This window comes from Streptomyces sp. Wb2n-11 (assembly GCF_001049855.1).
GTDB lineage: Bacteria > Actinomycetota > Actinomycetes > Streptomycetales > Streptomycetaceae > Streptomyces > Streptomyces altiplanensis.
In genome coordinates, this window is sequence record NZ_CVPB01000002.1 from 1 (window position 1) to 54,067 (window position 54,067).

The 54,067-nt window shown below is 69.0% G+C and carries 71 protein-coding genes (1 of these 71 cut by a window edge); 63 read left to right on the forward strand and 8 right to left on the reverse strand.

All coding sequences use genetic code 11. The annotated features are described in order from the left end of the window. Both BN1555_RS34440 and BN1555_RS39355 read left to right on the forward strand, forming a co-directional pair. The coding region (locus BN1555_RS34440) for a GIY-YIG nuclease family protein (protein WP_218058260.1) at nt 1-597 on the forward strand (597 nt) is incomplete at its 5' end. Between the two features lie 207 nt (nt 598-804). Next, a complete protein-coding gene (locus BN1555_RS39355) occupies nt 805-1,047 on the forward strand; it encodes a hypothetical protein (protein ID WP_176710324.1) in 243 nt (80 codons plus the stop codon). Between the two features lie 482 nt (nt 1,048-1,529). Here the strand turns inward: BN1555_RS39355 and BN1555_RS39360 are convergent, their stop codons facing one another. Together BN1555_RS39360 and BN1555_RS34450 are read right to left on the reverse strand one after the other, a co-directional pair. Further along, the gene (locus BN1555_RS39360; protein WP_176710325.1) at nt 1,530-2,120 is read right to left on the reverse strand and encodes a hypothetical protein; all 591 of its coding nucleotides are present in this window, start codon (nt 2,118-2,120) and stop codon (nt 1,530-1,532) included. Between the two features lie 87 nt (nt 2,121-2,207). Next, nucleotides 2,208-2,588 carry a hypothetical protein gene (locus tag BN1555_RS34450; RefSeq protein WP_093803876.1) on the reverse strand — a complete coding sequence of 127 codons (381 nt, stop codon included), beginning with the start codon at nt 2,586-2,588 and terminating at the stop codon, nt 2,208-2,210. An 18-nt stretch (nt 2,589-2,606) separates the two neighbouring features. Between BN1555_RS34450 and BN1555_RS34455 the strand changes: the two genes are divergently transcribed. The 26 genes from BN1555_RS34455 (at nt 2,607) to BN1555_RS34580 (ending at nt 26,416) form a co-directional block, all read left to right on the forward strand. After that, nucleotides 2,607-2,879: a hypothetical protein gene (locus BN1555_RS34455; protein ID WP_093803877.1), complete on the forward strand. Its 273-nt coding sequence runs from the start codon at nt 2,607-2,609 to the stop codon at nt 2,877-2,879. Continuing rightward, a complete protein-coding gene (locus BN1555_RS34460) occupies nt 2,876-3,148 on the forward strand; it encodes a hypothetical protein (RefSeq protein ID WP_093803878.1) in 273 nt (90 codons plus the stop codon). Before BN1555_RS34455 ends, BN1555_RS34460 begins: the two co-directional genes overlap by 4 nt. A gap of 338 nt (nt 3,149-3,486) precedes the next feature. Continuing rightward, nucleotides 3,487-4,674 carry a phage terminase large subunit family protein gene (locus BN1555_RS34465; RefSeq protein WP_176710326.1) on the forward strand — a complete coding sequence of 396 codons (1,188 nt, stop codon included), beginning with the start codon at nt 3,487-3,489 and terminating at the stop codon, nt 4,672-4,674. 611 nt (nt 4,675-5,285) lie between these two features. Further along, entirely contained in the window at nt 5,286-7,259 is a 1,974-nt protein-coding gene (locus BN1555_RS34470) for a hypothetical protein (RefSeq protein WP_093803879.1), read from the forward strand. Next, complete coding sequence (locus tag BN1555_RS34475; protein WP_093803881.1) at nt 7,240-8,007, forward strand: DUF4355 domain-containing protein; 768 nt, start codon at nt 7,240-7,242, stop codon at nt 8,005-8,007. The genes BN1555_RS34470 and BN1555_RS34475 overlap by 20 nt, the downstream gene beginning before the upstream one ends. A gap of 109 nt (nt 8,008-8,116) precedes the next feature. After that, the gene (locus tag BN1555_RS34480) at nt 8,117-8,869 is read left to right on the forward strand and encodes a hypothetical protein (protein WP_093803883.1); all 753 of its coding nucleotides are present in this window, start codon (nt 8,117-8,119) and stop codon (nt 8,867-8,869) included. Between the two features lie 15 nt (nt 8,870-8,884). Next, nucleotides 8,885-9,937 (forward strand): major capsid protein, encoded by a 1,053-nt coding sequence (locus BN1555_RS34485; RefSeq protein ID WP_093803884.1) that lies wholly within the window; start codon nt 8,885-8,887, stop codon nt 9,935-9,937. Continuing rightward, a complete protein-coding gene (locus BN1555_RS34490; RefSeq protein ID WP_141662948.1) occupies nt 9,934-10,236 on the forward strand; it encodes a hypothetical protein in 303 nt (100 codons plus the stop codon). The genes BN1555_RS34485 and BN1555_RS34490 overlap by 4 nt, the downstream gene beginning before the upstream one ends. Before the next feature lie 87 nt (nt 10,237-10,323). Next, on the forward strand, nt 10,324-10,659 hold the full coding sequence (locus BN1555_RS34495; protein WP_093803887.1) for a hypothetical protein: 336 nt from the start codon (nt 10,324-10,326) through the stop codon (nt 10,657-10,659). Next, entirely contained in the window at nt 10,656-11,492 is an 837-nt protein-coding gene (locus BN1555_RS34500) for a hypothetical protein (protein WP_093803888.1), read from the forward strand. The genes BN1555_RS34495 and BN1555_RS34500 overlap by 4 nt, the downstream gene beginning before the upstream one ends. After that, nucleotides 11,489-11,881 (forward strand): hypothetical protein, encoded by a 393-nt coding sequence (locus BN1555_RS34505; RefSeq protein ID WP_093803889.1) that lies wholly within the window; start codon nt 11,489-11,491, stop codon nt 11,879-11,881. The genes BN1555_RS34500 and BN1555_RS34505 overlap by 4 nt, the downstream gene beginning before the upstream one ends. Next, nucleotides 11,881-12,327 (forward strand): DUF6093 family protein, encoded by a 447-nt coding sequence (locus tag BN1555_RS34510; protein WP_093803890.1) that lies wholly within the window; start codon nt 11,881-11,883, stop codon nt 12,325-12,327. The genes BN1555_RS34505 and BN1555_RS34510 overlap by 1 nt, the downstream gene beginning before the upstream one ends. Continuing rightward, nucleotides 12,324-12,713: an HK97 gp10 family phage protein gene (locus BN1555_RS34515; RefSeq protein ID WP_093803891.1), complete on the forward strand. Its 390-nt coding sequence runs from the start codon at nt 12,324-12,326 to the stop codon at nt 12,711-12,713. The genes BN1555_RS34510 and BN1555_RS34515 overlap by 4 nt, the downstream gene beginning before the upstream one ends. Further along, complete coding sequence (locus tag BN1555_RS34520) at nt 12,710-13,159, forward strand: hypothetical protein (protein ID WP_093803892.1); 450 nt, start codon at nt 12,710-12,712, stop codon at nt 13,157-13,159. The genes BN1555_RS34515 and BN1555_RS34520 overlap by 4 nt, the downstream gene beginning before the upstream one ends. A gap of 142 nt (nt 13,160-13,301) precedes the next feature. Further along, nucleotides 13,302-14,099, forward strand: coding sequence for a phage tail tube protein (locus BN1555_RS34525; RefSeq protein ID WP_093803893.1), 798 nt, complete (start codon nt 13,302-13,304; stop codon nt 14,097-14,099). A gap of 106 nt (nt 14,100-14,205) precedes the next feature. Continuing rightward, nucleotides 14,206-14,760, forward strand: coding sequence for a hypothetical protein (locus BN1555_RS34530; protein WP_093803895.1), 555 nt, complete (start codon nt 14,206-14,208; stop codon nt 14,758-14,760). Nucleotides 14,761-14,903: 143 nt separating this feature from the next. Beyond that, nucleotides 14,904-15,137, forward strand: a complete 234-nt coding sequence (locus tag BN1555_RS41025) for a hypothetical protein (RefSeq protein ID WP_255306492.1) — start codon at nt 14,904-14,906, stop codon at nt 15,135-15,137. 21 nt (nt 15,138-15,158) lie between these two features. Next, nucleotides 15,159-19,634, forward strand: coding sequence for a hypothetical protein (locus tag BN1555_RS34540; RefSeq protein ID WP_093803897.1), 4,476 nt, complete (start codon nt 15,159-15,161; stop codon nt 19,632-19,634). Beyond that, nucleotides 19,627-20,523 (forward strand): phage distal tail protein, encoded by an 897-nt coding sequence (locus BN1555_RS34545; protein ID WP_093803898.1) that lies wholly within the window; start codon nt 19,627-19,629, stop codon nt 20,521-20,523. Before BN1555_RS34540 ends, BN1555_RS34545 begins: the two co-directional genes overlap by 8 nt. A gap of 11 nt (nt 20,524-20,534) precedes the next feature. Then, complete coding sequence (locus BN1555_RS34550; protein WP_093803899.1) at nt 20,535-21,470, forward strand: hypothetical protein; 936 nt, start codon at nt 20,535-20,537, stop codon at nt 21,468-21,470. Beyond that, on the forward strand, nt 21,467-22,522 hold the full coding sequence (locus BN1555_RS34555; protein ID WP_093803900.1) for a hypothetical protein: 1,056 nt from the start codon (nt 21,467-21,469) through the stop codon (nt 22,520-22,522). Before BN1555_RS34550 ends, BN1555_RS34555 begins: the two co-directional genes overlap by 4 nt. A 40-nt stretch (nt 22,523-22,562) precedes the next feature. Then, entirely contained in the window at nt 22,563-24,095 is a 1,533-nt protein-coding gene (locus tag BN1555_RS34560; protein ID WP_093803901.1) for a hypothetical protein, read from the forward strand. Nucleotides 24,096-24,118: 23 nt separating this feature from the next. Further along, the gene (locus BN1555_RS34565) at nt 24,119-24,460 is read left to right on the forward strand and encodes a hypothetical protein (protein WP_093803903.1); all 342 of its coding nucleotides are present in this window, start codon (nt 24,119-24,121) and stop codon (nt 24,458-24,460) included. 151 nt (nt 24,461-24,611) lie between these two features. Continuing rightward, nucleotides 24,612-25,676: a peptidoglycan-binding protein gene (locus BN1555_RS34570; RefSeq protein ID WP_255306493.1), complete on the forward strand. Its 1,065-nt coding sequence runs from the start codon at nt 24,612-24,614 to the stop codon at nt 25,674-25,676. Between the two features lie 42 nt (nt 25,677-25,718). Continuing rightward, complete coding sequence (locus BN1555_RS34575; protein ID WP_093803904.1) at nt 25,719-26,081, forward strand: hypothetical protein; 363 nt, start codon at nt 25,719-25,721, stop codon at nt 26,079-26,081. Between the two features lie 23 nt (nt 26,082-26,104). Continuing rightward, nucleotides 26,105-26,416, forward strand: coding sequence for a hypothetical protein (locus tag BN1555_RS34580; protein WP_093803905.1), 312 nt, complete (start codon nt 26,105-26,107; stop codon nt 26,414-26,416). Nucleotides 26,417-27,624: 1,208 nt separating this feature from the next. Here the strand turns inward: BN1555_RS34580 and BN1555_RS34585 are convergent. From BN1555_RS34585 to BN1555_RS34595, 3 genes are read right to left on the reverse strand one after another with little or no spacing between them, the layout of a single operon-like run. After that, the gene (locus tag BN1555_RS34585; protein ID WP_093803906.1) at nt 27,625-27,957 is read right to left on the reverse strand and encodes a hypothetical protein; all 333 of its coding nucleotides are present in this window, start codon (nt 27,955-27,957) and stop codon (nt 27,625-27,627) included. An 11-nt stretch (nt 27,958-27,968) separates the two neighbouring features. Further along, complete coding sequence (locus BN1555_RS34590) at nt 27,969-28,430, reverse strand: hypothetical protein (RefSeq protein WP_093803908.1); 462 nt, start codon at nt 28,428-28,430, stop codon at nt 27,969-27,971. A gap of 11 nt (nt 28,431-28,441) precedes the next feature. After that, nucleotides 28,442-28,603: a type II toxin-antitoxin system Phd/YefM family antitoxin gene (locus tag BN1555_RS34595; RefSeq protein ID WP_093803909.1), complete on the reverse strand. Its 162-nt coding sequence runs from the start codon at nt 28,601-28,603 to the stop codon at nt 28,442-28,444. Between the two features lie 58 nt (nt 28,604-28,661). Here BN1555_RS34595 and BN1555_RS34600 point away from each other — a divergent pair, with 58 nt between their 5' ends. From BN1555_RS34600 to BN1555_RS34620, 5 genes are all read left to right on the forward strand, one after another. Then, nucleotides 28,662-29,228 carry an endonuclease VII domain-containing protein gene (locus BN1555_RS34600; protein ID WP_176710323.1) on the forward strand — a complete coding sequence of 189 codons (567 nt, stop codon included), beginning with the start codon at nt 28,662-28,664 and terminating at the stop codon, nt 29,226-29,228. Between the two features lie 167 nt (nt 29,229-29,395). Further along, nucleotides 29,396-29,728 carry a DUF6221 family protein gene (locus BN1555_RS34605; protein ID WP_093803910.1) on the forward strand — a complete coding sequence of 111 codons (333 nt, stop codon included), beginning with the start codon at nt 29,396-29,398 and terminating at the stop codon, nt 29,726-29,728. After that, nucleotides 29,725-29,973, forward strand: coding sequence for a hypothetical protein (locus tag BN1555_RS34610; protein WP_093803911.1), 249 nt, complete (start codon nt 29,725-29,727; stop codon nt 29,971-29,973). The genes BN1555_RS34605 and BN1555_RS34610 overlap by 4 nt, the downstream gene beginning before the upstream one ends. Next, nucleotides 29,970-31,127, forward strand: a complete 1,158-nt coding sequence (locus BN1555_RS34615; protein WP_093803912.1) for a site-specific integrase — start codon at nt 29,970-29,972, stop codon at nt 31,125-31,127. The genes BN1555_RS34610 and BN1555_RS34615 overlap by 4 nt, the downstream gene beginning before the upstream one ends. Next, a complete protein-coding gene (locus tag BN1555_RS34620; RefSeq protein ID WP_093803913.1) occupies nt 31,124-32,206 on the forward strand; it encodes a hypothetical protein in 1,083 nt (360 codons plus the stop codon). The genes BN1555_RS34615 and BN1555_RS34620 overlap by 4 nt, the downstream gene beginning before the upstream one ends. Here the strand turns inward: BN1555_RS34620 and BN1555_RS34625 are convergent. The 3 genes from BN1555_RS34625 to BN1555_RS34630 are packed head-to-tail and all read right to left on the reverse strand — an operon-like array spanning nt 32,191 to nt 33,639. Beyond that, complete coding sequence (locus tag BN1555_RS34625; RefSeq protein WP_093803914.1) at nt 32,191-32,721, reverse strand: hypothetical protein; 531 nt, start codon at nt 32,719-32,721, stop codon at nt 32,191-32,193. The genes BN1555_RS34620 and BN1555_RS34625 overlap by 16 nt on opposite strands. A 14-nt stretch (nt 32,722-32,735) precedes the next feature. After that, nucleotides 32,736-33,185, reverse strand: coding sequence for a DUF6011 domain-containing protein (locus BN1555_RS41815; RefSeq protein ID WP_369689044.1), 450 nt, complete (start codon nt 33,183-33,185; stop codon nt 32,736-32,738). A gap of 37 nt (nt 33,186-33,222) precedes the next feature. Continuing rightward, on the reverse strand, nt 33,223-33,639 hold the full coding sequence (locus BN1555_RS34630; protein WP_093803916.1) for a WYL domain-containing protein: 417 nt from the start codon (nt 33,637-33,639) through the stop codon (nt 33,223-33,225). A gap of 231 nt (nt 33,640-33,870) precedes the next feature. On the opposite strand from BN1555_RS34630, the gene BN1555_RS34635 reads away from it, so the two are divergent. From BN1555_RS34635 to BN1555_RS34770, 30 genes are all read left to right on the forward strand, one after another. After that, a complete protein-coding gene (locus BN1555_RS34635) occupies nt 33,871-34,272 on the forward strand; it encodes a hypothetical protein (protein ID WP_093803917.1) in 402 nt (133 codons plus the stop codon). Next, nucleotides 34,269-34,442 carry a hypothetical protein gene (locus BN1555_RS39365; protein ID WP_176710327.1) on the forward strand — a complete coding sequence of 58 codons (174 nt, stop codon included), beginning with the start codon at nt 34,269-34,271 and terminating at the stop codon, nt 34,440-34,442. Before BN1555_RS34635 ends, BN1555_RS39365 begins: the two co-directional genes overlap by 4 nt. Nucleotides 34,443-34,521: 79 nt before the next feature. After that, on the forward strand, nt 34,522-35,763 hold the full coding sequence (locus BN1555_RS39740) for a hypothetical protein (RefSeq protein ID WP_218058261.1): 1,242 nt from the start codon (nt 34,522-34,524) through the stop codon (nt 35,761-35,763). Beyond that, complete coding sequence (locus tag BN1555_RS34645) at nt 35,763-37,178, forward strand: DNA cytosine methyltransferase (RefSeq protein ID WP_176710328.1); 1,416 nt, start codon at nt 35,763-35,765, stop codon at nt 37,176-37,178. Before BN1555_RS39740 ends, BN1555_RS34645 begins: the two co-directional genes overlap by 1 nt. A gap of 55 nt (nt 37,179-37,233) precedes the next feature. After that, a complete protein-coding gene (locus tag BN1555_RS34650) occupies nt 37,234-38,064 on the forward strand; it encodes a hypothetical protein (RefSeq protein ID WP_093803919.1) in 831 nt (276 codons plus the stop codon). A 114-nt stretch (nt 38,065-38,178) separates the two neighbouring features. Then, nucleotides 38,179-38,439 carry a hypothetical protein gene (locus BN1555_RS34655; RefSeq protein WP_093803920.1) on the forward strand — a complete coding sequence of 87 codons (261 nt, stop codon included), beginning with the start codon at nt 38,179-38,181 and terminating at the stop codon, nt 38,437-38,439. Nucleotides 38,440-38,473: 34 nt separating this feature from the next. Further along, nucleotides 38,474-38,752 carry a hypothetical protein gene (locus BN1555_RS34660; RefSeq protein ID WP_093803922.1) on the forward strand — a complete coding sequence of 93 codons (279 nt, stop codon included), beginning with the start codon at nt 38,474-38,476 and terminating at the stop codon, nt 38,750-38,752. After that, nucleotides 38,749-39,681, forward strand: coding sequence for a WhiB family transcriptional regulator (locus BN1555_RS34665; RefSeq protein ID WP_093803924.1), 933 nt, complete (start codon nt 38,749-38,751; stop codon nt 39,679-39,681). The genes BN1555_RS34660 and BN1555_RS34665 overlap by 4 nt, the downstream gene beginning before the upstream one ends. Next, a complete protein-coding gene (locus BN1555_RS34670) occupies nt 39,678-40,109 on the forward strand; it encodes a hypothetical protein (RefSeq protein ID WP_093803925.1) in 432 nt (143 codons plus the stop codon). The genes BN1555_RS34665 and BN1555_RS34670 overlap by 4 nt, the downstream gene beginning before the upstream one ends. Beyond that, the gene (locus BN1555_RS34675) at nt 40,106-40,540 is read left to right on the forward strand and encodes a hypothetical protein (RefSeq protein ID WP_093803926.1); all 435 of its coding nucleotides are present in this window, start codon (nt 40,106-40,108) and stop codon (nt 40,538-40,540) included. Before BN1555_RS34670 ends, BN1555_RS34675 begins: the two co-directional genes overlap by 4 nt. A 421-nt stretch (nt 40,541-40,961) precedes the next feature. Further along, nucleotides 40,962-41,342 carry a hypothetical protein gene (locus tag BN1555_RS34680; protein WP_093803927.1) on the forward strand — a complete coding sequence of 127 codons (381 nt, stop codon included), beginning with the start codon at nt 40,962-40,964 and terminating at the stop codon, nt 41,340-41,342. Continuing rightward, nucleotides 41,339-41,608: a hypothetical protein gene (locus BN1555_RS38630; protein ID WP_141662949.1), complete on the forward strand. Its 270-nt coding sequence runs from the start codon at nt 41,339-41,341 to the stop codon at nt 41,606-41,608. Before BN1555_RS34680 ends, BN1555_RS38630 begins: the two co-directional genes overlap by 4 nt. Before the next feature lie 424 nt (nt 41,609-42,032). After that, entirely contained in the window at nt 42,033-43,160 is a 1,128-nt protein-coding gene (locus BN1555_RS39370; RefSeq protein ID WP_176710329.1) for a cell wall protein, read from the forward strand. Beyond that, nucleotides 43,157-43,954 carry a DciA family protein gene (locus BN1555_RS34695; protein ID WP_176710330.1) on the forward strand — a complete coding sequence of 266 codons (798 nt, stop codon included), beginning with the start codon at nt 43,157-43,159 and terminating at the stop codon, nt 43,952-43,954. Before BN1555_RS39370 ends, BN1555_RS34695 begins: the two co-directional genes overlap by 4 nt. Before the next feature lie 15 nt (nt 43,955-43,969). Beyond that, nucleotides 43,970-44,122, forward strand: coding sequence for a hypothetical protein (locus tag BN1555_RS39375; protein ID WP_176710331.1), 153 nt, complete (start codon nt 43,970-43,972; stop codon nt 44,120-44,122). A 288-nt stretch (nt 44,123-44,410) separates the two neighbouring features. Further along, nucleotides 44,411-45,571 (forward strand): ParA family protein, encoded by a 1,161-nt coding sequence (locus BN1555_RS34700; RefSeq protein WP_093803932.1) that lies wholly within the window; start codon nt 44,411-44,413, stop codon nt 45,569-45,571. Then, nucleotides 45,568-46,725, forward strand: a complete 1,158-nt coding sequence (locus BN1555_RS34705; RefSeq protein ID WP_255306494.1) for a ParB/RepB/Spo0J family partition protein — start codon at nt 45,568-45,570, stop codon at nt 46,723-46,725. The genes BN1555_RS34700 and BN1555_RS34705 overlap by 4 nt, the downstream gene beginning before the upstream one ends. A 532-nt stretch (nt 46,726-47,257) precedes the next feature. Continuing rightward, the gene (locus BN1555_RS34710; RefSeq protein ID WP_093803934.1) at nt 47,258-47,593 is read left to right on the forward strand and encodes a hypothetical protein; all 336 of its coding nucleotides are present in this window, start codon (nt 47,258-47,260) and stop codon (nt 47,591-47,593) included. 212 nt (nt 47,594-47,805) lie between these two features. After that, nucleotides 47,806-48,360, forward strand: coding sequence for a hypothetical protein (locus tag BN1555_RS34715; protein ID WP_093803935.1), 555 nt, complete (start codon nt 47,806-47,808; stop codon nt 48,358-48,360). A 148-nt stretch (nt 48,361-48,508) separates the two neighbouring features. Next, nucleotides 48,509-48,739: a hypothetical protein gene (locus BN1555_RS34720; RefSeq protein WP_093803936.1), complete on the forward strand. Its 231-nt coding sequence runs from the start codon at nt 48,509-48,511 to the stop codon at nt 48,737-48,739. A gap of 160 nt (nt 48,740-48,899) precedes the next feature. Further along, nucleotides 48,900-49,238: a hypothetical protein gene (locus BN1555_RS34725; RefSeq protein WP_093803937.1), complete on the forward strand. Its 339-nt coding sequence runs from the start codon at nt 48,900-48,902 to the stop codon at nt 49,236-49,238. Between the two features lie 106 nt (nt 49,239-49,344). Continuing rightward, nucleotides 49,345-49,779, forward strand: coding sequence for a hypothetical protein (locus BN1555_RS34730; RefSeq protein WP_093803939.1), 435 nt, complete (start codon nt 49,345-49,347; stop codon nt 49,777-49,779). 43 nt (nt 49,780-49,822) lie between these two features. Beyond that, nucleotides 49,823-50,128, forward strand: coding sequence for a hypothetical protein (locus BN1555_RS34735; protein WP_093803940.1), 306 nt, complete (start codon nt 49,823-49,825; stop codon nt 50,126-50,128). Continuing rightward, nucleotides 50,125-50,919 (forward strand): hypothetical protein, encoded by a 795-nt coding sequence (locus BN1555_RS34740; protein ID WP_176710333.1) that lies wholly within the window; start codon nt 50,125-50,127, stop codon nt 50,917-50,919. The genes BN1555_RS34735 and BN1555_RS34740 overlap by 4 nt, the downstream gene beginning before the upstream one ends. 103 nt (nt 50,920-51,022) lie before the next feature. Next, complete coding sequence (locus BN1555_RS34745; RefSeq protein ID WP_093803941.1) at nt 51,023-51,571, forward strand: hypothetical protein; 549 nt, start codon at nt 51,023-51,025, stop codon at nt 51,569-51,571. Beyond that, on the forward strand, nt 51,564-51,908 hold the full coding sequence (locus BN1555_RS34750) for a hypothetical protein (RefSeq protein ID WP_093803942.1): 345 nt from the start codon (nt 51,564-51,566) through the stop codon (nt 51,906-51,908). Before BN1555_RS34745 ends, BN1555_RS34750 begins: the two co-directional genes overlap by 8 nt. Further along, nucleotides 51,901-52,251, forward strand: coding sequence for a hypothetical protein (locus tag BN1555_RS34755; protein WP_093803943.1), 351 nt, complete (start codon nt 51,901-51,903; stop codon nt 52,249-52,251). Before BN1555_RS34750 ends, BN1555_RS34755 begins: the two co-directional genes overlap by 8 nt. Continuing rightward, complete coding sequence (locus tag BN1555_RS34760; RefSeq protein ID WP_093803944.1) at nt 52,244-53,083, forward strand: DUF5131 family protein; 840 nt, start codon at nt 52,244-52,246, stop codon at nt 53,081-53,083. The genes BN1555_RS34755 and BN1555_RS34760 overlap by 8 nt, the downstream gene beginning before the upstream one ends. 109 nt (nt 53,084-53,192) lie before the next feature. Further along, nucleotides 53,193-53,414, forward strand: coding sequence for a hypothetical protein (locus tag BN1555_RS34765; protein ID WP_093803945.1), 222 nt, complete (start codon nt 53,193-53,195; stop codon nt 53,412-53,414). Further along, nucleotides 53,411-54,067 carry the 5' portion of a DNA-methyltransferase gene (locus BN1555_RS34770; RefSeq protein ID WP_093803946.1) on the forward strand. It continues 363 nt past the right edge of the window, so the window shows 657 of its 1,020 coding nt (coding positions 1-657); it begins with the start codon at nt 53,411-53,413; its stop codon lies beyond the right edge, outside the window. The genes BN1555_RS34765 and BN1555_RS34770 overlap by 4 nt, the downstream gene beginning before the upstream one ends.

Consider the following 54,067-nt stretch of genomic DNA (forward strand, 5'->3'; position numbering starts at 1 on the left):
TTCAGACGACGTGTGGAACCGCTCGTCCCACCAGCCAGTGGTCTACTTCGTCGTCAACGGCGACCGGGTCAAATCGGGACCAGTACCAACATCACGGCTCGACTCTCCGCGCTCTGTCTGCGCAAGTCGAACGCCCCGCTCCTCCTGAACGGAGGAAACGACCTGGAAGGCGCTCTGCACCAGCACTTCGCGTCTGACCGCCTCGGACAGACCGAGTGGTTCATCCTGTCCAAGCGAATCCAAAACTACATAGCTGGCCGGAAGGCGGCAGCGGCTGCCCTGAAGCAGCCATCGCTCGTCGATGAAGAGTCCACCACGCGCCCGGCCGGCGACCGCATCAACGTCCCGTCGTATCCGAGAAATCCCACGGCCTGCGAGACGATCCTGAGTGTCCTCAACAAGTACGCGGACCCTGCTGGAATCGACATCGTCTACATCGACCGGCCCGCCCTCCTCACCGCCACCAGCCTGAATGAATCAACTTTCGCCAACGCGCTCAGCAAGCTGGCAGGCGCGAGCAAGATCCACCGCATCGCGGAAGGCAAGTCCGTCCGCGTCGGCCTCGGCCACCAACCCGCCAGCGGCTCCAACGACTGAAAGACCGGCATGAGCACCACCCGAACCCTGAGGCCGCGATCGCTGCCCGTCTCCCGACGGGCGGCTGATCATCGCCAGCCTCGACCCAACACCCCCGAATCCCGCAGCCCTCTCCAGCGAGCCCTGCGCGCAGCCGAGAACCCCGATACGCCGCCCACAGCCGTTCCGTTACGGCCAGCCGATAAAACCCACCCACGGGAGACCAGCATGGACAACATCAGCACGCGCAGCATCATCACCCTCCTTCGTGAAAACCACACCGACATCCCCCACGGCAACGCCCTCCTCGTCGACACCCGCGCCCTCCGCAACCCGCCGAAGACCCCGCCGTACGCGAACGCATGCTCAACTCCAACGGCCTCGACCCTGAAGTTCGCCGCTACGTCATGGCCACCCGCGGCGCCCGTGAAATGGTCGACCAGACCACCGAACGAGTCCGCACCTCCTTGAGGAGAACAACCTCCGCCGCTGGGCCGGCGAACAGCTCCTACGCGTCGATGTCCACGTCATGTGCGGCGGCGGCCGCCACAGGTCAGTCGCCGTAGCCGAAGAAATCGCCACCGCACTACGCGCCCACGGCATCGGCGTCGAAGTCGAACACCCCCACATCGACAAGCCCATCACCCCAAGCCGGCCACAGGGGATACCGCCTAAGACAAACCCCCGTTTGTGCGCCACGCTGGTACTGGCACAGCCCGGTCGGGGGCCCCGGTGTCCCCGCGCCCAACCCCGACCAGGCCGTGCCCAAACAACCCGCATGAACGTTTACCCACCGGCCGGACGACACCCCCCCCGTCGTCCAGGCCCGAGATGGCCCCGCGAACCCACCCCCCAGGGAACGCGGGCCACTCCCATTCCCGGCCCGAACTACTTGACGGGCTTCCACGTCCCGCACTGCTCAGACTTGAACATGCCGTCCGACGGCAGGATCGTCACCGTGATGTCCGTCGCCGCGTTGGCGAAGTTGTTGTCCAGGATCTCCCCGGCCTTCGTGGCCCGCTCCCAGTAGCAGTCATCCAGCCGGCCCTTGGTTCGGTACGTCCCCGGCGGATCGTCGCCCCCACATCACCCTTCGCCGGCGGAACAGCCCGCACCTCGTACTCCCCATCCCCGAACCACCGCTCGTACCGCCCCGACGACGCGGCCTTCACCGCCCACGACCACTTCGGACACAGCTTCGGCACCCCCGCCGACAACACCGCCCCCCGGTCACCCTCCATCTGGCCGCTCTCCACCAGCCACTGCGGCCGCGACGCCCCACCAACCGCACTCACCGGCAGCGACTCACAGATGTCCGTCACGAGGTCCGACGGCTTCTCGTACAGGCTGTCCTCCACGGCCCAGCCCTTCTTGGCCGCCAGCCGGTCTAGGTCACCCTCCGGCGTGCGAGGGAACGTCTCCTCCGTCTCCGTCACCACCGGCTCAGGCACCATCTCCGGGGCCTCCGGCGTCACCGACGGGGACGGCTTCGCGTCCACCTCACCGCCGCCAGAGCACCCGCCGGCCAGCATCACCACAGCCACCGCCACAACGGAAGACCCCACCCACGCACACGTTTCATGAGCGCAGGATGACAGCGCACACGAGCAGGGGGAACCAAAACGCCACGATCAGGGATCATCAAGGTAGGCGCGGGGCCTGACCGACCAACATGCGGGAGCCCCGACCGCCATGCCAATCTCCAAAGCACAGCAAGCCCTCATCTCCGAGCGCCGCACCATGCTCATCCGCCTCCGCCGCAAGGGCGTCCCCTTCGACGACCCCAGATCCTCGACCTCGGATACAGCAGTTCCGGCGCCGCACGCAAAGACCTCATCCGCGCCCTCGAGCAGAACCGCGACGAGGAAGCCGCCGAAGCGTCCGTCTACCGGCAGCAGGAGAACGAACGCCTCGACGCCGAACTCGAACGCCTCGAAGGCCTCGAAGCCGCCGCCCGCCAAGTCCTCAAGAACCGGCACATCCTCGTCAACAACGGCCGCGTCATCCTCCACCCCGACACCAACGAACCCATGGAAGACGACGCCCCCGTCCTCCAAGCCATCGACCGGCTCGTCAAGATCGACGATGCCCGGCGACGCAACGGGGAGCGCCGAGCCAAGCTCAACGGCCTCGACATGCCCGTCAAGACCGAGGTGTCCGGACCCGAAGGCGGACCGCTCTCCGTATCGACCGCAGACCCGGAGAAGCTGGCCGCGATCATCGCCGCAACTAGTCGGCTCGACACCGGCGACCCCGCCAACACGGCCACCTCCACCCCGGCCGACGACGAGGCCACGGAATGAGCGCCGAACACGCTGACGCCATCGCGAAGGAACTCCACCGCCGCACTACCCGTCTCTACGAACTGGTCGCGACCGAGGCATTCACTGCTGCCAGCCGAGAAGTCTCCGAATCATCCACCTCCGTGGCCGAGCACGTACGAGGCGAGGTCATCGGACTTCGTGGCGCCCTTGGCATCCTCCTCGGTGGAACTGTGCCAGGCGGTACAGCGGACCAGCTCGCCCTCGCCTACTACGAGCAGTGGCTGAACCGTCAGGAACCCGACGGGTGACCACAGCCCTTGAACGGCAAGTCGCGGTGTACCGCACCCTGCCCCCGACCAGCGCGCCGCCATTACCCGTCTCGCCGACAAGGAGACCCGCGCCGCCCTGGCGTGGGCCGAGCAGCAGATGGCCATCGAGCGTTCCCCCGGGCAATGGCGGCCGCGCTCACCGGAGGCCGCGAGTGGCAAGCCCGCCACCTTGACCTCATCGACATGGCCTTCGTTCGCATCGCCGCTGGCGAACGCATGCGGGTCCTTCTGAACATGCCTCCACGTCATGGGAAGAGCGCTCGCGCCGCCCGCTGGGGCCCTTGTGGTACCTGGCCCAGAACCCCGACCACCGCGTCATGATCGCCTCCTACGCTGCCAAGCTCGCCGAAGGCCACGGACGGTGGATCCGGGACAGCATCCGCGCGCACGGCGACACCATCGGCATCAATCTCCGCTACGGGTCGCAGGCGGCGAACCGCTTCGACCTGGAGAACACCGAGGGCGGTCTCGTCACCGCCGGTGTCGGAGGCTCGCTGACGGGCATGGGCGCAAACGTCGCCATCGTCGACGACCCTCTGAAAGACGCCAAGGACGCCGACAGCCCCGTCAAGCTCGCCACCCTCTGGGACTGGTGGCAGCAAGTCATCAACACGCGCATGGAACCCAACGGCTCCATCATCGTTATCCAGACCCGTTGGTCGGAGAACGACCTCGCCGGCCGCATCCTCCAGAGCGGAGCCGAGGACTGGACCGTCATCAACCTCCCTGCCCTCGCCATGACCGCCGACGACCCCCTCGGACGAGAAGTCGGCGCACCACTCTGGCCCGAGCGTTTCCAGCGCAAGCACCTCGACCAGTTCAAGAAGGCCGTCGGCGAACGAGGCTGGTGGGCCCTCTACCAGCAAGAGCCCCGCCCCCTCGAAGGAGGCGTCTGGAAATGGCCGTGGATCACCGACAACCGCATCACCCCCCAAGCCTTCCGCGGCGTCGACCTCACCCGCACCTTGGTCGCCATCGACACCGCAGGCGGCCGCGAAGACAGCGACGAAGTCGGCCTCATCGGTGGCGGCCGCAATGCCGAAGGCGAGATGTACCTGCTCGCCGACCGGTCGAAGAAGATGGGCGCCGCAGAATGGGGCCGCGAAGCCTGCCTGCTGGCCATTGAACTCGAGGCCGACGCCTGGGTGGTAGAAGCGAACTTCGGCGGCGACATGGCCGCGCAGATCCTCCGCCAAGCCTGGCAAGAGCTCCAGCGTGAGGGCCTCACCAACGGCATGCTGATGCCCCGCATCATCGAAGTCACCGCCAAGGTAGGAAAGAGACTGCGCGCCGAACCCATCGCCCAGCTCTACGAGAACGGCCACGTCCACCACGTCGGAGAGTTCCCCGGACTCGAGGTCCAGTACGTGTCCTGGATCCCCGGCATGGACTCCCCAGACCGCCTGGACGCCGCCGTCCACCTCATCACCGAACTGGCCGACCCGGCCTCCGCAGCCGTCGCCAGCACCCCGTACAAAGACCAGCGGCTGGCCGGTCGCCGGTGAACGCCCCGACCCGGGCCGAGAAGGGACCAGGGCACCGTCGTCCTGGCGGCCGACGGCCTCAGCCTGCCTGACCTGCACAAAGAGCAGTGACCACTTAGATGCCAAATAAGTGGTCACTTTGGGGGACCCAGTTTGGAGAAGCCCCGTGTGGAATCACCAGACGTGAATTAGATTGGGCGACGCCTCACTGAACGCACTGCACAGTGCGCTGGGGGTGAGGCAGAGAGAAGCCCGGGAACCGGCAACAGCCGGCCCCCGGGCCAAGTGGTAGCGGCCGCCCTGAGTCAGAACCAGGGGATGTCGCGAACAAGACCGATAGCGCGGTCTACGTTCGCAACAAAACGACAGCCCCAACAGGATCTTGCTCAGGGCCGCCCGCCACTTTGCACGCGGCTTCCGATGCCGTCCAGCCATGCTTGGTACTCCCTCCCTAGTGAGTTGCAGAGGGGGACCACAGGCTCGAGATGGCGTGAGCCACCGCGCGAACCGAGCCTACGCACGGCCGCGTTCCACTGCGCCGCGAATCCAGAAATCTCCCGCCCGGGGAACGACCTGCGGATACGCCCGTACTCTGATCACAAGGCGCGGGGCCTGGTACGGAGGAAAACTCTGTGGGCCTCAGAGAGATCGCCATCCACGCGTGGAGCTGGCTGAACTACAAGCCGGTGTACTCCGACGCGCAAGGCATGCCCAGCCGCCGGGCGTTCCCTGAAGCGCAGGCCATGTGGGTGCCAGCCGACGCCGAGCACCGGCTCGCCGCCTACAAGCTCCTGGCCGCCTACGACCACAACCAGGCCTCCGAGATCGCCGAGGTCGTTGACGGGCCGCTCGCCCGGGAGCGACGCGAGTTCGGCGACCCTTCGATGTTCATCGACACCCTCGTCGCGAACGTCCTGGGCCGGGACCAGAAGATCGTGGTCCCCGGCGCCGAGCAGACCGGCTCCAAAGAAGGCGAAGCCGCAGCGACAGCCGCAGCCGAACGCGTCCAGAACCTCCTGCGCGCCTGGGCCAAGGCCGAGCTGCTCCCCATGCGCCTCCAGCAGTGCGAACGCAAGGCCGTCGCTCTCGGAGACGGTGTGTACCGCATGGCGTGGGACCCGGCCAAGCGCCGCCCCACTTTGCGCGTTACCGACCCCGGCTTCTACTTCCCCGTCATCGGCGAGGACGACGACGACGGCGAGTACCCGCGGCGCGTCCACTTCGCGTGGGAACTGCCAGCCGATCCGAAGCGCGGGCTGAAGACCAGACTGCGGCGCATCACGTACGAGCTGGACTGGATCCGCCCCCTGACCGTGGCCGGGGTAGACGAGACGGGAACCCGCGCCGTGCGCGCCCTGCCGCCGCCGGCCCAGGCCCTGGACGGCGGTGAACTCGAGGAGCCCGCACCCCCCGTGCTGACGCCCGGTGACACGATCGAGCCCGTCTCCGGGGCCATCGCCCGCCAGTACGCGTGGAACGACGAGCCCTCGTACGTCACCTGCTACCTCACCGACGCCACCTGGGTCATCGACGACCTCAAGGGCCCCGTCGACGTCGACTCGCTGCCCCTGTCCCTGGCCACGTACGCCACCCGGTCCGACGGGGAAGTCCTCGACCACCTCGACCTGCTCATCGATTTCATCCCGGTCATCCACGTCCCCAACACGGTGCCGCCGGCCGAAGAGCACTGGGGCCAGTCGTCCCTCGCGAAGGTCCTGCAAGTCTTCGACGAGCTCGCCGGCTCCGACACGGACTCCGCCCGGGCCTCGGCGACCACCGGTCTGCCCATGCTCGCCATCTCCGGCGCCAACCCGCAGGAGGAAGTGTCGGCCAGGCCCGGCATGGTCTTCAAACTGGCGGACAACGGCCGCCTGACGGCCGTCGATACCTCCGCGGCCCTCGCCGAGCTCCGCAACCACGTCGGCGAACTGAAAGAGCGGGCTGCCGCCATCGCCCGACTGCCCGCCGTGTCCCTGGGCACCCTCAGCCCCTCCGAAGTCCCCTCCGGTTTCGCCATGCAGATCTCCCTCGGCCCGCTGGACTCCCTCATCGGCAGCATGCGCCTGGCCCGCGAGTACAAAGAGAAGCTGCTCCTGAAGTTCGTCCAACGCCTCTACCTGGCAGGCCAGCACCCCGACTGGGCAGGCATCACCCCGCAGGACGCCGAACTCGTCCGCGGCCCCTACACCCCCACCGACAAGGCGTCTGTCCTCGAGCAGGTCGCCAACGGCGTCTCCAAGGGCGTCATGTCCCTCGAGACGGGCGTACGGATGCTCACCGACGCCGGGTTCCCCATCGACGACATCGAGCAGGAAATCGAGCAGATCCAGGCCCGCCAGTTCGAGCAGGCCCGGTTCCTCGCCGACGCCCTCGGAAACCTTGACGAAGTCGCCGACTTCCTCGGACGCAAAGCCCCGAGACCCCGGACCCGCCCATACCGAACCTGCCGCCGGTTCCAGGCGGCGACGAAGACGAAAACCCGCTGGAGCCGGGGCGGCAGGCAACCGGGGGCAACGAATGAGCAGACTCGTGCTTTCCTTGATCTCAGGCGCGGGGCCTGGATACCTCTTGGGAGGACTTGCCCCTATGCGCCGCCCCGCGCTTGACCGCATCACCGGACCCGTCGACACCACGGCGTGGGCCCACCCGTACCCGGCGGGCCCCTTCTCCCCGGTTTTCTACGCCTCCGGCGACCCCAGCCCGGATGCCGTGACCCCTCCGGCAGGTGACACCGACCCGGCAGACCCGCCCAAGCCCAAGGCGCCGGCCACCCGCCCCGGACCCGCGGACGGCGAACTCATCGTCCGAAGCGACTGGCTCGAACAGAAACTCACCGCGGAAAAGGACTCCGGGCGCCGCAACGGCAACCAGCGCCTCGCCTCCGACCTCGGATTCGACGACGTCAACAGCCTGCGCCAGTACGTCGAAGACAAGAAGAAGGCCGAGCAGGCACAGCTGTCCGAGACCGAGCGCCGCGCGAAGGAACTCGAGGACCGGGAACGCAAGCTCGCAGAGAAGGAAACCCAGGCAGCCGCCCGCGAACGCGTCGCCAACCGCCGCGCCATCCTGGTCGGCCTCGGAGCAACCGGCACCGACCTGGACGACGCCACCGCACTTCTGCGAGTCGACAACGACGCCAGCGACGACGACGTCACGGCCGCCGCCGAAGCCCTCAAGGCCCGCCGGCCCGAACTCTTCGGCGTACGCCCGCAGACAGACCCGGCCGCCCCGCAGCTGCCGCCCGCCCCCGGCGGAGCACCCGCCGGCGGCGCCCCCGCACGCCAGGCCACCACCGGCAAGCCCGGCGACCGCGGACGAGAAATGGCCCGCCTGCGCGGCCACAAGGCCGCCTGACCACCAGACTTCCCGGTCGCACAGCCGGGGTTGGGACCACGCCCTCTCCTCGTGGACGCGCACCCGCGGGTGCCGCTGGCACCAAACACGCCACATCACGAGGAGAGCTGTGAACGACTTCCAGCCCTACTCCTACACGGACAGCGTCACAGCCGACAGGCCGTGGCTCGCGTCCCTGGTAGGAGTCCAGGACACCAACACCATCACCCTCGACCTGAGCAAGTTCGTCGCGGGCACCCACTACACCGTCTCGGCGAACCCGATGCTCCAGGGCCGAAACGTCATGCGCTCCGGCATCCCGCTGGGCAAGGTCACCGCATCCGGCCTGTACGCGCCGTACGCCGGCCCGACATCCGAAATCCAGACCGTCACCGTCACCGGTACGCCCACCGGCGGCACCTACACGCTGACGTTCTCCGGGCAGACCACCGCCGGCATCCCCTACAACGCCACCGCCGCACAGGTGAAGACAGCCCTCGAGGCCCTGTCGAACATCAACGCCGGTGACGTGCTCGTCTCCGGGGGCCCGCACCCCGGAACCGCGATCGTGGTCGCCTTCGCCGGCCAGTACCTGGGCGACGACCAGGCGCAGATGACCGCCTCCGCAGCCGGACTGACCGGCGGCACCACCCCCGCCGTGACCGTCACCACGACCACCGCAGGCGGCGGCGCGGCACCGGCGGACGGCACCGACATCCTCGCCGGATTCCTGGTGTCCGAGATCAGCTTCAACCCCGGCTCCACCAAGGCCGCCGGCGCGCTGCTGTGGCACGGCGAGATCTTCGCCGAACAGTGCCCCGTCCCGTTCGACCCCACCGATGTTGGGGCCACCGCGCCCGGCGTCAACATCCACTACCGATAGTAGGAGGAGCAGACGATGGAAGCCCTTGAGCTCCTTCTGCGAGACACCAGCGCCACCGACCTGACCGTGTTCGCCCGCCAGATGGACACCCCCGCCAAGTACCGGCTGACCCGCGAAGTCCTGCCGGAGACGCAGATCCAGGGCATCAAGTTCCGCACCACCAGCGCAAAGCGCCGCGTCAACGCCGCGAAGTTCCGGGCCTACGACGCGCCGACCGCGATGGCCAAGCGGCAGGCCGAGCGAGTCGTCAACGAGGGCATGCTGCCCGCCCTCGGACAGACCCTCGCCGTCTCCGAGATGGACCAGATCCTCCTCGACGTCGGCCACGGCTCGGACACCGAGCGCTACATCGAACTCCTGTACTCGGATGCCGAGCGCCACGTGGAGTCCATCAAGACCGCCCAGGAACTCGCCGCCGGCCAGCTCCTGGCCACCGGCGCGGTCAACCTGCCGGGTCTGGGACTGGACGTCGACTGGAACGTCCCGGCAGAGAACATGCCGACCGCGGCAATCCTGTGGGACGACCCCAACGCCACCCCCCTGTCCGACGAGCGCGCGTGGATCGACTACCTCGTCGACAACGGAGCCCCCGCGCCCCGTGAGGTCATCACCTCCCGCCGCGCCCGCGCACTCCTCGCCGCGAACGCGGAGTACCGGTCCGCGTTCTACGGCTCCTCCAGCACCGCCACCACACCCTCCGCGACGCTCGCACCCAACGAGGTCGACGCGGTCCGCGCCCGCTACGGCCTCCCCCCGATCGTCATCTACGACGTCCAGGTGTGGAACGACGACACCTACCAGCGGGTCCTGCCGGACAACAAGTGGATCCTCATCCCGGACGTGCCCGCCTCCGAATGGGCACAGACCCAGTACGGGGTGACCCGCGAGGCAGCCCAGTTCACCTCCGGCACCAACCCGGCCCTCACCCGGCAGGAAGCCCCCGGCATCGTCGTCGTCACCCACGTCGACGACAACCCGGTCCAGATCTACACCCGCGGCGCAGCGATCGGCATGCCCGTCCTCTACGTCCCCGACATCCACATCTCCGCAACTGTCCTCGGGGCGTGAGCGTCATGGCCAAGCTCAGCAAGGCCGTATACGTCCGCGACCCGGAACGCCACCGCACCGTCCTCCTCAAACCGGGGGAGGAACCGGCACCGCACCTCGCGGCCCTGGTCACCAACCCCGACTGCTGGGAAGACGGCAAGGTGCCGGGCACCGAAGACCACACCGCCACACAGTCCAAGGACCCGGAGCCCGACAAGGACACCGACACCGAGGACACCAAGCCGGCCGCCCGCAAAACGGCGGCCAAGAAGCCGGCCCGGGGCCGGACGACCGCCGCTGAGGGCACCGGCGGTCAGTAAGCGGCGTGCGGGCCCGACCCCTGGTGGGGCGCCAGACCGGGCCCGCACCTGCATCCCCTTCCCACCCACACCTGACCGGAGGACCTGGTGGACCCAGCCGTAACCGCCTGGCTGCTCTCCCAGCTTGGCCCCGACACCGACCTCACCGACCTCGCAGCCCGATACGCACGCCTCGCCACCGCCCGGGCAGTCGCCATCGAGGTGGTGCGAGAGCGCCTGGCCGCACTGCTCTCGTCACCCGGCACCGTGACCGTGTCCGGTGTCGTGTCCATCAACGTGTCCGCGAACATCGCCGCCTACGAACGGCAAGTGGCCGCCCTTGAGTCCGGTGAGCCACCCGCACCCGACGACCCGGCCGACAGCGATGACGACACGGGCGACGGGTTCGGTGTGATGTACCTGGTGGAACGGCCACGCCGATGACCACCCCCACCCGGCGCCGCACCCTCCGCGCCCGCCTCCTCGACTTCATCCGGGACGCCACCAGCAGACTCACCGCAGCATGGCGCATCCTGACCGGCGCCCAAAGCCGGCTCCTGGACGCGCTCGCCCGAATCCGGCCCGGCCGCAACGCCCCCGCCCTGATCCGGGCCGCACAGACCGCATTCCAGCAGTCGATCGCCGACTTCGACCGGGCCGCCACCGGATTCACCGAACGCTGGGCAGCCACCGACCTGCCCCTGGCCTACCGCGAAGGCGCCCTCGCAATGCTCGACCGGGCCGACCGGCCCCGCCGCTCCTGGTCCTGGACCACCCGGCACCAGAACACCGTCACCGCCCTGTCCGCCCAGTGCTACTCCGACCTCACCGGCCGCCTCACCGAAGCGACCCGCCGCGCCCGCGCCTTCATGCGCGCCGCCGTGGACGCCGCCCGCACTCGCCTGTCCCGCTTCGAAGTAGCCGCGTTCGACCGGAACGCACTTCGTAAGCAGCACCCCCTCGACACCGTCATCTACGCCAATAACGCCCGCCACCCCGTCCAAGCCTGGGCAGCCTCAGCCCTGTCATGGCAGGCCGTGACCGCCGCCAACGCCGGGGCCGTCGCCACCGCGTACGAACAGCTGGCCTGCACCCAGGTCAAAGTCCGAGACGGCCACGGCTGCGGATGGGCGACACACAAGGACCCGGACACCGCGGACGGCACCATTCGCGACATCGACGACGCCCTCGCCCACCCCGTGGCCCACGCCCACTGCGTGCGCGAATTTCTGCCCCACTTCGACAGGCCCACCCGACCTCTTGGAGCACCCGCATGAGCGAGCCGAGCCCGCCCCCGGCCACGCCCAGCGCGTACGGCGTGCGCATCGACGCGCAGCCCGGCCACGCCTCCATCACCCTGGACGGTCACCGGATCCCACAGGGCCAGGTCGCCGGGTACACACTCCAGCACTCCATCCCCGACGCCCTGCCCACCCTGGTCCTCCACACCCGCCAGTCCGATGGCCTGCTCTGGGAAGGCATCGCCCGCGTCGCAGTCGCCACCGAGCAAGACCCCGGCGAAGCCATCGCCGCCTTCCTCGGCAGCATCGATCCCACCGCGCTCAGCCAGGCCGCACTGAACCGGAACGATCTCGACGGCACCAAGCACGAGATCACCCGGGCGATCCTCCAGCAGCTCGCCGACTGGGCGCAGGGGAGCATCTGATGGCCGGCCTGGACCAGGCGCTTGCTGGCGTCACACGGTGGATCGAGACCAACCTGCTGATCGACACCGTGCGTATCACCCAGCCCGGCAGCGGCGAGCCCGTCCTGAACGCGGCCACCGGCCAGCTCGAGTACCCGCAGGGCACCGTCCTCTACGAGGGACCGGGCGCCATCGTCCCTGGCTCCGCGACGATGGAACGCTCCGCCGTGCCTGACGCCACCCAGCCGTGGTTCCCCCAGACCCGGTCCACGTACGTTCTCCTCACCCCGATCGGGGCGCCCATCCCTCCGGAGCACGCCATCGCGTCCGCCGTCCAGGTCCACGACCCGACACGCACCTCCCTCCTGGGCCGGACATGGATTTGCGCCGACCCCGGGCAGGCCAGCACCGTGGAGGTCGTCCGCCGTACCGCCCTGGACCAGAACCGGGCTGAGGGCACACCGTGACGCCCGATGAGCTGGCCGACCGGCTCGAGGCCGCAGCGGACAACCTGGGGGACGCCATCGCCCGCCGGGTCCAGCACACCGCCGAACTGGGCCGCGGCATGATCCGGGCCAACGCGACCGGCCGGCCCGGGCCAAACGTCATCACCGGCAGGTACCGGTCGTCCTGGGAAACCGTGACCCGCAGCATCCCGTACGGCGCCGAGTGCACCATCGGCACCAACCAGCCCCAGGGCAGACGCCTGGAATTCGGCTTCTACGACATGACAGACAGCCTCGGCCGGCACTACTACCAGCCGCCCTTCCCGCATGTCGGGCCAGCCGTACCGCGCATGGAGACCATGCTCAAGGCGCAGGTTCTGGCTGCCGCACAGGAGGTGCTCGGGTGATCGCCCGCCTGCCCGTGACGATGGCCCTGTCCGCGCTCCTCGCCTCCGCCACACGCCTGCCGGTCGGACGCGGCCGCCAACCGGAGGGCGCAAAACCCCCGTATTACCTGCTGTACGCCATTACCAGCAACATCAGCGGCGCACCGTTCTCCGACCAGCACGAAGACTCCACCCTGGTCTACCAGGTCACCTCCGTGTCCGGGCCCGACCCGACCAGACCCGAATCGTACGGAGTCGCGGACCAGGCAGAGTGGATGGCCGACCTCGCCCGCACCGCGATCCTGGGGCGGCACGCGGCGACCGGACTGTGGCTCCATGAACTGACCATCCCCGGCGCCCGGGTGACCGGGCGCTCCCTGGACGCCGAACCGGGGGGAACGAATGATCCAGCCGATGCCATCATGAGTTACGTGCAGAGATTCAAGTTCGACCTGACCTCGACCTGACTTCTGGTCAGGCAGTTTGACCGCACCGCGGCGGGACCCCACGCGGACGCGCCACCAGAGGTGGCCGCCAACCACACACATCACGTGTAAAGGGGCCCCGTCCGCCGCATCGCGGAAGGCCCCGGGACAAAGGGGCCCACCCATGCCAGTCAAGAAGTACATGAGGCGCGGAACCAGCGTCTTCAAGTTCGTACCCGTGATCGCTGCGTCCAGCATGATTCCCACCCGCAGCGAGCTCAACGGCGGAAGCAATCTCACCGAGTACATCGCCGGCCTCGATGGCTGGACGCAGACGAACAATGTGATCGAAACGCCGGACATGGCGGACACCTTCGATTCGAAGATCCCCGGATCCGATGCGGCTGACGACTCCAGCATGACGTTCTACGAGGACGAGGAGTCCGCGACCCTCGAGACGACCCTGGCCAAGGGCACGTCCGGCTACGTCGTGATCCTCCGCAAGGGCGACGTCCCCGCATCCGCGTCCATGGACATTTTCCCGGTCCGGGTGGCCTCGCAGTCGCCGCAGTACACCGCGGACAACGAAGCCGCGAAGTTTGTCGTCAATTTCACCATCACCTCCCGCCCGGTCCAGGGCGCCCCGGTGCCGGCAGCGGGCACAGACGAGGTCCAGAGCGTCGCCATCACCGGCTCCCCGACCGGCGGCACCTACACCCTCACGTTCGATACCCAGACCACTGCGGGCATCGCGTACAACGCCACGGCGGCCGCGGTGCAGTCCGCGCTCGAGGCGCTGTCGAACATCACCCCTGGAGACGTCGTCTGTGCGGGCGGCCCGCACCCGGGCACCCCGGTCACGGTCACCTTCGGCGGCCAGTACGACGGCCTGAACGTCACCGAGATGACCGGATCCGCGGCCGGCCTCACCGGCGGCACCACCCCGGCCGTCACGGTCACCACCACCACGCCGGGCGGCTGACCCCAGCCCGCTCCGCATCAGCTCCCGGCCGGGCCCCTCACGGTGTGCTTGGGAAGGGGCGCCGTGAAGGCGCCCGGCCGGGTCCCCTTCCCTCCTGGAGGACCACATGCCTGCGCAGACCACCCCCACCGAGCCGCCCGCCGCCGCTGTCGCCAAGGACGCGCACTGGTCGGCGACCCGTGAGCGGCTGAACAACCGCAAGCGGCCGATCGCGACCCTGACGATCTGCGACGACCACGAGATCAAGCAGGCGCTGGCCAAGGCGAAGTTCCTTCACCAGCGCGCCACCGCGCAGGCCGAGGAGTCCCCCGACGAGCCGGATACCGGCAAGGCGGTGGCGGACGCGCAGGCCGCCCTGGACAAGGCGCAGCAGGCGTTCGACGAGGTCGCGGTGGTCCTGCGCTTCCAGGCCCTGGACCGGGAGTCATTCGAGGCGCTGAAGGCGGAGCACCCGCCGACGGAGGAGCAGGGCGAAGACGGCGCCGAGTGGAACATCGACACCTGGGGGCCCGCCCTGGTCGCCGCCGCTTCCCTGGACGGCATGACCGTTGAAGACGCCGCCCACTACATGCGCACCTGGTCCCCGAACGAGGCCGTGGAGCTGTACGACGCCGCGTTCGGCGTCCAGGCGGTCTCCCGTATGGACCTGGGAAAAGGCTGATCGCAGATGAACGTCTGCGCACCGAGCTGGAGCTGTGCGACAAGTGGGGCATCCCCCACTCCCAGTTCCTGGGGATCGGCGCCGGCCACTGGACGCCGCGCGACCGCGCCAAGGCCCTCGCCTACGCCGCTTACCTGCGCGCCGTGTGCCCGCAGTGCGGCACCCGTGAGGACGAGTGGCAGGACGAGGACGGGAACACCGTCGACGCCTACGTCGCCTCCAGCCACCTGTGCCTGGGTTGCAAGGAGATCAGCCGCAAGCAGGCGGAGATCCCCGAAGAAGCCGCCGCCGGCATGAAGGTCCTCCTGATCCCGCCCAGCGTCCACGCGGCGCTGATGTACGCGAAAGACCGCAGCACCACCTCACGCAAGCACTGACAGGGAAGGGAGGGGCAGCCGGTGGCCAACTGGAATCTCTCGGTTGATCTGCGCGGTCAGGGCACCAGCCTGGTCCGGACCCTGCGCCAGTCCGCCACTCACGCCCGTACCCTGGCCGACGCCACCGACGATGCCCAGAGCAGCGTCCGTTCCCTGGGCCGTGCTTCCCAGACCGCCGCCCGCCACGTACGGTCCCTCGGCCGCGGGGCAGCGGACGCCCACGGCAACGTCACCCGCCTCGGCTCCGCCTCCGCGACCGCCCAACGCCGCCTGACCCGCCTGGCCGGGCAGGCCCGCAACGCTGCCCGGGACATGCGCCGCCTCGCCCGGGCAGCCGAGGACGCCGAAGCGCAGCTCCAGTCCGCGGGCGGCAGCATTCAGATCACCGCCGGGATCGACGACCAGACCGGTCCGGGCATGGCCGCCGTACGGGCCGCTGTTGCCCAGATCCAGGCACTGAGCCCGGTCCAGATCGACGTGCGCTTCGACGCCGACGCCGCTGGTGCGGCCGCAGCCCTGGCCGCCGTCCGCAGCGTCGCAGACGACACGTCCCTGACGCTGCGGGCTCTGCGGGCCCGGGCCGCCGCTACCGCAGACGCTCTCGATGACCTCGCCGACCGGGCCCGCAACGCGGCCGGCGGTCTGCGCTCCCTGAACACCGCCGCCCGCAACGCCGATACCAGCCTGGCCTCCCTGTCCGACAGAACGCGCACCCTGCGCACCGACCTGGACGACCTGGACGGATCGGTACGCAGGGCCGGCGCCGGCATGGGCGGCCTCCGCGGGAACCTGGGATCAGTCAGCAGCTCCGCAGGGGCAGCCAGCGGTAACACCCGCACCCTGATGCTCGCCGCCATCGGCCTGGCCACCGCCCTGATCCCGGTGGCCGCCGCAACAGTGCCCATCGCCGCGGGCCTGACCGCCGCCGGCGTGGCAGTCGGCGTGTTCGGCGCCGCGATCGGCGGGCAGATCAAGGCACTGGGCGAGGCGTCGGAGGCGGAGCAGAAATACGACGAGGCCGTGCGCGAGCACGGCAAGTCATCCGCCGAAGCGGCAAAGGCCGAAGCCGAGTACCTGCGCCTGATCGCCGAGATGCCGCCGGCCACCCGCCAGGCCGCCGCCGCCGTCACGCACCTCAAGGACGAATACCAGGAGTGGTCCGACAGCCTGGCCAGCAGCACCATGCCCGTGGCCGTCAAGGGCATGGGCCTCCTTGAGCAGGCCATGGAGCCCCTGAGCCCCCTGGTGCGCGGCACCTCGGTGGAGATGGACCGCTTCATGAACATCGCGGCCGGAGCCATGCAGACCGAGGGTTTCGACCAGTTCGTGGAAAAGTTCACCGCCTTCGCCGTCGAGTCCCTCGCCCGGGGCACCACCGGAGTCGTCCGGTTCACCCAGGCACTGGACTCCGGTGAAATCGGCAGCGACCTGCGCGAGTTCCTCGACTACGCCCGCGAGCACGCCCCCCTGGTGGGGGAGACCCTGGGGAATCTGGCCCGGGTGGTCCTGAACGTGGCCGTCGCCGGATCCGAGATGGGCGTCAGCGTCCTCCAGGTCGTCAACACCCTGGCTTCGCTGGTCAACGCCATCCCGGCAGACGCCCTCGCGATCATGGTGCAGTTGTATGCGGCGTTCAAACTCGCCGCGCTCGGCGCCGGCCTGCTGACCGCAGCCACTGGCGGCGCGGCGCTTGCCAGCCTGGCCGCTTTCGTACGCGCCGCCCGCTTCGGTGGTGTGGCCGCGGCCATCGGCGGTGTCACACAGCGCATGGGCGGCCTCGCTAAAGCCGCCGTCGGCCTGGGAATCCTGACCGTCGCCGCCATCGGCATCAGCAAACTGGCCGAGAAGGCCAGAGGCGCGCCGCCGGACGTGGACAAGCTGACCACCAGCCTCAAGAACCTCTCCCTCACCGGGAAGTTCACCGGCGAGCTCAAGAAATCGTTCGGCGACATCGACGGCCTGGTCGACCAGGTCAACAAACTCGGCAAGGCGACGAAGGCGCAGGACGAGTACGTCGAATCGTTCGGCACCTCCGGCATCGGACCGCTGGACGACCTCCGCCGCAACGTCCACGACCTGTTCAGCGACTTCAAGGACGGCGAAGAGTCCACCACCGCCCTGACGGACCGGTTCAACGCCCTGGACGAGTCCATGGCGGGCATGGTCGGCAGCGGCAACGCACAGCAGGCCGGCGCCGACTTCCAGCTGATCAGCGACGCCCTGCGGAAAGCGGGCAAGTCCACCAGCGAGATCAAGGACTTGTTCCCCGAGTACAGCGCGGCCCTGGAAGAGCTGAAAGCCGAGCAGCAGCTGGCCGCGGCCGGTATGGGTGTCTTCGGGCAGCAGGCCCTGGACACGAAGAGCAAGCTCGATGCCCAGAAAGCGTCCGCGGACGGCCTGCGTACGGCCATCGTCGCCCTGAATGACGTCAACCGGGCGGCGCTCGGCGGCATGGTCGGCTTCGAGGCCGGGATCGATGCGGCGGCCAAGGCGGCCAAGGAAAACGCCGGCGCGCTGACGATGGTCAACGGCGAGCTGGACCTGAACTCCCCGAAAGCGCAGGCCGCAGCAACCGCCCTGGCGGACCTGGGAGCCAAGACCGACGCCGCGGCCACCGCCGCCCGCGAGTCCGGCCGCTCCTGGGAGTACACCAACGGCATCTACGAGCGCGGCACCCAGGCCCTCATCACCTCCGGCATGCAGATGGGCCTCACCCGAGCCCAGGCCACCGCCCTGGCCAAGACCATCCTCGACATCCCCGACAAGCACTCGACGACCATCGAGATGCGCCGCGAGGACGCCATCGCCGGTCTCGACGCCGTCATCGCGAAGATCGAGGCAACACCGAACTCGAAATCGGTGACGGTCAATGCGCTGACCAAGGACGCCATCGCTCTGCTCAACAGCCTCGGCTACAAAACCAAAACCTTGCCGGACGGCCGGGTGCAGGTCACCGCCAACACCGGCAACGCCCTGGGCGGTCTGGCGGCGGTCAAGCGGGCCCGGGACGGACTGAGCGACCGCACGATCACCATCACCACCCACTACCGGGTGACCGGCAGCACCGCCCGCCCGTCGGGGGGCGGATCCTACGGCTCGGAGCTGAAGGCGCAGGGCGGCCGCCTGCGCGGCTACGCCTCCGGCGGTGACGTGCAGATGTACCCCGACGGGGGCTACATCCAGGGCCCCGGCACGGGCACCAGCGACAGCATCTTCGCGATGTTCGGCTCCGGCGCCATGGCCCGCGTCTCCAACACCGAGTACGTGGTACGCGCGGCCGCCGTATCCAAGTACGGCGTGGGCTTCATGGACGCCATCAACCGCGGCACCCTCAAGGCCCCCGGATACGCCCAAGGGGGCGCCGTCACCGACTGGCGCTACGACCCGCAGTCCGGGTCCCTGTACTCGCCGTCCGAGGCCGGTGCGGCCGGCCACAAAACCCGCAAGGTGAAGGTCAAGGGCAAGAACGGCAAGTTCACCACGAAGGAGGTCGATTACTTCGACCTGGGGACGGTCGAGAAGAAGATCAAGTCGGCGTCGTCGGCTACCCGAAGCTGGAACAAAGACCTCGAGAAGGTCGCGGACCGGGTGGGCGGGGACGTCGCCGAGGCGCTCGCCGCGATGGGCAAGGACGGTGTCGCCCTCACGAAGAAGATGGCGAACGGGTCCACCAAGTACATCGAGGAGATGGCCGCGGCCCTGCGCGGCCTCGCGCAGACGGCCAAGGCCAGCCTGACGGACTACACCCGCCAGCTCGACAAGGCCACCAAAACAGACTCGGCGTTCGCCAAAAACCTGGCGACCTTGTCCGCCCAGGGCTACGGGGACCTCGCCGCACAACTGGCCGCCCAGGGCGATGAGGCGGCGCAGCAGCTGGCCGCGGCCGCCGTGAAGGACCAGGGCAAGGCAGCCAAGGCGAACAAGGCCGCCAAGACGGCGAACAACGCTTTGACCAGCGGCGAAGTGGAGCAGCTCGTCGCCATCATCGCCGCCGTCAAAACCAGCAAGACTGGACTGCACGACGTCGCGGACACGACGGGGCTGGGTGAAGACGAGATCATCGCCACCGCCGTGAAGGCCCGCGGGCAGATCAAGTCCTCCCTGGGATCCCGGGCAACCCGATTCCTTGCGGACCTGTCCAAGGCGGAGCGGGGCTTGGCGTACGCCAACGGCGGTATCCGCGAGGGCATCTACTCCACCCGCGGCGGCGCCGTTACTTTCGCGGAGCCCTCAACCGGTGGGGAGGCTTTCATCCCGCTCGGGGCGAACAAGCGCGGGCGGGCCACGAACGTCCTCAAGGACGTCGCGGGGCGCTTCGGGCTCGGGCTGACCGACGCTGCCGGATCCCGGGTCGTCATCATCCGCGAGCAGGGCCCCCTGATCGGCAGCGTGACCATCCCAGTGACCCACACGAACGCCTCGGCGTACGACATCAGCCGGCAGGTCGAACGCCAGATCCGCCGCGCGCAGCGAGGGGGAGTGGCCGCCCGTGGCTGAACTCGAAGAGGGCCAGTGGGAGCTTGGGGGTGTCCTGATGGGCGCCGGAACCCAAATCCCGGTCGCGGAGGTGACTGGGCTGGGCCGGCCGTCGACACGGGGCGAGGACATCGAGCAGCCCGGCATGGACGGCGTGTTCCTCGGCGTCGACTACTACGCGGCCCGCAGCATCGAGATCGACGCGGCCATCAAGGTCCCCGGCGACCCGGATGCCTGCTGGGCGCTGCTGTCCTCGTTGCAGACAGCGGCGGATGCGACCGCGGTGCGGTTGACCGGCGGGGCGACGATGCCGCTGAGGTACCGGCGTCGGGGCGCGGCCACCAAGCGGGTCGACGGCCGGCTGCGCCGCCTTGAGCCGCAGCTGTCCCAGGTCATTTACGGCTGGATGCCGCTGGATATCGAGTTCGTGGCCGCGGACGCCCGCTGGTACGGCGACGAGCAGCAGACCACGGAGATCCCCCTGGGCTGGATGTCGGGAGGCGGATTCACTGCCCCGGTGGCGGCCCCGATCCACGTCACCTCCGCAACCTCGGTGGCGGAGCGGCCCGGCTGGGTGGAAACCCACGGTGACGTCGCCACGTGGCCCGTCCTGCGGATCACTGGCCCGTGCTCCGCCCCGGCCATCACGCACGTCTCCACCGGCCGGACCCTGGCCCTGCCCACCCTGGTCCTGGGCGTGGGGCAGTGGGTGGAGCTCGATACCCGGCCCGGCCGCCGCCGGGTCGTGTGGAACAACGGCGGCAACGCCGAGTCGTACTTGACCCCGTCATCGCGCCTCGACCTTTTCTCCCTGCCGCCCGGTACCAGCGAACTGCGCTGGACTGCGGTCGACCCCACCAACACCTCCCGTCTGCGCGTCACCTGGCGCGACGCCTACCGAGCCGCGTAAAGGAGACCCTGATGGCCCTGTTCCCCCGCCCGCTGCTGGTTGACGGAGCAACGCACCCCGCCCAGCAATTCCGCATGATGATCCGCGACCTGACCGGCGGGTCGGAGGGAGTGACCGAGGGCGATGACCTGAAGGTCACCGCTTTGGCCACGCCGGGCAGCTCAGTGCAGATCGCTCCTGGCTCCGGTACGATCCGCGGCCGCGCGAACGTCTACCAAGGCTCGTACACGGCCTGCAACCTGGCGACGGACACGGTGCCGATCGCAGCGACCGGCGCGTCCGCGCGCAGTGACATGGTGGTGCTGCGCGTCCTGGATCCCGAGTACGAGGGCAGCCTCAACCCGGCAACGGACAACATCAACTACTTCGAAGTGATCTCCGGGGTGTCGTCGTCCGCGACCACGGTGCCCGGCGGCCGGACCGCGATCCCCCTGGCACGCATCACCATTCCGGCCAACACGTCCATCATCACCAACTCGTACATCACCGACCTGCGGAAAATCACCCGTCCGCGCCGGGAACGCAACCTGGTGATCCAGTCCCCGCCCTCCATATCGGGCCTGCTCGGCGGATCCACCACCTACAGCTACTTCTCCACCGCCGGGGGCTGGAACATCGCCGTCCCCAACTGGGCCACCACCGTCCGTATCAAAATCGACGTCAGCCCGCTGCGGTTCTCCGCCAACGATTTCTTCGGCAGCGTCCGGGCCACTTTCGGCAGCAGCCTCACCCTCCAGCCCACCCTGGTCGACGACAACCAGGGCACCGTGACCCGCCGGGTCGGCACCGTCATCGCCGACACCCTGACCCTGCCCGCCGATTACCGCGGCACAACCCAGCTGCTGCGCGTCCAGGGCGCCGGCGCCTCCGGGAACCTGGGCCGCATCAGCGTCGACTCCGGCACCGCCCTGGCCGCGGACATCCAGTTCGAGGAGGCGCCCCGGTGAGCTCCCCGCTGAGAGTCCTCACCCAGCACGCCGTGACCGGAGACTGGCTGTCCAAGGCACTGCCCCTGTCCGACCTCGAATACGGGCCCGAACTGGACGGGCCCGGCGCCCTGAGCGGCAAGCTGTCCCCGCGCCTGATCGCCACCAACCCCAGCCTCCTCGACCCGGGCACGACGCTGATCTACGTGGAGCAGGACGGGCAACTGCGCTGGGGCGGCCTGGTCTGGGACGCCCGCGCCGAAGGCGACACGTACAGCATCGAAGCCGCCGGCTGGACGTCGTACCTCCAAAAACGGTTCGACATCCACGGCCAGCTCAACGGCCGCGGCCCGTACACGCACGCGGACCGGTGCACCATCATGCGGGACATATGGGACTACGCCCAGTCCGCCGCCGACGGCGACCTCGGCGTCACGGTCGACTCGACCACCTCCAAGTCCACCATCGGCACACCGGCCCAGCGGTACGACTTCTCATGGTGGGAATGGCCCAACCTCGGCGACCGTTTCGACGACCTCGTCTCCGCAGAAGCCGCCCCCCAGTACACGTGCACCACCTACTGGAACACCGCCCGCGACGCCCCCATCCGACGGGTACGGATCGGCTACCCGCGCCTCGGTACCCGCCGCACCGACATCAGCTTCGCGTCCGGCGTCAACATCATCGACCCGCCCACCGTGCCCCTGTCCGGCGACGAATACGCCCAAGTCGTCATCGCCTCCGGGGCCGGTGACGGCTCCGCGAAACGACGGGCCATCAGCGCCGTACGCAACGGCCGGCTCCGACTCGAGCACGTGCTGGACCTGCCGCACATCAAAGGCAACGACGAACTCGCCTCCCGCGCCTCAGCCGAGCGGGCCTGGCGCCAGACCATGGGCAACGTCGAAGAAATCACCGTCCGCGACCACCCCGCCGCCCCCTGGAATCCTGGCAGGTCGGCGACGACGTACGGGTACGTGTCCACAACGCCTGGACCGACTACACCGGCTGGTGCCGCATCACCGGCTGGACCAACCGCCCCCACGCCCCCGGCGGCCCCCAGGCCACGCTGAGCCTGCGCCCGGCCGCCGCCTACACCTACGGAGCCGCCTGATGTCTGCCACCGTGGGCCAGAGACTGGCCGCGCTCGAGAAGAGACTCAAGGACATGGAGCGGGCATCACGTCTGTCCCACGCCGCCCTGGACAACACCGCGCTCGAGGTCCGCGACGACTCCGGCAGCCTGCGGGCGATCGTCGGACAGCAGGACGACGGCACCAGCGGCGTCAACGTCGTCAACGGCCCACCGCCCCCAGCACCCACACCCCCGACCGTCGAACCGGCCCTGGCCGCACTCGCGATCTCCTGGGACGGGACGTTCGCCGACGCCGTCGCAGCCCCCCTGGACTGGATGCGCTGCGAGGTCCACATCGGGCCGGACGCCGACTACACGCCCAGCCAGGACACGCTGCGCGACACCATCGAAACCCCCCAGGGCGGCACCGTCACCGTCCCCCTGCCGTACACCGAGTGGTTCGTGAAGCTGCGCTCCCGCACGACCAGCGGGGCCACATCGGCTGCGACCGCCGCCGTCGCGGCGACACCCCGCAAGGCCGACACCGAGGACCTCACCGCAGGGCTCATCACCGCGGACCTGATCGCCGTGGACGCCCTCACCGGTAAGGCCATCACCGGCGGCACGATCACCGGTTCCATCCTGCGCACCGCCACCAGCGGCGAACGAGTTGCGATCAACGAATCGTCCGGCAACGACATCAAGCTCTACGACGCCACCGGCGTCCTGGTGGCGACCCTGGACGGCAGCGGGCTACGGCTGGTGGGGGACAACGGGTCCTCGATGACGCTCAACCCGGACAGCGTCTACCCCTATCTTCAGTTCTCCTCCGAGGACGGGCTGAGCAACGCCACCATCCGAGTCGCCGAGAGCACCCCAGGCGCCGCGAACCTCGAGCTGACCTGCGGCGCCTTCACCTCCGGCGTCTACACGGACATGCGGTGGCGAACGATCCTCGGATCGGACTACTGGGTCGCCGAGCGGTACACCAGCACCCCCTCCTACAAGGTCCTCGGCGGCCGTGTCGACCTTCGCCCCACCCACGGGACTTTCGGATACATGGACAACACCGGCAGCACCAGTGTGATCAGCCGCGTTGTCTTCTCCCCCGGCATGGGGCAAGTTGAAGCCCGGCTTCGCGTGGAGGCGCCCGCCAGCGACTCCAGTGCCCTGTACGCCCAGGCCGCCGCCGGCCACACCGGGTACCTGATGCGCCTGTACGACGCGAACGCGGCCGCCTACCGCTTCGCCGTCGACCTGGCCGGCAACACAGATGTCAACGGCGTCCTTAACGCGCGGAACATTGCCACCGGCACGGTGACCATCACCCCGTCCGCCGCCCACCAGTCCACCAGCACCATCGTCTCCGGCCTCAACGTCGCCGGAACCACCTTCCGCGGCTACGCCACCGCCAACACGACCGTCGTCGGCGTCCGCTCCCCGCTGGGAGGCGGCGCGGCCGGCGTGACCGGCGTCGCCGTCACGTCCGTGTCCAGCACGGGCCTGACCGTGTGGGTCAACCGGGAGAACACCACGGCGACCGTCGTGAACTGGATGGTCATCGGCTCATGACCAGCAACGAAAGGAAGGCCACTATGGCCGAAGCAGGGACCGAAGAGGCCGAGTCCGCCAACTCCACGCAGGGAGCGGAGGCAGAGAGCGACCCGATCCTCGACCCGGTCGAGCCCGAGCCGGAGACGCCTCCGCCGCCGCCCGCACCGGAGGACCCGGCGCAGCCGATCGTCTTCGAGCCGTGGAAGTGGTACGACGCGACCGTCGCCTGCACTACCGCCACGTGCCCCAACCTGAACGTCGTGCTCCACCTGACCGAGGTGTACTCCAACGCAGGGCAGGTCACCTTCTACTGCGGCGTCTGCTCCAAGAGGCAGAAACTCCTGTCCGCCACGCTGATGGACCCCCAGCCCCCGGAGGAGTGAGCGGGGGCAACCCCAAGGCTCCTGGACCGTAGTCTGATCACGAGGGCGACCCTCCGCCCGGCTCCATCCCCGAGGGACTGCCACCCGGCCCACCGGCCAGGGAGCAGACACCACCCATCAGTGGGCGCGGGGACAGAGAGCGAGACCGCCGATGGCGACGCCACCGAGTGCTGCCACATTCCTGAAGGCCCTCCGCGACGAGGGGCTGAAGGTCGTCGAAGTCGGCGACTGGCGCACCCACAACCGCAACCACAAGGGCCCGTTCGGCCCGGTGCACGGTGTGATGATCCACCACACCGTCACCAAGGGCACCGCGAACACCGTCAAGATGTGCCGCGACGGGTACGCGGGCCTGCCCGGACCGCTGTGCCACGGCGTCATTGCCAAGGACGGCACCGTCCACCTCGTCGGCTACGGCCGGGCCAACCACGCCGGCATGGGCGACGACGACGTCCTTAAGGCCGTCAAGGACCAGACCGCGCTGCCCGCGGACAACGAGGCCAACACCGACGGCAACCGGGCCTTCTACGGCTTCGAGTGCGAGAACCTCGGCGACGGCAAGGACCCGTGGCCCGAGGCGCAGCTGGAGGCCATCGAGAAGGCGGCCGCCGCCCTGTGCCGCCTCCACGGCTGGGACGCCGACAGGGTCATCGGGCACCTGGAGTGGCAGCCGGGCAAGGTCGACCCGCGCGGCTTCACCATGCGCTCCATGCGCGACCGCATCAACCAGCGACTCGGCAGCAGCAAGCCCACCCCGCCCCCCGGCCAGCCCGCGACCGGCGGTGGCACGGGGACGTACACCGTTCGTAAGGGCGACACCCTGTTCAACATCGCCAGGGCGCAGCAGACCACTGTCGCCAAGCTCGTCGACCTCAACGACCTGGACGACCCGAACGAGATCAGCGTCGGGCAGAAGCTGAAGGTGCCCGCGAAGAGCACGCCGGCCCCGGCCAAGCCGTCTCCGTCGTACGAGCCGTTCCCCGGCGCCAGCTTCTTCCATGGCGGCCGCCACAGCCCCATCATCACCGCCCTCGGCAGGCGCCTCGTAGCCCTCGGATTCGGCAGGCACTACAAGAACGGCCCCGGACCGAACTGGACGAACGCGGACAAGCGCAACGTCGAGGACTTCCAGCGTGCGCAGGGCTGGACCGGCTCGAACGCAGATGGCATCCCCGGACCGGAGACCTGGAAGCGACTCCGCATCCCCAAGGTCTGACCACCTCACATCGCTCCGCCCTACCTCTCGAAGGAGAACCTCGTGAAGATCCTCGGACGCGAACCGGCTGTACTGCTGGGACTTGTAGCCGTCCTCATCAAGCTCGTCGCTGCGTTCGGTGTCGACGTCAGCGGCGAGCAGCAGGCCGTCATCAACGCCGTCGCAGCAGCCGCCGTCGGCGTCGCCCTCGCAGTCATGGCCAGCGACGGCCTCGGCGCCGCCCTGCTCGGCTTCGTCCAGGCCGCCCTCGCCCTCGCAGTTGGCTTCGGCCTCGACTGGTCCGCGGAGCAGCAGGCCGTTGTCCTCTCCGTCGGCGCAGCAGTCGTTGCCATGTGGGACCGCACCCAGGTCACCGCTCCCGTGCCAGCCTCTGCCGTCAAGCCGTCCGTCACCGCGGTCTCCTGACCCTTCGCAGATCCGGAATCGACATGGCTGATGAGCCGTCTCTGGGGGAGCTGGGGCGGCTCATCCAGCTCATGCGTGGCGACATTCGCGACGACATGGCGCAGATCAACTCCCGCCTCGACCGCATGGTGAGCACGGACGTGTACGGGGTGGAGAAAGCAGCCCTCGAACGGGAAATAGCCGACTTGAAGAAGGACGTGGAGAGCGTGCAAACGGAGAGGAACACGGACCGTGAGCGGGTCACCCAGACCCGGCGCTGGCTCTTCGCATCGGTCATCGTGCCCGTCCTCGGGCTGATTCTTCCCGTCGTCTTCTTCCTCGCCGGCACCAAGTGATGAGGGCCCAGAGCCGGGTGGAGGCCCGCAAGCAGCGCAAACGCGGAGACTACATAGCCGCAGGCGCCGCCCTGATCGCGGCGGTCGTACTGGGCATCACCCTCACGGCGTTCGTGCTCCTCTCCCGCAACCTCGACGAGGCCAACCTGGCCCGCGACGCTCTGGCCCGGCAGGTGCAGGCGCTTGGGGGCAAACCGGTGGCAGGGCCGCCCGGATCTCGCGGCGAGCCGGGACAGGGAGCTGTTGGCCCGCCGGGTCTTGCCGGCCCGCGCGGTCCGTCCGGTGAGCCCGGCAAGCCCGCCCCGACCCTCACCCCGAAGCCCGGCCCCCCTGGCCCTCCCGGACCGCAGGGCATCGTAGGGCCCGCATCTACCGTGCCCGGACCGGTCGGACCGACCGGTCTGCCCGGTCAGGACGGTGCGCCTGGTCAGGACGCCACGGGTGTACCGGGCCCACCCGGTACACCTGGGCAGGACGGCCAGGATGGTGCTCCGCCAGCGGCGTGGACGTACACGGACGCCGACGGGAACACCTACCAGTGCACGCCGGTCGAGGACTTCGACCCGGACAATCCGCGCTACCGGTGCACCCCGGACGATCCGCCACCGAGCGAACCGGCCCCGGATCCTGCGCCTTCCCCTTCGGCGTCTGCTTCGCAGTCGTCTGAGCCCGACCCGTCCAAGGGAAACTCCGACGGTGCCCTGTTTCCGCTCAAGCTCCAAGAGCGTCGGCGCCCATGATCACTGGCTTCGCCCACTCTGTCTTATAGTTCCGCACAGCAAATAACGTGATCTTGCAAATCTGATCGCTCCGCCTCTGACCTGCGCATACTCGGGTCAAAACCCCACTCCGAGGAGCCAGGCGCCACCTCGGCCGACCAGGCTGTTCCCCTAGGATGCACATGTGTCCCCGGCCGCTTTCCTCGGCCGGGGGCACACCATTCGCACTCGCTGATCAGGCTCCGCGCAGGATCTCGTACCGCAGCTGAGCTTCAGGGGACCGGTCGTTCAGCCACCCTTCGCCGTGCTGGTCGCAGTTCTTGCTGTCGTCTTCGCTGCCGCGACGCAGCCAGCAGTGGCCGTGCTCGTCAACCCGGGGGCAGCAGCCGCAGGTGGCCTCGCAGCACTCTTCACCGGGTGTGCAGTCAGCGCAGCGATCACCCGCGCAGTAAGGCTCTGGGGCCTCAGCCTGAGTCATGGTCACAGCCCTTACTCCCCGGTGGCCCAGGGTGCCTTTTGCATGTAGCCCCCGTTGCGGTTCTTGAAGTGCTCCGTCACCGAGATGCCCATCTTCACAAGTGGGCGCAGGGCGGCGGAGGCGGCGACCTGAAGGTCGTACGCATCGGAGAGCGGTCCGGCGGACAGCTGATACTCCTCGACGGCGGGCCAGTCGTCGACGAGGTAGTGGATTCGCCACCCGTCGCCGTCGGGTTCGAAGGCGATGCCGACCTGGTGGCGGTGAGCGGTGGCGAGGAGGTCGCCCACGGCTTGCAACAGCTCGGGCGGGTAGGCGTTCGGCTCAGGGCTCAGGTTGTCGCTCATGGTCGTGGTCCTCACTGCTCGGTGGTCAGGGCTTGCATGGGGAAGTTCACGGCTCGGGTGGCCGGCGGGTAGTCGGCGTCGGCCCCGCCGGTGAGTAGGGCGAGGGACCAGGCGGTAGTGGCGTGCTCGAAGTTCTGGCGGGTCTGGTGGTAGTCGGCTGCGGCCGCCTTGACGTACCGGGCAGCGGCGGTGCTGTACCGGGTGACTTCGCTGGTGCAGGTGAGGATGTCGCCTAGGAGACTGTCGACCGCCAGGTACCAGGAGTTGAGCATCCCGGCGTGCTCGCGCAGCATGTCGCGGGTCGTGTCCTGCCCGTACTCGGTCTCGTGCCAGCGGATGTGCTCAATGGTGAGCGAGGCGAAGCAGTCGCGGAGGCCGCTGCTTTGGACGGCGGCTTCGTAGTCGAAGATGGCACGGGTCTCGCCGGGGGTGAATGCCTCGGTGTCGTACTCGTAGATATCCAGGTCGGCCATGGTCGGTGTCCTCACTGCTCGGTGGTGCGGTCGAGGTCCTTGTCGGTGGCCGGCACCAGCTTGGCGATGGGCTTCCCGTGCCGGGTGATCAGCACTTCCTCGCCCTGGAAGCCGACCTCGTTCAGCAGGTCGGCGAAGTTCCTGCGCGCCTCTTCGGCTGTCATCGTCTTCATCCCTCGACTCTACCAGTCTGCTAGGATCTATAGAACCTTACAGAACTGGAGAAGTCGAGTGCAAGAGGCGCTGACACCCGAACTGGACCGGCTGTGTGGAAACTCGGAGTGCGAGGTGGACCTGTCGGCCGCCCTGGAGGCAGGGGACAAGTCGAAGTACTGCTCGACACGTTGCAAGGGGCGGGCGTACCGGGCCAATCGGCGTCGACGCGCTTCGGAACTGAGTAGCAAGTTCTGCACAGGCTGCCAGGAGGAGAAGGGCATCGAGCACTTCTCGCAGCCGTGGGTGCACTACTGCCGCCCCTGTGCCAACGCGAGGAGCAGAGAGGACTACATCGCAAGGGGCGGCGCGGAGTACGCCTACGCCAAGGGGCTGAAGTACCACTACGGCCTGTCGGTTGACGAGTACGCGGCGCGCCTGGAAGCACAGGGTGGACGATGCGCGATCTGCCGAGAAGAGTCGCCGCAACGGCTGCATGTGGATCACGACCATCGCACTGGCGCTGTGCGAGATCTTCTCTGCGAAGGATGCAACCACGCGATCGGCAAGGCTCAAGAGGACCCGGCCCGGCTGCGCGCCATGGCCGACTATCTGGAGCGTCACACAGCTGCCCCTGAGCGATGATTCCTGGTCGTCCCACACGGGCTGGCGTTCCTTAGGATCGATCCTGGAGAAGAATCGAACGGATCGAACGCTCTGTGGTCCGTTTTGGCGGGTCGGGGGGAACATCGCGTCTCACTCCAAATAATGTTCCTTCTATGGAGCCAAGATCCGGAGCAGGGGAGACGGTCGTGGATGAGTCGGAGATGGTGGCTTTCTGGCGATGTCGCCTGGACGAAGACGAGCAGGCGGCACGCGAAGCGCTGGCCCGGACAACGACGACACGGCGCATGATCGGCGGACAATGGGTAGAGGACACAGTCCAGCCTCCAGAGTGGCGTCGCTCTACCTGGTCGCCTCAGCGTGTCCTCGCCGAAGTCGCAGCCAAGCGGCAGCGCCTGGCCCACCTCGCTGAAGCAGTAGAGGCCGGGCAGGACTCCTACGACTTGGCATCGGTCCTGCTGCCGTATGAGCTGCTGCCGTACGCAAACCACCTGGCCTACAAGGAGAGCTGGCGGCCGTGAGCCCCGAGGACGAGGCGACCGCGCACCTGCTCGTGACTGCGGCCTTTCATGATGCCGCCGTCAGCGCTGACGAGCGGGGGGACGCCAGCGTTGGCGACTTCTCCCGGGCTGTCATCCGGCTGTTCGAGGAGCACCAGCGCCTCGAAGGCTCGCTGTACCTGGTCGTGATGAAGTACGCGCTGGAGCACGCACCGCCCGAGGATGTGGCGGCCCTGCGGCGCTGGATCGCGGAGGTGGATGCGTGACCGAGCATGCGGACGTGGTGGACGCGGAGTTGGTCGAGGAGGACCGGCTCCCGGCCATCCCCGAGGACCGTGCCCCTGCCGTACGGCAGGAGGACGAGGACCCGGACGCGTGGCTGCCGCCCGAAGCTGAGGAGGACGTCAAGGCGGGCATCCCCCGGGACACCAGCCGGGCTTACGAGGGTGACATGCTGCGGTTCGCCCAGTGGTGTGAGCAGGTCGGCCGCCGGGTGATGCCCGCCGCACCGCAGACCGTGACCGCGTACATGTCGTACCTCAAGCGCACACCCCGGGAGAAGACCGGCCGCCCGTACGGCCCTTCCTCCATGGACCGGATCATCGCGTCCATCCGCTCCTCGCACCGGGCGGCGGGCTTCAAGCCGCCGGACACCATGGGCGCGCGGAAGGTCGTCGCCGGGTACAGGGCTGCCCTGTCCGTAGCCCAGGATCCGGCTGCGACAACGAAGAAGGCCACGCCGGCGCACCGGGCCGTCCTCCGCGAAGCGCTCGCCCACCTGGACCGCACCACGCTGGTCGGGAAGCGCGACGCTGCCTTGATGCTCCTGGGGCACGCCCTCGCATCCCGTGGCAGCGAGCTCGCGCCGCTGGACTGGCCGGCCAGTTTCACCGAGCTGCCCGAGGGCGGGTTTCGGGTGCGGGTGTACCGCAAGAAGCGGAAGGTGTGGCAGAACGTGGAGGTGCTGCCCGACCCGGAGCCGGACGTGTGCACTGTCGCGGCCGTGCGCGCTCTCGTCGCGGCGCTGGCCGATGAGGGGCATCACTCGGGGCCGCTGTTTCTGCGCATCGACCAGTGGGGCTACATGGGCGCCGAGATGACCCGCAAGGGGAAGCCGGTTGGTGACCCGTCGGGGCGGATCAGCGTCAACGGTGCCTCGGATGTCGTGACGCGGTCCATCGGGCGCACGGGCCTGCCTGGGGAGTGGCGGTCGCACTCGCTGCGCCGCGGGTTCGTGAAGACCGCCCGGGACGCGGGCGTGGACATCGTCGACATCGGACGGCACGGTGGCTGGGACGACCGGTCCAAAGCCCTCATCGGATACATCGACGAGGAGGAGAGTACGGGGGAACGGAACCCGCTGGCGAAGATCGGAACGGCCGCTGTGAAGCAGAAACAGAAGGCAGAGGAGCAGCAGTGACCGCCAAGGAGTACAGGCCGGCGTCGGTGCGGCAGCTCGATGCGGTGGTGGATGCTCTGGCCGGGTCGGTGTCGGCGGGCCGGTTGCGGCAGCTGCGGATGACGGTGGGCATGTTCGCCCGGGCGGTGGGGCGTGAGGAGCTGGCCGGGCGGGGGTCGCGGAAGGCTGCCCGCTTGTTCGATCCGGATGTGCTGGGTGTGTTCTGGGAGCTGGCGGTGGCCGGTGAGCTGCGGCACTTCGACAAGGACGTGGGTAAGGAGTTGCCGCTGGCGTCGCAGCGGATCGTGCGTGACTGCTTGGCGATCCTGGCCCGTCAGGTGGTTCCGGGCCGGGTGGTGGGGTTGCCGTCGTTGCCGCAGGTGGAGTTGAAGGAGACCGTCGGCGGGCGGCAGGTGACGGCCCTGTACCGGGAGCTGGTGGAGTTGGCGTCCGGGGGGCCGTTGGAGTTTGGTGGGGCGGTGATGTCGTACGAGGACCGGACTCGGTTGCTGGCGATCGTGTCGGTGGTGCTGGATTCGGGGGCCCGGTCGGGGGAGTTGGCGGCGATGGCGTTGGATGATCTGGGGCCGGGTGAGGTGTGGGTGGGGTTGCGCCGGCGTCAGCAGAAGGGGCCGCGTTCCCGGGCGGAGGAGATTGCCGCCCGGTTGGGGTTGTCGCCGGTGACGGTGCAGGAGGTGCTGTCGGAGCGGCCGCGGGGCATCTCGGCGTTCACGCAGTCGCGGGTGTGGGAGGTGGCGGCCGCGTTGGATCCGGTGCCGGAGGTGGAGCGGTACGAGCTGCGGGAGGGCTCACGGGTCGCTGTGCGCCGCTGGCTGCGGGTGCGGGAGCAGGTGGTGGCCCCGTTGGAGGGGGCGAAGACCGCCCTGTGGGTGCGGCTGTGGCCGAACCGGTACGGGCCGGCCGGGTTGCCGTTGCGGGCGCAGGGGCTGCGGCAGTCGTACGCGCGGGGCATGGGGGCGTTGAACATGCTGATGGCGGGGCAGTACGGGTGGTCGCCGATGCCGACGACGTTGGAGCAGCTGCGCCGGGCGGTGCCGGCCGTGCCGTTGGAGGAGCCGTCGGCTCAGTCGCCGTCGTAGCCCCACATGTCGGGGGTGTCCCCGCAGCAGGCTGGGCACATGCAGCGGCAGGTGTTCTCCCGCCCGGTGCACGGCCCGGGCGTGCCGGGTTCACCGTCTTCGTGTGCCGCAGCTCCGGGGCAGTAGGGGCCCGGCTTCGGGCAGTCGGCCACCGCCATCTCGTGCGTGTTGCACCAGGTGCGCAGGGCGGTCTCAAGCTGGGCGTCGCCCCACGTGTGGCCGTAGCGGCGTGCGTTCTCCTCCCACGGGCATCGGGCTTCAACCTCCTGGGGCGGGCAGGAGGGGGCGGCGCCGTCTGGGTAGGTAGCCCAGCCGCCCTTTTCGGGGAAGGACGTCCAGCTGCGCCCGTCGGGGGCAACCCACTCCAGCCACTCCGGGGCGCCGGTGGCGGGGCGGCGTGTCAGGCGGCGCCAGACGGTGACCCCGCAGGCGGTACACCGCGTAGCGTCCTGGCTGCCGCCTTCGAAGCAATGCTGGCCGGTGAGGTCGGCCAAGCGGATCTGGATGCCATGCATGGTGGCCCCTCCTTCTACACCCCGGGTATGGGGTCTTGGTCGACGTGGTGGCGTGGATGGCTGCCCTGGCGGTCTGGATCGCACTCAGGGCCCAGTCTTCTCGACCGAGAGATTGGGTCGGTCAAAGACCTTTTGCAGTCGGTACAGCGGACGGTGGGGAGGTGGGCGACGCGGGTGTCGTCCAGCGTGGGCTGCTGTGCGGGGCGTCTGGCCATGGCTCTCATTGTGGCTTGGTGATCGGGGGTAGCGGCGTGGCGAGTAGATCCGCTACGCTGCGCGTGCGCGATCAGTATGAAAAGGCCACTACCCGGTTCGGGGCAGTGGCCTTCTGCATGTCCAGGATCAACCGGCGTGCGGCAGCCAGTGCTTGGGGTCATTGCCGGTTCCGCAGCAGGTCGGGCAGTTCCCAGTGTCCGGGTCGCAGCCGTCGCAGCCGGTTCCGTTGCACTGGGGGTGGGCGCCATCTCCCTGGCAGGTGCGGCAGTCGTACATGAGGTCCTCCTAGGCGGCGAGCGCGGCGTCGGTCTGGATAAGGGTGCGGGGGGTGTAGTCGGCGTCGTCCTGGTCGCGGGCGAGCTCGTAGAAGAAGAGGGCTTGCGCGTCCGTGGTCGGCGCGGGTGCGGGGCGGACGTACTTGGTGGGAGCCGGCCGGTCGAGGACGTAGGCGATGCGGTGGAGCGTGTACGCCTGGATGCCGGAGAGGTGGAACTGGCGCTCGTCGCCGCGGAGGCGGCACATGGCGACGATGGCGATGCTGCCGTTCTTCGTGGTGCGGACTTCGTGTACCTCGATGGTGCGGACGGTGGGCTCGGTCTCGCCGGGCTTGAGGTAGGTGATGGTGATGGCGTGCTGGTGGTCGAGGGCGCGGTAGAGGTCGGTGAGGGTCTTGGTGGTGGTCTGACGTCGTGTGATGCGCATTTGGTGCCCCCGCTGCTTGGTGGTGTGGTTTCACCGTAGCACGTAAGTCGTTGCGTGCGTAGCGATTTACAGATACGGTTGGGAACAGCCGGACAGACACCGGCCACCAACCGGCTCGTAACGGTTGCGTGCGTAGCGACTTATTGAGGGAGACTTAGCGTGCCCACCACACACAGCAGCGGGCGCCCGCCCGGCCGCCGGGACGGACGCCGGCCGCCGGAAGGACACGCCGTGCCCCGAACCAGCCTGCGAGCCCACGCAGTCGACGCCCTGCCCGACGCCAGGAAGGCCGTCACGTTCCTGGAGGAGGCCGGGCAGCCCGCCCTGGCCACCGCCGTCTCCAGGATCGTGGAATTCACCGAGGACCGTACCGGCGCCGAGATCAGGAACGCCCGACGGGACGCCGACCTGGACCCCCCGGTCTCCCTGTTCGTCACGGAAGCGTTCAAGAACCACATCAAGGCGGCTCAGGACCCCAAGAAGCCGCTCGCCCAGGTCGTCACCCCGTACCTGGACAAGTTCCTGGCCGGCCGGTGGACGCCGCCGGCACCGCCTGGCGTTCCGGTCGTCAAGGGTGTCGTGCCGACGCTGAAGCGCGCCCCGCGGGGGCCGCGCCCGCCAAGTCGTCCATGACGGTGCGTATCCCGCAGGACCTGTTCGAGAAGGTCGACGCCCGGGCGAAGGACCCGGCGCGGGCGGCAGAGCGCGGGTACGCGCTGAACGGCCGCATGGTGATGATCGCCGCCCTGGCTGAGGAGTTCAAAGTCCCGGACGACGCTCTGACCGGCGCCAAGAGCAAGTAGGTACCGCGCGGGCGGGGCCTGGACGCCGACAACTGGGCCCCGACACCGCAGCACCCCGCACAACCACATAGGAGACCTCATGGCCACGGCCACCGAGGCCCCCGCCAGCGTCACGGCGGAGGGCCCCACCTCGCACACCCAAAACCAGGCCGATGCGCTCGCGAAGCTGCGCGAGCCGTTCCAGCCCAACCAGATCTCCAAGCTTCCCAAGATCTGGTGCGGCAAGTGCTCCAAGTCCCAGTACAAGGTGTGCGATGACCACACCCGGGAGCGTTGCGACGTCTGCGCCGGGAAGATGACCAGCGCGCACCTGCACCTCGACTATGTCGGTCACGCCGAGTTGACCGGCCGCCTGCTTGAGGCCGACCCCCTGTGGACGTGGGAGCCGATGGCGTTCGACGCGGATGGGCTGCCCAAGTTCGACCAGCATGGCGGGCTGTGGATCCGGCTCACGGTCGCAGGGCACACCCGACTCGGCTACGGCGACGCCCAGGAAAAGACGGGCCCGAACGCGGTCAAGGAAGCGATCGGGGACGCTCTACGGAACGCTGGCATGCGCTTCGGTGCCGCGCTCACGCTGTGGTCCAAGACGGACATGGACGAGGCGGACGCGCAGAAGAAGAACCTGTCCACCGAGCCGTCCCGCGAGGACAGGCTGGAAGACCTGTACGGGCTGATGCAAAAGCGGTGGGGCCACCTGGGCGGCATGCGCGCCCTGAAGGTCATGGTCGGCGAGGAGTCCTTCCACGAGTCCCAGGTCCGCGACCCGGCCGGCCAGCTTCGCCTCTTCGGCCAGATCATCGACGACCGCATCCTGGAGCTCCTGGACCAGGAGAAGACGCAGAAGTTCATGAGCGCCGCGCGCAGCGGGTGGAACGACCTCGCGGCGACGGAGAAGAACTTGGAGGACGCCCGCGCGAAGAAGCTGCTGGACGTGACGATCCCGTTCGGCACCCCGGAGACCCCGACCCGGATCGAGGACCTGCTCGTCACCCGCATCGCGGAGCTGAAGGGCAAGCCCAACGAGCCGTCGGCCACCGCAACCTCGGAGCAGGGGGCGGCCGGAAGTGACCCCATCGACCACCTGATGTCCCAGGTGCAGAACCACTGGGCCGACTTCACCGAGCTGACGAAGACGCTCGCCGAGGCCGGGCGCCGCAACCAGCTCGCCCGCGAGGTCGAAGGCCCGCTCGGCACCCAGGTGCAGTTCGGGGCCATGGTGACCGCCCGTATCGCCGAGCTGAAGGCGATGGCGCAGAAGCAGGCCCAGGACGCCGAGCAAGCCGCCCACACACGCGACAGCCAGAGGAGCGCCGCCTGATGCTCGTCAACCGCCGCACGCTGGACGGAGATACGACGGACGCCTTCTGTGGCGCCGGTGGCTCGTCCGAGGGTGCCCGTCAGGTGGGCGTGAAGGTCCGTACCGCGCTGAACCACTGGCGGCTCGCTGTCGACGTCCACAACGCCAACCACGTGGAGACCACGCACGACTGTGCGGATATCTCCCAGGTCGACCCCCGCCGGTACCCGACCACGACGTTCGCCTGGTTCTCCCCGTCCTGCACTAACCACTCCATCGCCAAGGGCCGTAAGCGGCACATCGACGCCACCCCCGACCTCTTCGAGGAGACGCTGCCCGACGAGGCCGCGGAACGCTCCCGCGCGACGATGTGGGACGTCGTGCGGTTCACCGAGTACCACCGCTACCGGGCGGTCATCGTGGAAAACGTAGTCGATGCCCGCGACTGGATCCTGTGGCCCGCCTGGTTCACTGCCATGAAGGCCATGCGGTACCGGGCCAAGGTCGTCTACCTCAACTCGATGCACGCTCAGGCGCTGGGCCCGGGTGCCTGTCAGTCGCGGGACCGCATGTACGTGGTGTTCTGGCTGGAGGGTGAGAAGGAGCCGGACTTCGCCCGGTGGACGCGCCCGATGGCGCACTGCACCGGGTGCGACAAGGTCGTGCGGGCGGTCCAGGCGTGGAAGAACCCGGACCGGTCGTACGGCAAGTACAAGACGCAGTACGTATGGCGCTGCCCCACCGCCCGCTGTCACGCCGAGGTCTTCCCGGCAGTGAGGCCGGCCGCCGACGCGATCGACTGGGCTCTGCCCGCGGTCCGGATCGGAGACCGGGAACGGCCTCTGGCGGACAAGACGATGAAGCGCATCCGGGACGGCTTCGAGGCGTACGCCCGCCCGATGCTGGTGCCGGTTGAAGGCCGGGAGGGGAAGGTGGCCCGGCCGGCGGATCTGCCGATGCGGACCTGCACGGCCCGCAACGAGACCGGTCTGGCCGTCCCTCCGTACGTGGTGGAACTGCGCGGAGGTGGCTCCAGCCACCGCCCACTCAGCGAGCCGCTCGCCACCGTATGCGCCTCCGGCAACCACCACGGCCTGGTCGCCCCCGACTTGGTCCTGCCCTACTACGGCAACGCCACCGCCCGCCCCACCGACGAACCGATCCCGACCATTACCACCGTGGACCGGCACGCTCTCCTCAAGGGCGGCCCAGTCACCAGGGCCGAGGACCTCGGCTTCCGGATGCTGTCCCCGGCCGAGTATGCCGCGGCGATGGAGTTCCCCCAGTCGTACATCTGGCTGGGCAACAAGCGCGAGCGGGTCCGCATGGCGGGGAACGCCGTCACCCCGCCCGCTGCCCGTGATCTGTTCGCCTGCGTCGCCGAGGCAGTGCTCGGCGTCTCCTACGACACCCCCGAGCTCGTCACCGCGGCCTGAGCCTCCCGGCTCCGCCACCCACAAGCACGACCCGCCCCTTCCCAAGGAGATCACCGTGCTCATCCCCAACACGCCGTCCAACAACGGCCCCGAGTACCACATCGTCAACGTCACCCCGGAGCTCGCCGAAAAGTGGCTGACGCAGAACACCCGCAACCGGAAGATCCGCGAGACGGCGGTCGCCGGGTACGCCCGGGACATGGAGGCCGGCGCCTGGGCGGAGAACGGTGAGTCGCTGAAGTTCGCCATAGACGAGACGCTCCTGGACGGGCAGCACCGGCTGCGGGCCATCGTCCGCTCCGGGGTGACTCTGCGGATGCTGGTCATCACCGGGTTGCAGCCGGAGACGCAGGAGACCATGGACGACGGCCGTAAGCGCACCGTCGCGGACGCGCTCGCGCTGCGGGGGGAGTCGAACGCCACCCAGCTGGGCGCGGTCGTACGGCGCTGCCTGATGTGGACGCAGGGCATCCAGCGCAACGTGGGCAACCGGCCGCCGACGAACACGGAGTGCCTGGCGTTCTTCGCCGCCCACCCGGAGCTGCGGGTCTCGACGTCTGTGGCGACGGGGATGCGCAAGTCCGCGGCGCTGCCAGCGTCGGTGCTGGGCCTGACGCACTGGGTGTTCAACCAGATCGACGCCGAGGACTGCGCCTGGTTCTTCGACCGCCTCGCCACGGGAGCGAACTTGGAGCAGTTCCACCCGGTGTGGACGCTCCGCAAGCGCACCTTCGAGATCAGCACCGACCAGGGCCGGGTCCCGGAAGACATGCTGCTGGCCTTCGTCATCAAGTCGTGGAACGCCTACCGCGACGGCATCCCGCTGAAGCTGCTGCGGTTCTCGCCGGGTGGCGCCAACCCGGAGAAGTTCCCGCAGCCCAAGTAACCCACCACCAGCCCCGGGGCGCCCCGCATGGGTGTCGCCCCGGGGCTGTGCTGTACCCGCACCCCGCCCACCCCGCCGTCCGCCCGGGCCGGCGCCGCCTTGAGGAGGCTGGTCATGTCCGATGCTCTGCTGCCCAGTGTCGTGGTCGTCCTGATCGCCATGGGCGGCCTGTACGCGGCCACCGAAGCCTGGTGGCGCCGCACGAACCCGAAGCCGCCCCCGCCGCACTCCCGTTCCGCCCTCCGACGCCGGGAGGTGGACCTGCTCATCGTCGCGGAGGCGATCGTCGCCGACCGGTACACGGTGATCGCCGACCTGTACGAGACCCCCGCCGAGCCGGTGCCCGCCCCGTTTCGGGTGCGGGCCGACCGCTGACCCCGTCCGCCGACTCGTCTGGGAGGTGAGTGTCTTGCTGATCTGGACCGCTGTACTCGCCCTGGCCGTCGCCGTGCTGGGCGTGACCGCGTGGTGGAGGGTGCGCCGCGCCCTGGCCGCGGAGCGTGCCCGCCGGCAGCTGACGGAGGCCATGCAGCACCGCGACCTGTGCGCGTTCACCGCCCGGGTGCAGGACCTGACCAACGCCCGCGCGGTGATGGACGCCGCCGCGGCCGTCGTCGACCAGGCCCTCGCCGCACTTCCCGCCCATCACCAGCCCGACCCGACCGAAGAGGAGGGGGGATCGTCATGACACCCACCACGCCCCGTATACCGACAGCCCGTACCGCTGAGATCACGCTCGTCGACCACCCGTACTACCGCTACCGGGGGTGCGCCCCCGACCCTGAGCGGCCGGGCATGGCCGCGGGCGCCGACCTCCCCCACAACACGTGGATCGCCCCGGACGTGGACGGCGGGGAGGAGCAGACGGAGCGCCGCGCCCGTGAGAACGCCGCTATCGCCGTCTGCCACCGGTGCCCAGTGCTGCGCGAGTGCGCGGCGTTCGCCAACTCGGAGACGGACGACGGTCACCTGGCCCTGGAGTCCGGGATAGCCGGCGGCACCCGGGCCCTGGACCGCCACCGGGATCTGATCGCCCGCCGCCTTCAGGCCGGGCCCATCGCCGCACCGGACAAGCTGCCCGCCCAGGTCCACACCGCACAGAAGCAAGCCGTCCTGCGCGCCCTGGCCGCCCACGTCTCTGCGGAGGCGGTGGCGGAGGCCGCGGGGATGGATCTGCGGACCGCGGCCTGGCAGCGCTCCCGCCTGGTGACGCTGCTGGGCCTGGACAAGGCGACCGCGACCCGCCGCGAGCTCCTGGACGTGGCGGTGCGGGCCGGGCTGCTGGACGGGGTGCAGGTCGTGGCCTGTGACGGCACGGTGCCCGCGGTCCCCCCGCCGCCGGCCCCCGCACCAGCGCCCGTCCTCATCACCGCCGCCGCCCCGGCACCGGCCGCGCAGAACCCGCCCGCCCCCGCGGCGGCCCCGGGCCCGGCGCCTGCCGCGGCCGTCGACGACGCCGCCCCGTACGTCCCCGTGCGCATCCCCTCCCCGCGCCGGGCCCGCTTCACCAAGGTCCCCGGACAACTACAACTCCCCCTCCTCGACCCGGCCGGGCGTACCCGCCTGCACCTGGTCCCCACCCTGCCCGCCACCCACGCCCTGGAGCCCGCCGCATGACCACCACCCCCACCCCCGCGCCCGCACCGGACGCCCCCGGCGCGGACCTCACTACGGCCGCCGACCATGTCCTGGCCGAACGGTGCGCGAACAGCGGTCAGTACATAGCTGGGCTCATCGCCGCCGGCATGCTCGACGCCGTCGGTACTCCGCGCCAGTTGCCCCGGTACCTGTTCCCCGACGTGGACCCCGCCGTCGCACAGGAAATCTTCGACCGGGGCGCGGCCACCGGCTACCGCGCCGCAATGCTGGCCGCCAACCCCCAGTGGACCCGTGAAGGCATCGACCGCCTCCGTGCCGCGCTGCGCGACGCCGGGTACAGCGCCATGGGCGCCAGCGCCGACCGCACCGCCAACACCCTCCGCCCACTCGACCACCCCGCCGACACCGACCAGGGCACCGACACCGCCCGCGGCGAGCACTGGTGAGCGGGCGCCCCGGGCGAGGCCGGCCCGCGGTCTTCGACGAAGGCCGCCGCGAAAAGTACCTGGCCGCCATCACCGGCGGCATGAAAGCCCACGAAGCCGCCGTGCGCGCAGGCGTCTCTCGCAACATCCCCGCCCAGTACGCCAAGACCGACTCTGCTTTCGCCGCCGCCTTGGCCTTGGCGAAGAAGAAGGGGAGGGCCCAGCGCCTCGACGACATGCCGCACAACGTGTCCCGGTACGTCAACTACGGCTGCCGCTGCCCGACCTGCCGGGCCGACGCCACGAAAAAGCGCGCCGCAAGCCCCGACCGGAAACCGAAAGCCCGCCCCGCACCGGCCCCCACGCCCGCCTCCCATGAGGTGATCCACATGCCCAAACCGGCCCCGCAAACGCCTACTTCTTTGCCGCTGCTGCTGGTCAGAGCCTCGTAGAGGCCGGTGGGCCAACTTTGCAAGATCACGTTATTTGCTGTGCAGAACTATAAGACAGACCCAGGGAACCGGACGGGCGTGCGATGACACGAAAAACCCATGACCAGACCAGGAATCAACACGATGGCCGCAACAGAGGACACGTGGCGCCTCGAACCGGTAGGCTGCGCCTGACGCCAGACGACCACTCAGCTACACGGCCCGACGGTGCACCCCAGACACAGGTCCGGCCCCGCTGTAACTCCCAGGTGCGTCAACACCAGGGAAGCGGGGCCGGGTCGACACTCAACCCTTACGAAGGTGCCGACATGGCGAAGCGTACCCGGGGGACTCCCCCGTCAGACAGTGGGACCCGCAAGTCCGGCGTGAACATCACACCGCTGGCAAGTTCGGGCCCTGTCACCACTACACGTCCCACACGATGAGCAGCCAGGCCGGCGAGGACATCCTCAGCTGGCTGGACACCGCCATCACGAAGGCGGAAGCCGACGCCGACCGCTGGCACGACGCGGAGTGCTCGTCCCACGGCACCACCATCCTTGATCTCACCGTGCTTCAGGACGGTGCCACGCTGTGCGACTGCGAGGGCCCCTCCGCAGTGCGACGTCGCTGCGTCGCCGACCGGAAGCTGATCGCGGCCCATCCGATCACCCGCGACGTGATCGCCGTGCATCCCGATGGCACCCACGGCTTCGGCTGCTCCGTGTGCCACAACGAGGACCTGCTGACAACCGGCGACGGCTGGTGCGACAGCCTGCGCGCCCTGGCCGAGGGCTACGGCTGGACGGAGGGCGAGCGATGAGCGCCCCCACCGAAGCGGCGCCGTGGTACGGACGCAGCACTGCGAACGGCCAAACTCTGGTAGTGGCTGGCTCCCCGACGCACTGGCACCAGGCCGACATGTCCATTCCCGGCGGCTGGCCGATGGTCAACGACGGACGGGGCTGGCAGGACGATCGTGATGCTCGCCGGATCCCGTACTCGCCGCATCCGGACATCCCCTGGATTTCTCACACCCACAAGGGTGCTGAGCAGACCTCACCCAGTAAGGGAGATCAGGTGACTTAGCGACTTCCTGAGCGGGAGGTCCTGGGCCCCTTGGCGGGGGCGCTTCCTCTACCGCTGGCCGCTGGTGTTGGCGCACCGTGCGCGGCCACTTCCTACGGCTCGGTTTGGCGACCGAGCTAAGGCCCGTCTTCTGGATCCCGGTTTGGCGACCGAGGCCCGTCAGGACGAGCGACTTACAGGTTCTCCACGAACCCAGCACCGCCGAGGCGGGGCTTTTGCCTTGCAGCACACAAACGAAGGCAGGTACATAGTGCAGCACGCGCGCACCTCTTGTCAGCTTCAGCACGTCCACACGCCCGATTCATGCGGGAATTTCCCCTCCACGGGTGGCATCCCGTGCCAGATTCAGCCCGTCCGTGGCACTGCCCAGGACCTCGAGAACACCGCCTCCCGGCGCACCGGACCCCGCAAGTGGCTTCGCTCCGTGGAGTGGCTCATCAACGCCGGCGTCCACCCGAAGGCCAACTCGACGACGCTCGCTGTCGCCCAGGACCTCGCCACGCGCATGGACTACGACACCGGGCATGCTCGCTACTGCCTCGAGGACACCGCCGCCCGGCTCGGCGTCGACCGGTCCACCGTCAAGCGGCACGTCGCCGTTCTGCGCGAGATGGGCTCCCTCGCCTGGGTCGTCCATGGCACCCGCAGGAACATCCGGGCAGTCCTCGGCATGAAGGGGTATGCCGCCACGGCGACCGTGTACGCCGCGGTCATCCCGGCCGTCTACGACCACGCCATGGGCCACCGCATCGTCGGCACCGGGTACACGGCCAGGGTCGTCATCGACCAGCGTGACCAGCAGAATCCTGTGGATAACCCGCCTGTGGACAACCCTGCTAGTGGATCTTGTGCGCCCCCTTCCCTGTCTTTGGTAAACGAAGAGGGGAAGATTCAGATGGGGGGTGGTTTTAACTACACCCCGCGCGAGCGCGCGAGCCGCACAACCGCCGCATCCCCCTCCCTCCCCTCCACGAACAAAGACGGCAGCAGCAAGGACGGTGCCCCTCGCCGTAGCCCGCTTCAGGTAGCCCAGGACATTCGCATCGCCCGCCGCGTCCGCGCCCTGGTGACCTGGACCCAGAAGGAGGGACTGCGCCGCCTCGCCTACGTCCTGCGGCCGCTCATCGACCGCGGCCTGGACGGCGACGCCATCGCCTCCGAGCTGGACGGCATGTGCCTGGGCTGGACACCGAAGAAGCCGGCCGCGTACATCCGTACCGCCCTGGCCCTCGAGGCCGCCCGCCTCGCCGAGCAGGCCGCCGACCAGGAACGCCGGGACAGCGCAGCCTGGCGCCACCAGAACCCCGAGGACGTCGCGTCCCTCCAGCGCCTCTTCGGCCTCCCCGAGCAGCAGGAAGAGGAGCCCGTGCGCACCGACTACGACCGGCGCATGGCCCGCCTCAACTGGAACAACTGGATCGAAGTCATCAACCACTACGAAGAAGACCCCGACGACGCCCTCGACCTGTACGGAACCCGCTTGATCGCATTCGCCATCGGCAAGGACTGCCAGGCCAAGGACCGCCAGGCCCGTCAGGAGGCATGGGTATGACGCAGCCGACCACCACGCCGGCCTCCGGCCGGGACTTGGCCCGCCAAGCACTGGCCCAGGCAAGGGCCGCAGCCAAGACCGCCCCCGCCGTACGCAAGAAGACCGCCCGCCACAGCCGGACCGACCGCGGCACCGGCCGCGACCCCGTAGGCGTCGGCTCCCTCCTGGCCCAACTCAACGTCCAGGAGGAATGGAACCTCGCCCTGGACGGCGGCAGCATCCACGACCGGTGGGCCGGCCTGTGCCCCCAGTTCGTCGGCCTGGCGCAGCCCGAGGGCTTCGACGCCGAGCAGGGCATCCTCCGCCTCCGCCCCGGCTCCCACGTCTACGCCACACAGCTCCGCATGTACGAACGGCAAGTGATCAAGCAGATCAACACCAAGCTCGGCCGCACCGCCGTACGCCGTATCGTGGTCCTGCCCGTAGGCCCCATCGCCACGGCGCCCCCACCAGAACTCACCCCCGAACCGCGGCCAGAGCCGGGGCCGGTACGTACACGGGAGACAGCGTCAGCCGGTTACCGCAGGACCCTGCAAGCCGCCCTGGACAACAAGCCGGCCCGCGACCCCCACGCCACCGCCCTCGTCCAGGCCGCGATCGACCGGCAGAACCGGGCCCTCACCAACCCCGACCGCCGCGAACCCAAGGACGCCTTCAGCGACGCGGTCGCTGAACGCCAGCGGCTGACCTCCAGCCAGACCCGCAGCCGCGCCGACGCCATCCGCCAGGCCGCCCTCCACCAGAAGCACACCGGCGGCAAGACCATCCAGACCGCGTTCCAGCAGACCGCCTGAACCCAGGAGACCGTCATGCCCACCCAGCAGCAGCCCCGCCCCATACAGACCGTGGGAATCCCCCGGCCGCCCCAGCCCAACTACAGCGGGCTGTTCCTCGAGCCGGACCTGCCGGACGGTCCTGAAGACGAAGATGAGGAAGAGGCGACTGTTGCAACCTTCGGGTGAACGTATCCAGTTCTGACGATGCGGGACTGACGTGGCGGTAGCGTGGCTCGTGCCGGACAGCATCGGAGGGCCGGCCGCGGATGAGCGTCAGGCGCCTGGCCTCGATCCGGTATCCAGAGGGTGTGGGGCGCCCACTCCGAACAGCAAAGAAGCCGTCCCGGCCGTACGCCGGGGCGGCTTTTGCGTTGGTTCAGCAAGGAGCTGGCTCAGCCACCATGCGAGTGAAACGTCATCGCAAACGACGAACCGGATGCCTCCCCCCACCAGAGGAGTCAGTAAGGTGACGCCATGGCCTCTCCCTACCCTGATGGCGACCGGGAAAAGGTGGCGTCCAAGCTGCCCCCGGCCCTTCGTCAAGAACTCAAGATCCGCGCAGCCGAACTCGGCCTGGACATCCAGGACGCCGTCACCACCGCAGTCACGGACTGGCAGCAACTGCCCGGCGCCACGCCCGTCGTCGACACCGCAGGCTCCGACTCCTTCAGCACGTGGCTCCCCGCCGGGCTGTACGACGCCTTCAAGGTGACTTGCACTGAGCGGGATGTCTCCTACACCCAGGGCCTCGCCCAGTCCGTACGGCGGTGGCTGGACGCCAATCCCTCACCCAGCCACCGCCCCGCCACCGGCGCCCCCCAGCGGAAAATTGTCTGCAACCAGAAGGGCGGTGTCGGCAAGACCGCGGTGTCCGCCGGCATCGCCCAGGCATACGCCGAGGAAGGCAAGCGGGTCCTCCTCGTCGACTACGACCCCCAGGGCCACCTCAGCGAGCAACTCGCCATCCCGCAGATCCAGCCCGGTCACGACAGCCTCGTCTCTCACATGTGCGAGGAGGGCAAGGGCGATCTGCGCGACCTCGTCATGGTCATAGACGATCCGCGGTTCGAGAAGCGCCTGCACATTCTGCCCGCATGCTTCGACGGCTTTCTCCTCGATGCAAAGATCGCCATCCATGCCATGAACAAACGCGGAGCGCAGAAAGAGACCGCCCTCGAGCGCGCACTCGCCCCGCTCGAAGCCGACTTCGACGTCATCGTCATCGACTGCCCGCCCAGCCTCGGCATCGCTATGGACGCAGCCCTCTACTACGGGCGCCGTCGCCAGGGGGAGCCCAGCGGTGTCTCCGGCATCATCATCCCCGTCCTCGCCGAAGACTCCTCCGCCACCGCCTACTCGATGCTCGCCGGCCAGATCGAAGACATCCGCTCCGACCTCGGCCTCGACATCGACTACCTCGGCCTGGTCGTCAATCTCTACGACAGCCGCCGCGGATTCGTCGCAACCTCCTCCCTCAAGCAGTGGCGCGACATCGGCGACCCCCGCGTCCTTGCCGTCATCGGCGACCTGAAGGAGCAGCGCGAAGCCGTCCGCATGACCAAGCCCCTGCTGTCCTACGCACCGCGGTCCGACCAGGCTGAGGCCATGCGGCAGATCGCGAGGCTGGCGTCATGAGCAAGGCCGACATGCTCGGCGCCTCCACCGCCTTCAGCCAGGCCGGCGCCGCCCGCAGTGCTCGCCGCACTCTGATCGACCAGACCATGGGCGTCGACACGAGCGCCCCTGGTCCCCTGCTGAATCTGCGGGACATCGCAGACAACCCGGAGAACCCCCGCGGCCACATCGACACGAATGCCCCCGACTTCCAGGCCCTCGTGGAGAGCATCGCCGAGATCGGCGTCACCAGCCCCATCTCCGTATGCCGCGCGGAAGCGTTCCTCGAGCACCACCCCGAACACCGGGAAGCAGTCGGCGACCGCAAGTACGTCCTGCTCGCCGGCCACCGCCGCGTCACCGCGGCACGCCTGGCCCACCGCCACACCGTGCCCGCCCAAGTTGATGACACCGGCGCCGACGAGCCCCTGGTGTGGGCCCTTGCAGAGAACGGCTTGCGCGCCGACCTCAACCCGATGCAGCAAGCGCGCACCCTGAAGAAGCTGACCGACAAGCCCCCACTGGGCAAGGGAATGTCCCAGAGCAAGGTGGGCAGGTCCATCGGCCGGAGCCAGCCCAACATCTCCCAGCTGCTGAGCCTGCTGAAGCTGGCGCCCGAGTTGCAGGACCTGATCGAAAGCGGCGAGCTCAAGCAAGGGGAGGTCCGCCCCTGGGTCAAGCTCCCCTACGACGCCCAACTGGCTGCCTACCAGCAGTTCCGTGAGCAGGCCAGCAAGCCGTCCGCGGCCGCAACCCAGACGCCAGACGACCTTGAGCGGCCCGTACTCCCCACCCAGACCCATAACTCAGTTATGACTTCCGGGCCTGGGGAAGCCGCCGGACGCCCTGCCGCAGGACCCGCCACTCCGGACCCGACCCATAACTCAGTTATGGGTCTGCCTCACCCGCCGGCCGACAGTGAGGCAGCTCCATCGGCTCCCATCCCGGCGCCAACCCATAACTCAGTTATGGGTTCGACGGCCGAGACGAAGAATCCCGAGCCCGCAAAACCCGCTCACACCCATAACTCAGTTATGGATCAGCCTGGGGACGCGCAGGGCGTGGACGCCCTTCCCTGGGACGGCGAACCCGCGGTGCTGGGCAAGGCGCTGGCCGAGCGGGTGGGCAAGGAGAAGCTCCCGGCCCTGATCGATGTCCTGATGGGACTGTGCTGACCGCAGCGATGTAAGACGGCCTCGTTCTCCTGCTTGTCGCAGGGGAGCGGGGCCGCTTCTTTACGTGGGCCACTTTTCGGACGAGAATGCGCGCCTTGCCGGGGTAAATCCGCAGGGGCCTAAAGCCAGCCCGGGCCGGTGCTGCACAAGCCTTCCGCCGTGGCGAGTCCCGGCGCTACACTGCCCGTGTTGTACACGTCATGAGCCAGCGCTTCGGCGCAGGGCCGTGAGGTCTCGCGCCCCCGGCGCGCAGGTGGGTATTGTCGGCAAAACTCTGCCCCCTGCATACCGGGGGCGTTTGTGTGCCCGCCCCACCACAGCCCGTAGTAAACGGCCGGAATCCGCTCGCAACCTGATCACGGAGCCATCAAAAGCCCGCCGCGACTCCCACAGCACGGGTTCCAGATGTCACAGTGGCCGTCCGGGGTTGGCTGGCAGACCCGCCCTGGGCCAGCCAGGCGCCCCTTCCCTCTCTGCCATGAGCGGAGCCCTCATGCCCGGAGATCCTGCCGGCCCTATCGAGGCGGGCCCCATGCCCCGCCGCCCCGGCACCGTCACCCACCTCCACGACCGGCGACCACCCAGGTCACTCAATTCCGGCGGACCACCGGGGGGCCAGCCGGCCCCGGGGGCCCGGACACCGGTACCGGACAGCCGGCTGACCGAGCTCGTCCAGGCGCTGTTTCTGCACCGCGACCTGTCCCTCGCCGACCGGGACACGGCCGCAGCGTTCTTCGCCTCGCTCGAGGCGGTGGAAGTCCTCGTCGACGGGGCGGCCGCCGTGGGGCAGATCGAAGAGGAGCAGCAGCTCGTCATGCGCGGCCACATCCAGGCCCTGCGGGACGTACCCGTACAGTTCGGGACCTGAGGTGATGGTGAGCCAGATGTGACGGCCCGGCAACAGCCCGTGCATATGCCTAGATCAAATCGCACAACTCGTTCAACACTGGCCCACCGCGTGCCACTATGGGTCGTCCGGAACAGCACCCGGAGTGACAGCCTCCGGCCTCCCGGGCGCGCGCGCTTCCCCCAAAAGCCACCCTGCGCCCATGGCAGGCCACGACGGAACGGGGAACCGCCATGGGTAACAGCCGTACAGAGGACGCAGCCGTCCAAGCCAAGCTCGCCGGCCACCGGCTGCGCCTCCTGAAGGAGGTGTTCGTCACCCCGCCCCGCCAAGCCGACCCCGGCCGCCGGGCCCGCGCATCCACCCCGTCCACACCCATCCGCCCGGGCGTCCTCGACCACGCGGCCGCCTCGGTCGACGAGATCATCACGCACACCCGGGCCGAAGTCCCCCGCGTCTCACCCGCACCGCGCAACGACTCCGTGTACCAGTGGGCCCTCGACAACACCCGGCACCTGGACCCGGAACGCCAGCGCGCCCTGGACGCCAAGATCTACCAGCAGTCCCTGGAACACGCCCTGATGATGGGCGACGACCTCGCCATCCGGCGCCACAGCTGCCCCGCCTGCGGATGCTGGGGCCTCTTCTGGATGGCTGCCACCCAGGCCGCCGGCTGCGTCAACCGGCACTGCGCCGACAAAGACGGCCGCCCCAACACCTGGACGCTCCAGCAGCTCGCCGAACGCCACGTGAGCGCAGCAAATACTGCACGCCGCAACGCAACCTGACAGGCCCCCCGGGGGTCTACTCAGCATCACCACCACTGCGCCCCAACCGCACCACCGCACCACCCGGGCCTCACCAGGGTCCGGTCGTATCACCCGTATCGGCCGCCGGAGCTGCGAACGATGGCCTCGTCGATGCTGGGAGCACGTCATGGCCATACCGTCCCTCACCCCGTACGTTGCCCCCGACGACATGATCAGCCTTGAGGATTGCAGCGATCTGCTGAGGCAGACCGGCCACTCGAGGTCGCTGACAACGCTTCGCCGATGGATCGCTGAGCACCCCGACATGTGCAGCGAGCGGCGCCGCGGCGGGAAGATCTACGTGTCCTTCAGCGACATCCTCGTAGTGCACCGCGACGAAGTCCGCCGACGCGACTAACAGCCCAGCCCAGTTCAGCCCCGTCCCGATGCCCGGGGGCGGGGCTGTTTTCATGACCAGTGCTTAAGTTATTGCGTACGTAGCGACTTACGGGCTATGGTGGTCGAGCCGACAAGGTCAGCCCCAAAAGGCAGACCGAGTAACCGAATTGAGGTCTGCCATGACCGTCATCGACGATGCCCCCGCACTCCCCACCGTCATCCGCCGTGCCCAGCTGGAAACGGCCGTCCAGACAGCATTCGAAAAGCTCATGGACGACGCCGACACCGCAGCCGAACACCGCGAACTCACCAGCTACGGCCTCCTCCACGCACAAGCCGCCAACCTCATCGGCATCCGAACCCCCGCCTGCGGGGAACTGGCCCGCTGCACCTGCATGAAGTGCTACTGCGACGCCATCTTCGACGCCGCCAAAGCCCGCACCTACCTCGACGGCAGCGTGGAAGTCGTCCAGTGCGAGACCTGCGCTGGCGAACACCGCGGCACCGGCAACGAGTAGCACCCCCAAACCCCCGGCCCCGAGTCGAGTACCCCGCCCCCAGGGCGCGGCAGTAGCTCCCGGGGCCGGGTGCCCACCCTCACCACGCACGCACCGGGAGACCGCCATGCCCAGGACCAGCACCGGCACCGTCCTCAACGTCACCTGCCAGCTCCTCAACTACTACGGCCTCGAGCGCCAGCTCATCGCCAACCCCGCCGACGGAGCGCTCAGCATCGAAGCCGCACTCTTCCGCGCCACCACCGACCGCACCCCCAACGCCTTCCTCGGCGACGACGCGCTCGCACAGCTGCTGATCGACACCAACGAAACCGTCCAGGGCGCACTCCGCTGGATCTCCGCCGCCCTCCCCACCGACGCCCCCCACGACCCGAACACCGACATCGACGACCACCTCGAGCACATCCGCACCTGGGTCAACGACATCGACTTCTTCACCCAGCGCCAGCCGTCCGTGTCCGACGTCATCGGCGTCCTCAAGCGCGCCGCCCAGCTGGCGAACACCCTCACCGACATCCCCGCCCCCCGCGCCGCCGCCTAACCCCCCACCGCCCACGCCCCAGCAGACGAAAGGCCCCACCCCAATGACCACCATGACCCTCGCGCTCGGCCTCAACGGCGACCCGAACGATCAGGCCCGCGGCCGCGCCGACGCCTACGACGAGCACACGGCCGGCGCCGACCTCGAGACCCTCGAAACCCGCTACGAGTGGATGGCCGACCCCACCTCCGCGTACGCCGCCGACCAGCTCGTCAGCAGCGGCTACATCGACGGCTACCTCGCCTACATCCAGGACGTACGCGCCGGCCAGGTATACGCCACCCTGGTCGCCGCCCGCGACTACGCCGCCTGGGCCGCCCGCACCGACCGAAAGCCGGTCAGCCGATGACCACCCGCCACGTCGTCATGTGGTCCGGCGGCATTACCAGCTGGGCCACCGCCCGCCACGTCATTGAACGGCACGGGGCGGCCAGCACGACGCTCCTCTTCGCGGACACACTCGTCGAGGACGAGGACCTGTACGCCTTCAACGAGCAGGCCAGCAAGCAGCTCGGCGTACCGATCACTCGCGTCGCTGACGGCCGCGACCCGTGGCAGGTCTTCGAGGACAAGCGCTGGCTCGGCAATACCCGCATCGCCCAGTGCTCGATGGAGCTGAAGCTCAAGCCGTGCAAGGTGTGGCTCGCAGCCAGCCCGAACCACACGTTCGGCAACACGACGCTGTACGTCGGCATCGACTGGACTGAGACCGAGCGCATGCCCGCCATCGTCAAGGGCTGGGCGCCCTGGACCGTCGCCGCCCCGCTCACCGAGCCTCCGTACCGCGACAAGGCGCAGCTCCTCAACGAAGCCCGCGCGGCTGGCCTCATGCGGCCGAGGCTGTACCGGCTCGGCTTCGCTCACAACAACTGCGGCGGAGCCTGCGTCAAGGGCGGCGTCGCCCAGTGGGTGCGCGTCCTTGAGGTCTTCCCCGAACGGTACGCCAGAGCCGAAGCCGCCGAAGTGAAGATGCGCGCCCTGCTCGGCAAGGACGTCTCAATCCTCCGCGACCGAACCGGCGGAACCACCACGCCGCTCACGCTCACCGCACTCCGAGCCCGCATCGAGGAGCAGCCCGATCAGCTCGACCTGTTCGACGAAGGCGGCTGCGGCTGCTTCACCGAAGACGTCGCCGCATGACCTGGCCCGAAGGCATCGCCGCCGCCATGATCGCCCTCTCCCAGCACGGCTTAGCCCCCCGCAACACCCCCAGCCCGCACGACCAGCCGGACGGAGACCCGTCGTGAGCACCAGGACCCGCAAGCCCCGCACCGCCAAGAAAGCCACGCCGGCCCCCGCACCCGAGCGCCCGAACCTCACCCTCGTCGACCTCCGCCACCCCCTCCCCGTACGACGCCGCACCATCGGCCCCGCCTCCCCCCAGGTCCTCGCCGAAGCCCGCGCCGCCCGCGCCTCCGCCTGGTGCCGCCTCCCCATACCCGTCCTCGCCTGGCACGCCATACCCGGCACCGCCTACGCCCGCCTCCACGACGGAACCCTGATCGTCCACACCGGCGGCCACACCAACCAGTTCACCGCCTGGACCCCCTGCCGGCACGGCGCCCACCACGCACACCAGGTCGACAGCCACGGGGCCCTGAACGCCGCCCGGGGTGAAGCCGCCGCCTGCACCACGCCCCACGCGGAGACCGACGCCCACCAGGCCCTCACCACGGCCATCACGGCTGCCGAGCCCGAGCCCACGTCCAGGCCCCGCCTCACGGCCCAGCTCAAGACCGTCAAGAACGGCCGCTCCCTCGCCGACACCCCCAAGGAGCACCCCCATGGCTGACATCCCCAAGCCGACCGTCAAGGCCGTGGAGTACACCGTCAACTGCGTCCCCGACGACGGCATCGACGGCAACCTCTTCGAGATCCGCGTCCAGTACCGGGGCGCCGAGCGCTACGCGGTCACCCGGCACGGCCAGCAGTGCCTCGGCGCTGACGGAACCTGGGACCAGGGAGTCAAGGAGTACGACCGCGGCCTCGACTGGCTCAATGCCCACCGCTTCGACCTCGACACCGCCCTCGAGATGGCTAAGCAGGCAGCGCCGTTTGTCACCGTCAACGGCTTCACCGTCGCCGACGCCATCGCCATGCAGGAGAAGCGGGCTGAGCGCCATGGCTGACCACGACCACACGTACGTCGCCATGCTCGCCGCCGCCCTCGAAATGGCCACCGAATTCCGCATCCCCTGCCCCGGCCACCACTACGGCCACCTCGCCGACCTCCGCGTCACACGCCGCACCGACGGCCACGGCAACGGATGGGCCCTCCTCAACGACGACAACCACGCCTGGACCGGCACCCGCTGGCTCCCCCAGGGAGTCCTCGCCCCCTCCGACATCTACCGCTACGACCGGCAGACCGCCCTCGACGAAGCCCAACGCATTGCACCCCTCGTAACCGCCGCCTTCCAGATGCAGGTCCAGCGGATCCGCTCCGAGTACCAGGAGAAAACGAATGGCTGACAAGACCGGCATCGAGTGGACCGAGCAGACCTGGAATCCGACCACCGGCTGCGACCGCGTCAGCCCCGGGTGCGACAACTGCTACGCCCTCACCATGGCCAAGCGCCTCAAGGGCATGGGCTCCGCCAAGTACCAGACCGACGGCGACCCGCGCACCTCTGGTCCCGGCTTCGGTGTCGGCATGCACGAGGACACGCTCACCGACCCGCTGCGCTGGTCGAAGCCGCGGCGAGTGTTCGTGAACTCAATGAGCGATCTGTTCCACACCAAGGTGACGGACGACTTCATCGCCCGCGTGTTCGCTGTCATGGCGCTCACCCCGCAGCACACCTACCAGCTGCTCACGAAGCGGCACGGGCGGATGCGGTCCCTGCTGTCCAGTGCCTCGTTCCGGACCGCGTGCGAGAAGGCCGAAGCCCAGCTTGTGGGCGACCCGGCCACGCCTGGCCTGCCGCGGTACAAGCGGGAGCAGTACGCCACCCAATGGTGGAGCAACTTCGCCAAGCCGCTTCCCAACGTCTGGCTGGGTGTATCCGTCGAAGACCAAGGATGGGCAGACGTCCGCATCCCCGCGCTCGTAAAGACGCCCGCCGCCGTCCGGTTCCTGTCCTGCGAGCCCCTCACCGGCCCCGTCCAGCTCCACCGCGGACACGGCCACTGCCCCACCCACGACTTCTCCGGCGGGTTCTGCACCGGCTACTGCCCCGACATGGTCTTCCCGGACTGGGTCATCATCGGCGGCGAGTCCGGCCCCGGGGCCCGCGAGTTCAACCCCAAGTGGGCGGCCGACCTAATCGCCGACTCCCGCAACGCCGGAGCAGCCCCTTCGTGAAGCAGCTCGGCTCCGTCTGGGCCCGCGAGAACAGCGCCTCGGACGGGAAGGGCGGCAAGCCGGCCGACTGGCCCGAGGACCTCCGAGTCCGCGAATTTCCCAAGCCGCGGTGACCGAGTACGAGGTGTCCTGCCTCGGCAAGACCCGCTTCCCCAGCCGCCGCGCAGCCCGACGCCGCAGACGACAGATACGCGGAGAAGGCGGACCCAACTTCCGCACCTACCGCTGCCGGTACTGCCTCCGCGTCCACATGGGCCACCGAACCGGCGAAGCCACCTACGTACGGACCACACCCCACGGCGTCATCCCCATCCAGGAGCTCACCCAATGACCACCTACTACGAAGACGACCAGGTGACCCTGCTCCTCGGCGACGCCCTGGAGACCGTGCAGGCGCTGCCCGACCGCTCCGTCGACTGCATCGTCACCTCGCCCCCCTACTTTGGCCTCCGCGACTACGGCACCGCAGGGCAGTACGGGCTCGAGGCCACGCCCGCCCAGTACGTCGAGACGATGCGGCGACTCTTCGCAGAAGCCCGGCGTGTCTTGGCCGACGACGGCACCCTGTGGCTCAACCTCGGCGACTCTTACAGCTCCGGCCAGGGCGCCCTCAACACCGGCTTCAACGAGCGGTGGCACGGCGAAGGAAACGGCGGGCAGCGCAAGCAGGAGAAGGGCCGCCCATCACGCCGGCGAGACGGCGCCGAAGTGGCGGCCGCGCGCAGGACCGTCACAGGCCTGCCCCCCAAGAACCTCCTGATGATCCCGGAACGCACGGCCATGGCCCTCCAGGACGACGGGTGGATCCTCCGCAACAAGATCGTGTGGCACAAGACCAACGCCATGCCGTCCTCCGTACAAGACCGCCTCTCCAACAGGTACGAGCACCTCTTCCTCTTCGCGAAGTCCGAGCGCTACGCCTTCGACCTGGACCCCATCCGCGAACCCCACACCATGCGCCCCCAGCGCAGGCCTTCCGGACAC

Excerpts from the sequence above, each read along its gene's own strand:
- BN1555_RS34720 (WP_093803936.1), top strand. The coding sequence starts at position 48,509 with ATGGCCATACCGTCCCTCACCCCGTACGTTGCCCCCGACGACATGATC.
- BN1555_RS34590 (WP_093803908.1), bottom strand. The coding sequence starts at position 28,430 with ATGGCCGACCTGGATATCTACGAGTACGACACCGAGGCATTCACCCCC.
- BN1555_RS34680 (WP_093803927.1), top strand. The coding sequence starts at position 40,962 with ATGAGCAGCCAGGCCGGCGAGGACATCCTCAGCTGGCTGGACACCGCC.
- BN1555_RS34645 (WP_176710328.1), top strand. The coding sequence starts at position 35,763 with ATGCTCGTCAACCGCCGCACGCTGGACGGAGATACGACGGACGCCTTC.
- BN1555_RS41815 (WP_369689044.1), bottom strand. The coding sequence starts at position 33,185 with ATGGCGCCCACCCCCAGTGCAACGGAACCGGCTGCGACGGCTGCGACC.
- BN1555_RS34695 (WP_176710330.1), top strand. The coding sequence starts at position 43,157 with ATGACGCAGCCGACCACCACGCCGGCCTCCGGCCGGGACTTGGCCCGC.
- BN1555_RS39375 (WP_176710331.1), top strand. The coding sequence starts at position 43,970 with ATGCCCACCCAGCAGCAGCCCCGCCCCATACAGACCGTGGGAATCCCC.
- BN1555_RS34705 (WP_255306494.1), top strand. The coding sequence starts at position 45,568 with ATGAGCAAGGCCGACATGCTCGGCGCCTCCACCGCCTTCAGCCAGGCC.
- BN1555_RS34585 (WP_093803906.1), bottom strand. The coding sequence starts at position 27,957 with ATGAGCGACAACCTGAGCCCTGAGCCGAACGCCTACCCGCCCGAGCTG.
- BN1555_RS34655 (WP_093803920.1), top strand. The coding sequence starts at position 38,179 with ATGTCCGATGCTCTGCTGCCCAGTGTCGTGGTCGTCCTGATCGCCATG.
- BN1555_RS39740 (WP_218058261.1), top strand. The coding sequence starts at position 34,522 with ATGGCCACGGCCACCGAGGCCCCCGCCAGCGTCACGGCGGAGGGCCCC.
- BN1555_RS34505 (WP_093803889.1), top strand. The coding sequence starts at position 11,489 with ATGAGCGAGCCGAGCCCGCCCCCGGCCACGCCCAGCGCGTACGGCGTG.
- BN1555_RS34760 (WP_093803944.1), top strand. The coding sequence starts at position 52,244 with ATGGCTGACAAGACCGGCATCGAGTGGACCGAGCAGACCTGGAATCCG.
- BN1555_RS34735 (WP_093803940.1), top strand. The coding sequence starts at position 49,823 with ATGACCACCATGACCCTCGCGCTCGGCCTCAACGGCGACCCGAACGAT.
- BN1555_RS34525 (WP_093803893.1), top strand. The coding sequence starts at position 13,302 with ATGCCAGTCAAGAAGTACATGAGGCGCGGAACCAGCGTCTTCAAGTTC.
- BN1555_RS34455 (WP_093803877.1), top strand. The coding sequence starts at position 2,607 with ATGGAAGACGACGCCCCCGTCCTCCAAGCCATCGACCGGCTCGTCAAG.
- BN1555_RS34595 (WP_093803909.1), bottom strand. The coding sequence starts at position 28,603 with ATGAAGACGATGACAGCCGAAGAGGCGCGCAGGAACTTCGCCGACCTG.
- BN1555_RS34710 (WP_093803934.1), top strand. The coding sequence starts at position 47,258 with ATGCCCCGCCGCCCCGGCACCGTCACCCACCTCCACGACCGGCGACCA.
- BN1555_RS34630 (WP_093803916.1), bottom strand. The coding sequence starts at position 33,639 with ATGCGCATCACACGACGTCAGACCACCACCAAGACCCTCACCGACCTC.
- BN1555_RS34475 (WP_093803881.1), top strand. The coding sequence starts at position 7,240 with ATGCGCCGCCCCGCGCTTGACCGCATCACCGGACCCGTCGACACCACG.
- BN1555_RS39365 (WP_176710327.1), top strand. The coding sequence starts at position 34,269 with ATGACGGTGCGTATCCCGCAGGACCTGTTCGAGAAGGTCGACGCCCGG.
- BN1555_RS34485 (WP_093803884.1), top strand. The coding sequence starts at position 8,885 with ATGGAAGCCCTTGAGCTCCTTCTGCGAGACACCAGCGCCACCGACCTG.
- BN1555_RS34565 (WP_093803903.1), top strand. The coding sequence starts at position 24,119 with ATGGCCGAAGCAGGGACCGAAGAGGCCGAGTCCGCCAACTCCACGCAG.
- BN1555_RS34625 (WP_093803914.1), bottom strand. The coding sequence starts at position 32,721 with ATGCATGGCATCCAGATCCGCTTGGCCGACCTCACCGGCCAGCATTGC.
- BN1555_RS34670 (WP_093803925.1), top strand. The coding sequence starts at position 39,678 with ATGACCACCACCCCCACCCCCGCGCCCGCACCGGACGCCCCCGGCGCG.
- BN1555_RS38630 (WP_141662949.1), top strand. The coding sequence starts at position 41,339 with ATGAGCGCCCCCACCGAAGCGGCGCCGTGGTACGGACGCAGCACTGCG.
- BN1555_RS39355 (WP_176710324.1), top strand. The coding sequence starts at position 805 with ATGGACAACATCAGCACGCGCAGCATCATCACCCTCCTTCGTGAAAAC.
- BN1555_RS34715 (WP_093803935.1), top strand. The coding sequence starts at position 47,806 with ATGGGTAACAGCCGTACAGAGGACGCAGCCGTCCAAGCCAAGCTCGCC.
- BN1555_RS34500 (WP_093803888.1), top strand. The coding sequence starts at position 10,656 with ATGACCACCCCCACCCGGCGCCGCACCCTCCGCGCCCGCCTCCTCGAC.
- BN1555_RS34755 (WP_093803943.1), top strand. The coding sequence starts at position 51,901 with ATGGCTGACCACGACCACACGTACGTCGCCATGCTCGCCGCCGCCCTC.
- BN1555_RS34750 (WP_093803942.1), top strand. The coding sequence starts at position 51,564 with ATGGCTGACATCCCCAAGCCGACCGTCAAGGCCGTGGAGTACACCGTC.
- BN1555_RS34740 (WP_176710333.1), top strand. The coding sequence starts at position 50,125 with ATGACCACCCGCCACGTCGTCATGTGGTCCGGCGGCATTACCAGCTGG.
- BN1555_RS34465 (WP_176710326.1), top strand. The coding sequence starts at position 3,487 with ATGATCGCCTCCTACGCTGCCAAGCTCGCCGAAGGCCACGGACGGTGG.
- BN1555_RS34510 (WP_093803890.1), top strand. The coding sequence starts at position 11,881 with ATGGCCGGCCTGGACCAGGCGCTTGCTGGCGTCACACGGTGGATCGAG.
- BN1555_RS34665 (WP_093803924.1), top strand. The coding sequence starts at position 38,749 with ATGACACCCACCACGCCCCGTATACCGACAGCCCGTACCGCTGAGATC.
- BN1555_RS34550 (WP_093803899.1), top strand. The coding sequence starts at position 20,535 with ATGGCCCTGTTCCCCCGCCCGCTGCTGGTTGACGGAGCAACGCACCCC.
- BN1555_RS34700 (WP_093803932.1), top strand. The coding sequence starts at position 44,411 with ATGGCCTCTCCCTACCCTGATGGCGACCGGGAAAAGGTGGCGTCCAAG.
- BN1555_RS34560 (WP_093803901.1), top strand. The coding sequence starts at position 22,563 with ATGTCTGCCACCGTGGGCCAGAGACTGGCCGCGCTCGAGAAGAGACTC.
- BN1555_RS34725 (WP_093803937.1), top strand. The coding sequence starts at position 48,900 with ATGACCGTCATCGACGATGCCCCCGCACTCCCCACCGTCATCCGCCGT.
- BN1555_RS34580 (WP_093803905.1), top strand. The coding sequence starts at position 26,105 with ATGGCTGATGAGCCGTCTCTGGGGGAGCTGGGGCGGCTCATCCAGCTC.
- BN1555_RS34570 (WP_255306493.1), top strand. The coding sequence starts at position 24,612 with ATGGCGACGCCACCGAGTGCTGCCACATTCCTGAAGGCCCTCCGCGAC.
- BN1555_RS34460 (WP_093803878.1), top strand. The coding sequence starts at position 2,876 with ATGAGCGCCGAACACGCTGACGCCATCGCGAAGGAACTCCACCGCCGC.
- BN1555_RS34730 (WP_093803939.1), top strand. The coding sequence starts at position 49,345 with ATGCCCAGGACCAGCACCGGCACCGTCCTCAACGTCACCTGCCAGCTC.
- BN1555_RS34530 (WP_093803895.1), top strand. The coding sequence starts at position 14,206 with ATGCCTGCGCAGACCACCCCCACCGAGCCGCCCGCCGCCGCTGTCGCC.